The 56,104-nt window shown below is 60.8% G+C and carries 57 protein-coding genes (1 of these 57 cut by a window edge); 48 read left to right on the forward strand and 9 right to left on the reverse strand.

Annotated features, from left to right (window positions below):
- Positions 1-247 precede the first annotated feature (247 nt).
- From PSK12I2_RS0107040 to PSK12I2_RS24820, 4 genes are all read left to right on the forward strand, one after another.
- Positions 248-1,045: a PFL_4669 family integrating conjugative element protein gene (locus PSK12I2_RS0107040; RefSeq protein WP_027597831.1), complete on the forward strand. Its 798-nt coding sequence runs from the start codon at positions 248-250 to the stop codon at positions 1,043-1,045.
- 5 nt (positions 1,046-1,050) lie between these two features.
- Entirely contained in the window at positions 1,051-1,626 is a 576-nt protein-coding gene (locus PSK12I2_RS0107045) for a DUF3158 family protein (RefSeq protein ID WP_027597832.1), read from the forward strand.
- A 1-nt stretch (position 1,627) separates the two neighbouring features.
- The gene (locus PSK12I2_RS0107050; protein WP_027597833.1) at positions 1,628-2,098 is read left to right on the forward strand and encodes a single-stranded DNA-binding protein; all 471 of its coding nucleotides are present in this window, start codon (positions 1,628-1,630) and stop codon (positions 2,096-2,098) included.
- Positions 2,099-2,590: 492 nt separating this feature from the next.
- Positions 2,591-2,968: a hypothetical protein gene (locus PSK12I2_RS24820; RefSeq protein ID WP_037007565.1), complete on the forward strand. Its 378-nt coding sequence runs from the start codon at positions 2,591-2,593 to the stop codon at positions 2,966-2,968.
- Here PSK12I2_RS24820 and PSK12I2_RS24380 read toward each other — a convergent pair.
- Positions 2,903-3,796: a hypothetical protein gene (locus PSK12I2_RS24380; protein ID WP_027597834.1), complete on the reverse strand. Its 894-nt coding sequence runs from the start codon at positions 3,794-3,796 to the stop codon at positions 2,903-2,905. The two genes, PSK12I2_RS24820 and PSK12I2_RS24380, sit on opposite strands and share 66 nt — an antisense overlap.
- Before the next feature lie 129 nt (positions 3,797-3,925).
- Here PSK12I2_RS24380 and PSK12I2_RS0107065 point away from each other — a divergent pair, with 129 nt between their 5' ends.
- The 11 genes from PSK12I2_RS0107065 to pilM all read left to right on the forward strand — a co-directional run bounded on the left by PSK12I2_RS0107065 (position 3,926) and on the right by pilM (position 15,192).
- Positions 3,926-5,125, forward strand: coding sequence for a TcpQ domain-containing protein (locus tag PSK12I2_RS0107065; RefSeq protein WP_027597835.1), 1,200 nt, complete (start codon positions 3,926-3,928; stop codon positions 5,123-5,125).
- Positions 5,122-6,858, forward strand: coding sequence for a PilN family type IVB pilus formation outer membrane protein (locus tag PSK12I2_RS0107070; RefSeq protein WP_027597836.1), 1,737 nt, complete (start codon positions 5,122-5,124; stop codon positions 6,856-6,858). The genes PSK12I2_RS0107065 and PSK12I2_RS0107070 overlap by 4 nt, the downstream gene beginning before the upstream one ends.
- A gap of 4 nt (positions 6,859-6,862) precedes the next feature.
- Positions 6,863-8,197 carry a type 4b pilus protein PilO2 gene (gene pilO2 / locus PSK12I2_RS0107075; RefSeq protein WP_084222066.1) on the forward strand — a complete coding sequence of 445 codons (1,335 nt, stop codon included), beginning with the start codon at positions 6,863-6,865 and terminating at the stop codon, positions 8,195-8,197.
- The gene (gene pilP, locus PSK12I2_RS23780) at positions 8,187-8,741 is read left to right on the forward strand and encodes a type IV pilus biogenesis protein PilP (protein ID WP_051398690.1); all 555 of its coding nucleotides are present in this window, start codon (positions 8,187-8,189) and stop codon (positions 8,739-8,741) included. The genes pilO2 and pilP overlap by 11 nt, the downstream gene beginning before the upstream one ends.
- Positions 8,742-8,867: 126 nt before the next feature.
- Positions 8,868-10,460, forward strand: a complete 1,593-nt coding sequence (locus PSK12I2_RS0107085) for an ATPase, T2SS/T4P/T4SS family (RefSeq protein WP_027597838.1) — start codon at positions 8,868-8,870, stop codon at positions 10,458-10,460.
- Entirely contained in the window at positions 10,453-11,541 is a 1,089-nt protein-coding gene (locus PSK12I2_RS0107090; protein WP_027597839.1) for a type II secretion system F family protein, read from the forward strand. Before PSK12I2_RS0107085 ends, PSK12I2_RS0107090 begins: the two co-directional genes overlap by 8 nt.
- A 145-nt stretch (positions 11,542-11,686) precedes the next feature.
- Positions 11,687-12,151, forward strand: a complete 465-nt coding sequence (locus PSK12I2_RS0107095; protein ID WP_051398708.1) for a type 4 pilus major pilin — start codon at positions 11,687-11,689, stop codon at positions 12,149-12,151.
- A 6-nt stretch (positions 12,152-12,157) separates the two neighbouring features.
- Positions 12,158-13,093, forward strand: coding sequence for an ATPase, T2SS/T4P/T4SS family (locus tag PSK12I2_RS0107100; RefSeq protein WP_027597841.1), 936 nt, complete (start codon positions 12,158-12,160; stop codon positions 13,091-13,093).
- A complete protein-coding gene (pilV, locus tag PSK12I2_RS0107105; RefSeq protein WP_027597842.1) occupies positions 13,090-14,523 on the forward strand; it encodes a shufflon system plasmid conjugative transfer pilus tip adhesin PilV in 1,434 nt (477 codons plus the stop codon). The genes PSK12I2_RS0107100 and pilV overlap by 4 nt, the downstream gene beginning before the upstream one ends.
- A gap of 9 nt (positions 14,524-14,532) precedes the next feature.
- The gene (locus tag PSK12I2_RS0107110) at positions 14,533-14,751 is read left to right on the forward strand and encodes a hypothetical protein (protein ID WP_027597843.1); all 219 of its coding nucleotides are present in this window, start codon (positions 14,533-14,535) and stop codon (positions 14,749-14,751) included.
- A 3-nt stretch (positions 14,752-14,754) separates the two neighbouring features.
- Positions 14,755-15,192: a type IV pilus biogenesis protein PilM gene (pilM, locus tag PSK12I2_RS0107115; protein WP_027597844.1), complete on the forward strand. Its 438-nt coding sequence runs from the start codon at positions 14,755-14,757 to the stop codon at positions 15,190-15,192.
- On the opposite strand, the gene PSK12I2_RS25200 is transcribed toward pilM, so the two are convergent.
- Positions 15,189-15,317 carry a hypothetical protein gene (locus PSK12I2_RS25200; RefSeq protein ID WP_256203954.1) on the reverse strand — a complete coding sequence of 43 codons (129 nt, stop codon included), beginning with the start codon at positions 15,315-15,317 and terminating at the stop codon, positions 15,189-15,191. The two genes, pilM and PSK12I2_RS25200, sit on opposite strands and share 4 nt — an antisense overlap.
- Positions 15,318-15,558: 241 nt before the next feature.
- On the opposite strand from PSK12I2_RS25200, the gene PSK12I2_RS0107125 reads away from it, so the two are divergent.
- Both PSK12I2_RS0107125 and PSK12I2_RS23785 read left to right on the forward strand, forming a co-directional pair.
- Positions 15,559-16,476 (forward strand): glycosyltransferase, encoded by a 918-nt coding sequence (locus tag PSK12I2_RS0107125; protein ID WP_027597845.1) that lies wholly within the window; start codon positions 15,559-15,561, stop codon positions 16,474-16,476.
- Between the two features lie 4 nt (positions 16,477-16,480).
- A complete protein-coding gene (locus PSK12I2_RS23785) occupies positions 16,481-17,356 on the forward strand; it encodes a glycosyltransferase (RefSeq protein ID WP_051398691.1) in 876 nt (291 codons plus the stop codon).
- Positions 17,357-17,369: 13 nt separating this feature from the next.
- On the opposite strand, the gene PSK12I2_RS0107135 is transcribed toward PSK12I2_RS23785, so the two are convergent.
- The gene (locus tag PSK12I2_RS0107135; protein ID WP_027597846.1) at positions 17,370-18,143 is read right to left on the reverse strand and encodes a 6-hydroxymethylpterin diphosphokinase MptE-like protein; all 774 of its coding nucleotides are present in this window, start codon (positions 18,141-18,143) and stop codon (positions 17,370-17,372) included.
- Between the two features lie 331 nt (positions 18,144-18,474).
- On the opposite strand from PSK12I2_RS0107135, the gene PSK12I2_RS0107140 reads away from it, so the two are divergent.
- The 20 genes from PSK12I2_RS0107140 (at position 18,475) to PSK12I2_RS23795 (ending at position 34,803) form a co-directional block, all read left to right on the forward strand.
- Positions 18,475-20,499 carry a DNA topoisomerase III gene (locus tag PSK12I2_RS0107140; RefSeq protein ID WP_027597847.1) on the forward strand — a complete coding sequence of 675 codons (2,025 nt, stop codon included), beginning with the start codon at positions 18,475-18,477 and terminating at the stop codon, positions 20,497-20,499.
- A gap of 995 nt (positions 20,500-21,494) precedes the next feature.
- Positions 21,495-21,914 (forward strand): hypothetical protein, encoded by a 420-nt coding sequence (locus tag PSK12I2_RS25035; RefSeq protein WP_037007567.1) that lies wholly within the window; start codon positions 21,495-21,497, stop codon positions 21,912-21,914.
- A 257-nt stretch (positions 21,915-22,171) separates the two neighbouring features.
- Positions 22,172-22,297 carry a hypothetical protein gene (locus tag PSK12I2_RS25205; RefSeq protein WP_256203955.1) on the forward strand — a complete coding sequence of 42 codons (126 nt, stop codon included), beginning with the start codon at positions 22,172-22,174 and terminating at the stop codon, positions 22,295-22,297.
- 299 nt (positions 22,298-22,596) lie between these two features.
- Positions 22,597-22,815 (forward strand): hypothetical protein, encoded by a 219-nt coding sequence (locus tag PSK12I2_RS0107160; protein WP_027597849.1) that lies wholly within the window; start codon positions 22,597-22,599, stop codon positions 22,813-22,815.
- Between the two features lie 103 nt (positions 22,816-22,918).
- Positions 22,919-23,389 carry an STY4534 family ICE replication protein gene (locus tag PSK12I2_RS0107165; RefSeq protein ID WP_027597850.1) on the forward strand — a complete coding sequence of 157 codons (471 nt, stop codon included), beginning with the start codon at positions 22,919-22,921 and terminating at the stop codon, positions 23,387-23,389.
- 141 nt (positions 23,390-23,530) lie between these two features.
- A complete protein-coding gene (locus tag PSK12I2_RS25040) occupies positions 23,531-23,698 on the forward strand; it encodes a hypothetical protein (protein WP_177324639.1) in 168 nt (55 codons plus the stop codon).
- Positions 23,699-23,749: 51 nt separating this feature from the next.
- Positions 23,750-23,998, forward strand: a complete 249-nt coding sequence (locus PSK12I2_RS0107175) for a hypothetical protein (protein ID WP_027597851.1) — start codon at positions 23,750-23,752, stop codon at positions 23,996-23,998.
- Between the two features lie 72 nt (positions 23,999-24,070).
- Positions 24,071-24,628 (forward strand): hypothetical protein, encoded by a 558-nt coding sequence (locus PSK12I2_RS0107180; RefSeq protein WP_027597852.1) that lies wholly within the window; start codon positions 24,071-24,073, stop codon positions 24,626-24,628.
- 233 nt (positions 24,629-24,861) lie between these two features.
- On the forward strand, positions 24,862-25,173 hold the full coding sequence (locus tag PSK12I2_RS0107185) for a hypothetical protein (protein WP_156930124.1): 312 nt from the start codon (positions 24,862-24,864) through the stop codon (positions 25,171-25,173).
- Positions 25,174-25,237: 64 nt separating this feature from the next.
- On the forward strand, positions 25,238-25,789 hold the full coding sequence (locus PSK12I2_RS0107190; protein WP_027597854.1) for a hypothetical protein: 552 nt from the start codon (positions 25,238-25,240) through the stop codon (positions 25,787-25,789).
- Positions 25,790-25,873: 84 nt separating this feature from the next.
- A complete protein-coding gene (locus PSK12I2_RS0107195) occupies positions 25,874-26,578 on the forward strand; it encodes a hypothetical protein (RefSeq protein WP_027597855.1) in 705 nt (234 codons plus the stop codon).
- Between the two features lie 284 nt (positions 26,579-26,862).
- A complete protein-coding gene (locus tag PSK12I2_RS0107200; RefSeq protein WP_027597856.1) occupies positions 26,863-27,495 on the forward strand; it encodes a DUF3275 family protein in 633 nt (210 codons plus the stop codon).
- A gap of 75 nt (positions 27,496-27,570) precedes the next feature.
- Positions 27,571-27,936: a hypothetical protein gene (locus tag PSK12I2_RS0107205; protein WP_027597857.1), complete on the forward strand. Its 366-nt coding sequence runs from the start codon at positions 27,571-27,573 to the stop codon at positions 27,934-27,936.
- Positions 27,937-28,001: 65 nt separating this feature from the next.
- Positions 28,002-28,580 carry a hypothetical protein gene (locus tag PSK12I2_RS0107210; protein WP_027597858.1) on the forward strand — a complete coding sequence of 193 codons (579 nt, stop codon included), beginning with the start codon at positions 28,002-28,004 and terminating at the stop codon, positions 28,578-28,580.
- Between the two features lie 54 nt (positions 28,581-28,634).
- Complete coding sequence (locus PSK12I2_RS0107215; protein WP_027597859.1) at positions 28,635-30,086, forward strand: DUF6094 domain-containing protein; 1,452 nt, start codon at positions 28,635-28,637, stop codon at positions 30,084-30,086.
- A gap of 104 nt (positions 30,087-30,190) precedes the next feature.
- Complete coding sequence (locus PSK12I2_RS0107220) at positions 30,191-32,434, forward strand: SNF2-related protein (RefSeq protein WP_027597860.1); 2,244 nt, start codon at positions 30,191-30,193, stop codon at positions 32,432-32,434.
- A 296-nt stretch (positions 32,435-32,730) separates the two neighbouring features.
- The gene (locus PSK12I2_RS0107225) at positions 32,731-32,964 is read left to right on the forward strand and encodes a Phd-YefM (protein ID WP_027597861.1); all 234 of its coding nucleotides are present in this window, start codon (positions 32,731-32,733) and stop codon (positions 32,962-32,964) included.
- A 10-nt stretch (positions 32,965-32,974) separates the two neighbouring features.
- Complete coding sequence (locus PSK12I2_RS24525) at positions 32,975-33,259, forward strand: type II toxin-antitoxin system RelE/ParE family toxin (RefSeq protein WP_084222067.1); 285 nt, start codon at positions 32,975-32,977, stop codon at positions 33,257-33,259.
- Positions 33,260-33,945: 686 nt separating this feature from the next.
- Complete coding sequence (locus PSK12I2_RS0107240; RefSeq protein ID WP_027597862.1) at positions 33,946-34,329, forward strand: histone-like nucleoid-structuring protein, MvaT/MvaU family; 384 nt, start codon at positions 33,946-33,948, stop codon at positions 34,327-34,329.
- A 291-nt stretch (positions 34,330-34,620) separates the two neighbouring features.
- Positions 34,621-34,803, forward strand: coding sequence for a hypothetical protein (locus tag PSK12I2_RS23795; RefSeq protein ID WP_037007572.1), 183 nt, complete (start codon positions 34,621-34,623; stop codon positions 34,801-34,803).
- A gap of 134 nt (positions 34,804-34,937) precedes the next feature.
- Here PSK12I2_RS23795 and PSK12I2_RS25045 read toward each other — a convergent pair whose 3' ends face one another.
- Positions 34,938-35,189 (reverse strand): hypothetical protein, encoded by a 252-nt coding sequence (locus PSK12I2_RS25045; RefSeq protein WP_177324640.1) that lies wholly within the window; start codon positions 35,187-35,189, stop codon positions 34,938-34,940.
- A 378-nt stretch (positions 35,190-35,567) separates the two neighbouring features.
- A complete protein-coding gene (locus tag PSK12I2_RS0107255) occupies positions 35,568-36,527 on the reverse strand; it encodes an aromatic alcohol reductase (protein ID WP_027597864.1) in 960 nt (319 codons plus the stop codon).
- A gap of 74 nt (positions 36,528-36,601) precedes the next feature.
- Between PSK12I2_RS0107255 and PSK12I2_RS24540 the strand changes: the two genes are divergently transcribed.
- Positions 36,602-37,087, forward strand: a complete 486-nt coding sequence (locus PSK12I2_RS24540) for a helix-turn-helix domain-containing protein (protein ID WP_177324641.1) — start codon at positions 36,602-36,604, stop codon at positions 37,085-37,087.
- 144 nt (positions 37,088-37,231) lie between these two features.
- Here the strand turns inward: PSK12I2_RS24540 and PSK12I2_RS0107265 are convergent, their stop codons facing one another.
- From PSK12I2_RS0107265 to PSK12I2_RS0107275, 3 genes are all read right to left on the reverse strand, one after another.
- Entirely contained in the window at positions 37,232-38,149 is a 918-nt protein-coding gene (locus tag PSK12I2_RS0107265) for a GntR family transcriptional regulator (protein ID WP_027597865.1), read from the reverse strand.
- 128 nt (positions 38,150-38,277) lie between these two features.
- Positions 38,278-39,576, reverse strand: a complete 1,299-nt coding sequence (locus PSK12I2_RS0107270; protein WP_027597866.1) for an MFS transporter — start codon at positions 39,574-39,576, stop codon at positions 38,278-38,280.
- 91 nt (positions 39,577-39,667) lie between these two features.
- A complete protein-coding gene (locus PSK12I2_RS0107275) occupies positions 39,668-40,981 on the reverse strand; it encodes a CitMHS family transporter (RefSeq protein WP_027597867.1) in 1,314 nt (437 codons plus the stop codon).
- A gap of 318 nt (positions 40,982-41,299) precedes the next feature.
- On the opposite strand from PSK12I2_RS0107275, the gene acnA reads away from it, so the two are divergent.
- The 4 genes from acnA to PSK12I2_RS23805 all read left to right on the forward strand — a co-directional run bounded on the left by acnA (position 41,300) and on the right by PSK12I2_RS23805 (position 47,181).
- Positions 41,300-43,930 carry an aconitate hydratase AcnA gene (gene acnA / locus PSK12I2_RS0107280; RefSeq protein WP_027597868.1) on the forward strand — a complete coding sequence of 877 codons (2,631 nt, stop codon included), beginning with the start codon at positions 41,300-41,302 and terminating at the stop codon, positions 43,928-43,930.
- A complete protein-coding gene (gene prpF / locus PSK12I2_RS0107285) occupies positions 43,927-45,075 on the forward strand; it encodes a 2-methylaconitate cis-trans isomerase PrpF (RefSeq protein WP_027597869.1) in 1,149 nt (382 codons plus the stop codon). The genes acnA and prpF overlap by 4 nt, the downstream gene beginning before the upstream one ends.
- Before the next feature lie 74 nt (positions 45,076-45,149).
- Positions 45,150-46,358, forward strand: a complete 1,209-nt coding sequence (locus PSK12I2_RS0107290; protein WP_256203956.1) for a lactonase family protein — start codon at positions 45,150-45,152, stop codon at positions 46,356-46,358.
- A 61-nt stretch (positions 46,359-46,419) separates the two neighbouring features.
- The gene (locus tag PSK12I2_RS23805; RefSeq protein WP_037007574.1) at positions 46,420-47,181 is read left to right on the forward strand and encodes a transporter substrate-binding domain-containing protein; all 762 of its coding nucleotides are present in this window, start codon (positions 46,420-46,422) and stop codon (positions 47,179-47,181) included.
- Here PSK12I2_RS23805 and PSK12I2_RS24545 read toward each other — a convergent pair.
- Positions 47,165-48,088: an alpha/beta hydrolase gene (locus PSK12I2_RS24545; protein WP_084222069.1), complete on the reverse strand. Its 924-nt coding sequence runs from the start codon at positions 48,086-48,088 to the stop codon at positions 47,165-47,167. The two genes, PSK12I2_RS23805 and PSK12I2_RS24545, sit on opposite strands and share 17 nt — an antisense overlap.
- Before the next feature lie 423 nt (positions 48,089-48,511).
- On the opposite strand from PSK12I2_RS24545, the gene PSK12I2_RS0107300 reads away from it, so the two are divergent.
- The 6 genes from PSK12I2_RS0107300 to PSK12I2_RS0107325 all read left to right on the forward strand — a co-directional run.
- Positions 48,512-48,955: a hypothetical protein gene (locus PSK12I2_RS0107300; protein WP_027597871.1), complete on the forward strand. Its 444-nt coding sequence runs from the start codon at positions 48,512-48,514 to the stop codon at positions 48,953-48,955.
- Positions 48,948-49,580 (forward strand): translesion DNA synthesis-associated protein ImuA, encoded by a 633-nt coding sequence (gene imuA / locus PSK12I2_RS0107305; RefSeq protein ID WP_027597872.1) that lies wholly within the window; start codon positions 48,948-48,950, stop codon positions 49,578-49,580. Before PSK12I2_RS0107300 ends, imuA begins: the two co-directional genes overlap by 8 nt.
- Before the next feature lie 12 nt (positions 49,581-49,592).
- Complete coding sequence (locus tag PSK12I2_RS0107310) at positions 49,593-51,008, forward strand: DNA polymerase Y family protein (protein WP_027597873.1); 1,416 nt, start codon at positions 49,593-49,595, stop codon at positions 51,006-51,008.
- Positions 51,005-54,079, forward strand: a complete 3,075-nt coding sequence (locus PSK12I2_RS0107315; RefSeq protein WP_027597874.1) for an error-prone DNA polymerase — start codon at positions 51,005-51,007, stop codon at positions 54,077-54,079. Before PSK12I2_RS0107310 ends, PSK12I2_RS0107315 begins: the two co-directional genes overlap by 4 nt.
- 194 nt (positions 54,080-54,273) lie before the next feature.
- On the forward strand, positions 54,274-55,431 hold the full coding sequence (locus tag PSK12I2_RS0107320) for an ATP-binding protein (RefSeq protein WP_027597875.1): 1,158 nt from the start codon (positions 54,274-54,276) through the stop codon (positions 55,429-55,431).
- 1 nt (position 55,432) lies between these two features.
- Positions 55,433-56,104: the start of a hypothetical protein gene (locus tag PSK12I2_RS0107325; protein WP_027597876.1), read on the forward strand. 1,551 nt of this gene lie beyond the right edge of the window; the window shows 672 of its 2,223 coding nt (coding positions 1-672); the start codon lies at positions 55,433-55,435; its stop codon lies off the right edge, out of view.

Below are 56,104 nucleotides of genomic sequence, written 5' to 3' on the forward strand. Positions count from 1 at the left end.
TCACTGGTTCCCGGGGAAACACCTTACGGGTCCGAATCACTGGTTCCCGGGGAAACACCTTACGGGTCTGAATCACTGGTTCCCGGGGAAACACCCAGCAACTGTCAGCTAGTGGTTAACAGAAAACAGTCTGATCGAAGACGCCGATTACAACCTCCTCGCACCCAAATACGGTTTTCCGCTGCCCTCCAGCGCCAGTCTCGGCACCCTGCCCGAGCGTCATCTCACAACCCAAGGAATCCTTCTCATGGCTGATACCTTCCAGCTCAACCTGGGCTCGCTCAGATCGAGCGTCAATCTCACCCTGCATACCCATCACGCTTCCCGCCTCTGGTTCGGTCGGCAGCGGTCCGACAATAAGCCCGGCATGATCGGCTTATCCGGCTTCTCCAACATCATCAACCGCATCTCCGCCGGTGCCGCCAAAGACGATCCCTATTCCGATCTCTTCCTCATCATCATCGAGGACAAGATCGAGGAGTCCGAGCAGCAGCTGACCGCTATAGATGAGCGACTGGACCAGGTCATGGCCATGTTGCCCAAGCAGCTCGACGTGGGGACCAATCTGTCGATCCAGCCGCTCAAGCTGCCGCTGTACCTGAACTCGCCGCTGGCCTTCAAGGGCGTGTACCTGCTCACGCGCTATGACGAGCTGGTGCGCCGGATCCTCCTGGCCGCTCACATCGGCCTGATCGACAACGGTTCCAAGGAGGCCTGGCTGGACGAAGGCGCCGCCGTGCTTCGTCGCCTGTACGGCGTCGGCCAGCGCTACAAGGGCTACAGCGGGGCGTCGCGCGACGACATCGCCGCCAACAATGCCCGCGCCACCAACGCCCAGCAGATGTACAGCTTCCTGGAAATGCCCAAGGACGTCCTGGAAGGGACCCGCCGTAGCAAGTTTGCCCCGGCGATCCAGCGTCCCGGCGATGTTCCGGCAAGCTCCAGTAGTGGCGATGACGGCTTCGATGGCGACTCCGCCGATGAGGATGAGCATTTGGGCGCTCTGACCAGCTCTTACGCTGTCACCGAGATGAGTGAGGCCTGATCGCTATGGCACTGCAACAGTCCACTCAGGGTTCGAAAGCAGCAGACCTGCAACAGGCAGCCTTCCAGCCCCTGCAACAGGATGTCTTCGCGACCCTGCAACACGCCCCCTTCTACAAAGGGCTTTTAAAACCCTTTAAAGGTAAGGGAGCACTGGACCAATTAGCCGAGCAGTGCCGTTCCCTTGAAGCCGACCTGAACACCTTGGCCCAGGAGCGGATTCTCGCGCAGGCCCAGCGCTTTCCCTTCACGCTCTTGCCGATCCGAATGACCCACCAGCACACCTCAGCTGGCCCAGTCTTTCTACGCTGGCAGCAGAGTGGGACACGGAAGATGGGCGTGGGGCTCTGGGCGGACCTGTGCCGCCACGACCTGGTCACCGAAACACTGCTCCAGGACCTGCACGCCATGGAGCTGCAGCGCATTGCTTTGAATATGCAAATCAGCCTGGTCCATGCCATCGGCCGGCAGGCCGCCGAGTGCGCCGAGAAGATGGCCCAGGCCGATGCCGTTTACACCGAACAGCTGCAACAGATCATCCAATCCCGCGGCGAAGACGCCGCATCCCAACAGGAGGCCTGACATGGGCACAGCAGTAGTATGGGAAGGCAATATCGGCTCCGCACCCGAGTACAAGCGGTTCCAGAAGGACAATCAGGATCCGCGGCACCTGCTCCGGCTGAACGTCTATTTCGATAACAGCATCCGCCTGCAGGATGGCTCCTATGAGGATCGCGGCGGCTTCTGGGCCAACGTCGAGCTCTGGCACCGCGACGCGGAAAGCTATAGCCGGCTGTATCAGAAAGGAATGCGCGTGTTGATCGAAGGCCGTGCAGTCCTCGATAGCTGGAAGGATGGCAACGGCGTAGAGCAAGCGGCAATGAAAGTCCAGGCCAACCGGATTGCGTTCCTGCCGCAGCGGATCGAATCCATCACCCTGGGCCAGGGTACGGGCCAGGCGCAGGCACGGCCGACGACGAACGGTCAGTCGCGGGCACCTGCCCCGACACCAGCGCCGCTGTCCGAGGATTTCGATGACCAGATCCCCTACTAGCTTCCCCTGAAAAATTTCGCCGCACTCAGCGTGAAGCTGCCGGATGACAGGCCTCCCTCAGCGTGGGCCTGTCGCCCCGGGGCGGGCAGCGGCAGAAAAGTCGCGCCACTACGTGAAGCTGCCGGGAGATCTACCGCGCCCCTCGTGTCTCCCCAGCCAGCAGTTCAACTTCTTGGTGGTCCGGAGCCGCGGCACAACTTCACTGAACGGCGAATTCGCGATTGTGCTCCTCCAACGTTGAGGCAGTGACGTATGACTTGTCTCAGCAGCCGGTGCTGGAATCGCAGAGGCTCTGCTCGCATGAGGCTGATCAGCTGGCGCCGCTCGCTAACCTCCTCAGCTCTGGATACGGTTTCCTACTGCTCTGCGGGCAACGTCACGGCACCCTAAGCCCATCAGAAATCGGGGCTTCACTGCATCCAGCTTGAGATTGGTAGGACCTTCTGCTGATCGTAGAGCGAAATCGCATGGGCCCCATCACAGGAGAGGGTCATGCAGTTTCGGGATGAGCATCAAGAAGTGATCTGTACACACCGCCACAGCCTCATTCTGAAAGCACTGATGCAGCTTGAGGGCCTCCGGCAGCTGTTAACTGCTTCGCTCACCCTAAAGGACATCCTCAAGCCACAAATGCTTGAGGAGCGCCTGGTCGACTTGATCAATGATTTTGCTCATAGCGCGATTGAGGAAGGCATCGTAGTGCCCAAGCTCATCCAAGATGCCGTACTGGATGAGCTTGAAATGAATCCCATCACGCTGGACGAAATCGATGCTGTGCTCAGCGCTCCGCTCAGCGCAACGTCCTTAGCCTATGTGCGCCTTCGCCATGCTCAACAGGCGAGCACGCCGCAGACAGGTTCTGAGGAATAGGACTCCATCGAGCGATATGGACTGGCGGTAAATCTCCCGATAGACATCAGGCATTTTAGGATCAGGGGTTTCGTTGACTACCATAGTCACCGTTTGCTTTTCGGGCTGCTCCTTGGATATCTCATGGTCGTGAAACGACAGGTACAGTTTAGAGGAGCGACCGGTTGGTACTTCGCCAGTCTTTTTCCTCGAGATGTACTGGCGCACTCCCCTGGATGTCACCTCAAAGTCCTGACACTTCCCTGTGATCGCAGCAGCTAACCCCTGTTGATTCTTCATGATCTCGAAACCGGTCATGGCTTGGGCTTCAGTCAAGTAGGCGAAGGCTAGTGGCAGGTTGTATTTGGTCACACCCGCATACTCAAAGGCCCTATTGGCGCCAAAATCCTTCAGCATGTTTTCCCGCGCGTAATCCGGAAGGGCGAGCCCAATCCGCTTTTCAAGGAAATCGATCACCAGATCCGCATTCTCCAAAAAGAAGCGCTTCAGATCGGCTGCTACGGCCCCCGGGTGCTTTTTCCCACCTGCTCTATCAAGCCTTTGAGGATTGGCGAGCGGACAGATCTGGTAGCGCTCCTGACTGTACTCAGCCAAGCCAGCAACGTTGAAAGCCACATGTGCCGCATACAGCGTCTTGGCCTCAGTGTTTTTCACGATCCTATTGCGCAGATGGACGGGGTTCTTACAACTGGGGCACAGCGCATAGCACTTGGTTTCCCCATCGCGGATCTGCACATAGGGATGGGCTCGTTGGGTCGCCTTGTGGTAGCTCGACTCACTCAGACTGATGGGGTTATCTGGATCGCTCAGCACGCTGAAAACGTTCATTAAGGTATTCCTAGAGGCAGTACGGCTGACTTAAATCTAACCTCTTTCGGCCTAGATACGGTTATCCCCTGCTTCTCTCGAGCTGTGCTGGCACCGTGAGCCCCACTACGAAATGGGGCCACACCGCACATGATCTGGAAGCTCAATACCCTCTCGCCGCTCGCCTTCGCCGTCGCATTGGCAGGCTGTGCTCAGCAGGAGCCTGCGCCCAGCGCACCCGGCCCCGACAGCTCGCGTAATCCTGAGCTGCTACAACCCGATCTCTATCCGAAGGGTGCTGTGTCAGAGCCACAGGTCCGGTACGGCCGCTACACTTTGGTCAACACCGCCCCCGAGACCGAGCAGCGGGACCTGATGGCCCAGATCATCGACGTGAACATTCCGGCCAACATGAAGCCGACGGTTCGCGACGCCATGCAGTACGTGGTCAATCGCTCAGGTTACAGCCTGTGCGGCCCTGAACAGGGGCACGTCAACATCCTCTTCACCCGGCCCCTGCCGGCCGCCCAGTACAAGCTCGGGCCCATGAGCCTGCGCAACACCCTGCAGGTGCTGGCAGGCCCGGCCTGGCAGGTCAAGGTCGACGAGGTCGTGCGGTCGGTCTGCTTTGTGCTCCGCCCGGGCTACCAGCTCCCGGAAGGCCAGCGCTACGCCGCCGTGCCGGCAACGGCTCCGTCTACGACCGCCGTGAAGCCAGCACCAACCCCGTCCAGCTCGCCGGTCACCGTCGCCTCCGTACCAACGGCTAAGCCGTTGGAAACGCACACCGAACTGGCCAAGCCGGTAACGAACGCCGCTACGCCGCCAGCGGTCAAACCTATGCCCGCCGGCGCGGCGCTGACACCCGCACCGGTCAATGCGCCTGGGGAGGCCTTGTCTGTCAGGCAATCTTCGAATGCCTCCTCGGCGAAGGGCACTCCTGCCAAACCTGCTGCCCCTGCACCTGCGGCTAAACCCACGAACGTAGCGGTCACCACACCAGCAGCCAAGCCTTTACCCACTGCTGTCTCAACCCCTTCCGCCGCGTATCCCCTGCCCTCGGTCCGCCTGACCGAACCGGCTTCGGCCATAAACCAGACCTGGGATGCGCCCATTGGCAGCACCCTGCGGCAGTCCGTCGAGGCCTGGGCCAAGCGTGCGGGCTGGCAGGTGGTCTGGGAACCCGATGACCTGGACTACCCCATCGAGGCCGCCCTGCACTTCCGCGGCACCTTCGCCGAGGCCGTTGCCCAGGTCTTCCCGCTCTACGACGGCGCTCGCCGCTCCTTCATCGTCGATGGCAACTCCAGCCAGCGCATCGTTCATGTTTCCGAGAGGAAGAAGTCATGACCCGCCCCCTTCGCCTGAGCGCCCTGGCTGCGGCGCTCCTGCTCGCCAGCTGCTCCGTACAGCGGGTGGACGAATCGGCCCAGCGTGCCGAGAACGATGCCGCCATGGCCAGCCAATACGCGGCCCTGCTGCGCAACCAACAGCAACAGCCCAAGCGTGAGACCGTCGTGTTCAGCGACAAGCCCTGGGTCTCCACGCAACCGGTGGTGGCCAAACGTGGCATGCCCTCAGCGCTGGACTGCGAGCTGAGCTATCGGCCGTCCGGTAGCGTAGGCATCACCGAGATTGCCCAGTACATCACCAGCCAGTGCGGTATCGCCGTGTTGGTCTCGCCCGATGCACTCAATCCCAATGCCGCAGCGCCCAGCGCACAACCGCCCAGCACCGCACCGGCGCCGATCGGCAATCCCAGCCCAGATAGCCTGGCAGGCCTGCTGCCTGCAGGTGTGATCACCAACCCGGCGACCATGGGCGCCGCAGCGAGCTCCACTGGCTCCGGCTATCGCGCGTCCGACTTCACCAGCCTGGCCGGCGGAAGCCAGGTCAGCGGGCTCAAGTACAGCGGCAAGGCCTCCGGCTTGCTCGATGAGGTGACGGCGCGCCTGGGCCTGGGGTGGCGCTACTCGCCCGTCGAGCGCGCCGTGCGGATCAGCTATTTCGAGACGCGGGTCTTCGATGTCTGGTCGTTTGGTGACAAACAGGTCATCGCCAGCACGGTGAAGTCTGGGATGGCTACAGCCGCAGGTACCAGCGGCAGCAATTCCGGGGGATCCAGCACTAACTCTGGCGTGTCCGGCGACTCGGGGAGTAACCAGAGCACCACGGTGACGCTGGAGTCGTCGATCCTTCAGGACATCCAGAACAACGTGAAGGCAATGCTCAGCGTCGCCCCAGCCGGGCGGATGTATCTGGCTCCCTCCACCGGAACCCTGACCGTCACGGACCGCCCTGAGGTGATCTCGCGGATCGAGGCCTACCTCAACAACACCAACCGCGCCATCACGCAGCAGGTGCTGTTCAACGTCAAGGTCTTCGAGGTCACGCTGACCGACACGGACCAGCTCGGCCTCAACTGGGCGGCGGTCTATAAGTCCCTCAATACCAAATGGGGGCTCTCACTCTCCAACACCGTCTCTGGTATCAGCACCAGTGCGACTTCGGCCTCGATAGGTATCGTCAACACGGCGGATTCTGCCTGGGCTGGTTCCAATGCCATCGTCCAGGCGCTGGCCGAGCAAGGTCGCGTCTCCAACGTCCGCTCTCCGTCGGTTACCACCCTCAACCTGCAGCCTGCGCCCCTACAGATCGGCAACGTCAAGGGATACATGGCCTCCAGCCAGTCGACGTCCACGGCGTCGGTAGGCTCCACCACCTCGCTCACGCCCGGCACCATCACCAGCGGTTTCAACATGACCCTGCTGCCGCGCGTGCTCGAGCACGACGAGATGCTGCTCATGGTGTCGATCAACATGAGCAGCAAGCCGACCTTCCAAACCTTCACCAGCAACGGCTCCAGTGTCCAGTTGCCGGACTACGACGCCAAGTCGCTGTCGCCCAAGGTCAAGCTGCGCAGCGGCCAGACACTGATCCTGTCCGGCTTCGAAGAGCTCAACGAAAACGCGGCCAAGACCGGTGTGGGTGACCCCAGCTTCTTCGGCCTCGGCGGCAGCCGCACGCGGACCTCGGGTCATAGCGTCCTGGTAGTACTGATCACCCCGATCGTGACGGGCTGACCGTATGGCCATTGTCAGCACATCACCGGTCGCCCCGGCGCAGACTGCCCAGATCCTGAGCTACCACGGCAAGAGCTTTGTTTCCGGTCTGCAATGGCATCCGTTGGGCAGTCTGACCGGCTACATGAAGGAAGCCCGGGAGTACGGGCGCCTGCACAAGATGGACATCGTCGCCATCCGGCGCACGCCCAATGTCATCCAGGCCGGCTTCGTCGCGCGCAGCGCCGGGGCCATGAAGGGGATGTACTCGCTAGCTGCGGCGCTGGCCGGACAGTTGGGCCAATCCTGGCTGGCCGCCTGGCAGGTGCCTGGCGATGAGCCTCGCTATGCACTGGTGGCCGTGATCGACGGCGCCGTCATTCCCGGTTACGACCTGGTGGGCTCGGCCACCGAGATTCAGCGCAAGGTCGCCCAGCTCGAAAGCCGCGCACTGACCTTCGATGAGACCTATCTGCCGACAGAGTTCGGCTTGGGTGGCAAACCGCTCGACATTGACGAGCTGTTGCAGCCTGGCAATTTGAAGCGCGACTACGCCCTCAAGCCGCTTGCCTTCGGGATGAGCAAGGGCGAGTGGCTTCGCGTAGGGGTCCTCGGACTTATCGTGGTGGCCGCTGGTATCGGCTACAGCCAGTGGGAGGCGCATAAGCGCGAGCAGAAACGACTCGCCGCTGTCGCGGCCGAGGCTGCACGTCAGGCCGAATTGCAAGCGATCAACGAGCGCTCCAAGGAGCAACAGACCCTTCAGGCGCTAGAGCACCCATGGGCGAAGCGTCCAGGCGTGCCGGACTTTCTCCTGACCTGCAACGGAGCCATCGATAGGCTTCCGCTGTCCATCGCCGGCTGGCTGTTCACCTCGGCACAATGTGATGGCGTGCTGCTGTCCACCAATTACAAGCGCGACGGCAACAGCACGGCTTCAGCGCTTGTTGCCGCCACGCGTGGTCACTTCGCTGATGAGCCGGCCTTCTTTGACGAAGGCAATGGCGCCGCCCTCAAGCTGACCTTCGAGCCCCCATTGGCGGGCGACGATGAGCTGCTGCAGGCCACACCAGCCCTGGCTGATCTGACCTCCTGGCTGCATGGCCAAGGCCTGGCACCGATCATCAAGGAAGTCCCGGTAGTCATCCCGGCACCTCAGGCCATGCCTGGCCAGCCGGCACCCCCTGCGCCGCCGCCCCCGGACTTTAAGCATTTCGAGCTGACCTTCAATACCGCGCTACCGCCGGACATTGTCCTCAAGGACGTGCCCCACCAAGGCCTACGGCTGCGCGAGATCAAGACCCTTCTACAGAGCGATCAGCTGGCCTGGTCGGTGACCGGTGACCTCTATGTCAAATGACCTCTCCCTCGCCGTGCTCGGCGCCCTGATGCTTGCAGTGACCGCCCCAGTCATCGCTGACGAGGCAAAGTCCTCCGACCCAGACGGCATCACTGTCGGCGAACTCTCCCGGGTGCAGAGCGAAACCATCCTCTACAAAGCCCAGGGCGAGCGTGCCAAGGCACTGCGCGAGATCAATGGTACTTCCGCTCAAGCCACCACCGCGCCTCAGCCCAACTACCTGTCGCAACCTGTTGTAACGCCCGCTAGCCGGGTGACTGGTGCGGCGGAGCAGACCGGCGTCGTTGAGCAGCTACCGGTTGTGAAACTGGTATACGGCGCGGGTACAGCACTGCACGCCACCCTGCTCTACGCAGGTGGCTTCGAGATTGATGCCTCCCCAGCGTCGACCGATCTCCCCGGTGGCTACCGCGTGGCCAACCTGACCTTGGACAGCGTAGTGCTCACTCGCGGCGGCAAACGCTATCCGCTGGGGTTCTCCAACCGCGCGCCCATCTATTCAGTATCCACCGCGCGGCGGGTCAGGCCTCCGTGTTGCCAGTGACCGTCACACCGATGAATCCGGTAGCGCCGGTGCCGATGACCGCTCCAGCCCCCATTGCCCTTCCGGGCTCCGCGCCTACCGCCCTTCAACCTTGAGGTGACCTTGATGAGTTCGAGCAATCACGTTGTGTCCGCTGCGGACGAGCCGGAAGGCGACGCCAAGGCTATTGGCCAACAGTTGGCTGGGGAGCTGGTTAGCGAGCTACTCCCGCTCCAGCCCCGTCGCGTCCTCACCGCCGAAGGTGCTCAATGGGGCTCAGTGAAGCCGGAACTGCGTCAGCTCCTGGCTCTGGTGGAAGGCGTACGCCCTACCGATCATGCTCAGTTGCTCGTATCTGGTCAGCATCTGCGCGACCCTTTCGTCATGGCCTTTATGGGCGAGCTCGATCGTGCGGATCTGGACTATCGCGTCGTCCCCAGCACCCTGAGTGAGATTCACGCGCTGTACCAGGTCGCTACCACTCGCGGCAGCACTGCCACGGGACTCGACAGCACCTCTCGCCAGCAAGAGGTCATCCGCCTCCTGGGTGAAGCCCATAGCCGTGGGGCGTCGGATGTCCACTTCGTGGTCGGGCGTGAGATCACCCACATCCTCTTTCGAATCCATGGCCTGCTGACCGAGTACGGTCAAATCCAGAGTCACATGGGCCGCGAACTCTGCTCAGCCTTGTACAACTCTATGTGCGACGTGGCCGAGGAGCACTATCAGCCGGAGATCAGCCAGGACGCACGGGTCAAGCACGCCTTCGTGGCTCAGCTGGGCCTGTTTGGCGCCCGGGTTGCCTCGCGGCCGTTGGTAGAGGGACCGCTCATGGTCCTGCGACTGCTCTATGACGAGAAAGCCAAGCAGTCCCTGGATGAGCTGGGCTTTCTGGCCGAACAGATCGCCCTGCTCAATCGTCTGCGCGGACTTCCGTACGGCGTCATCCTCATTACCGGTCCGACCGGGTCCGGTAAATCGAAGACCCTGCAGGTCACCCTCAATCAGCTGCACAGCGAGACCGACGGCACCCGCCACATTCTCTCCGTCGAAGACCCGCCCGAGTACCCCATCAAGGCCAACCAGTCGCCGCTAGGCCATGCCGAAACCTGGGACGGCGCCATCACCAACACCATGCGGCTGGATCCGGACATCCTCATGTATGGGGAGGTGCGCGACCTCGCCACCGCCCAGGCGGCGTTTCGCGGCGGCATGACCGGTCACCTGGTCTTCTCGACCCTGCACACCAACAACGCGGTAGCGAGCCTGCAGCGGCTCATCGACATGGGCGCCGACCCGAGCCTGGTGACAGACCCTGCACTCATGTCAGGCCTCATTAACCAGTCGCTATTGCCGGTGCTGTGCGCGCATTGCGCCCAGCCACTGGCTTCTCACCGAGACCAGCTGAACCCGGCACTCATCGAGCGACTGGAACGGGTCATGAATACCGCGAAGGTCAGGCTGCAGGGCCCTGGATGTGCGCATTGCCGAAACATGGGTGTCTCCTCGCGGACGGTCGTTGCCGAGGTTCTGATCCCCAACCATCGCTTCATGCAGATCTTCCGCGACCAGGGTGCTAGCGCGGCGAAAACCTACTGGGTCAGGGAAATGGGCGGGATCACCAAGATTCAGCACACCATTGGCAAGGTCGCTGCTGGCCTGATTGACCCCCGGATGGCCGAGACCATCATCGGGCCTCTGGACCTCGAGCTTTTCGTCCTGGAGCAGCCCAATGCTTAGTCGGATTCTGGACAGTTGGACGACCTTTGCCGATGCCTGGTACGCCAAGCAGTTCGGTAGCAAGGAGCGCATCCAGTTCTACGAGAGCCTCTGCGCGCTCTTGGAGAACGGCGTCGGCATCGACGATGCCCTGGAAGAGCTACGCGGAATCTTCAGCGATGGCGGCAAAAAGCGCCGGGACCCTACCGCCTTGGCCACGGCCGGCATCAGCCAGGCCGTCCGAAACGGTAAGTCGCTGGGCGATGCCTGTCAGCGTTGGATGCCCTACCGAGAGACCGCAATCATCGCCGCTGGCGAGCGGTCGGGTGCCTTGGTGCAGGCCTTCCTGGACTGCGTGCAGATGATCGAGGCCCGGGGGCGGATCCTGTCCCTGATCCTGTCCGTGACCGTCTATCCCATCATGCTCTGGGCAATGATGGCCTATCTGCTCCACGTCATCGCCTCGCGCATGGTCCCGGCCATGACCCGGGTCTCCAACCCCGAGGGCTGGACCGGCATCCCCTACCTGCTCTACCAGGTCTCCAGCTACGTCAACAACTGGGGCCTGCTCACCCTGATCGTGGTGCTGAGCGTCATTGTCCTTGCCATGGGGTCACTGCCCTACCTGACCGGACCGCTGCGCGTCAGGCTCGATCGCGTGCCGCCTTGGTCAATCTACAAGGCCCTCCACGGCTCCACCTTCCTGCTCAACATCTCTGTGATGCTCAAGGCCAACATCAATCAGATCGAGGCCTTGCAGTCCCTGCAGCGCGGCGCCACGCCCTGGCTGCGTGAGCGGCTGATAGCGGCCATCTACGGCGTCAATCAGGGCAAGAACTTCGGCGAGGCCCTGCGTCTGGCTGGGCACGAGTTTCCCGATAAGACCGCCGTCCAGTTCCTCTGCGTGCTGGCGACCCGCAAGGGCTTTTCCGAAGCCATCCACCGCTTCAGCAATCGCTGGATCGAGCAGACGCTCAAGCAGGTGGAGCACTACACCAAGGCGTTTCTCACCTTCTCGACCATCGCCATGGGGCTCTTGATGCTCCTGGTCGTCAGCGGCGCCTTCAGCCTGCAGAGCAACGTTGCCAGCCTCCACCACTAGACCCACCACCCAAGGAACCACCATGAACCAACCCTGCACCAGCCTCCCCCCCACGGATGTCGAAACGTCGCACAACACGGTCGAGTCCAAGCCATTTCGCCTGCCGCCGCGTCACCGGCAGCGTGGCGTCTTTAGCTTGGAAATGATGTTCGTCCTGATCATCGCCGTGGTCGCCCTGGGCTACATCATCTACAACGGCGGCAGCCTCATGGGCTCCCAGGATGTGACCAACGAGCAGTCCAACATCGGCACCCTCATCGCCAACACCCGTAAGCTCAAGGCCAGTAGCGGCTACGGGACGTCCGGTACCAGCCTGGTTTCCCAACTGGTGGCTAGCAAGGGCCTGCCCAACATGAGCGTTAACGGCAGCAACCTGTACAACGCCTGGGGCGGTTCGGTCACCGTAGTGTCGAGCGGCATGACCTTCACTATCACCGAGAACGCGCTGCCTCAGGATGCCTGCGTCACCCTGGCCACCAAGATCAGCCGCGGCACTAAGGTCACCACCGCCATCAACGGCGGTACCGCAGTCACCGGCGAAGTAGATCCCGGCACCGCCACCAGCGGCTGCAGCAAGGACAGCAATGTCGTGGCCTGGACGGTTTACTGAGTTCGCATGAGCCTGATCACGCAAGCCAACTTCGTCGACCTCTTCCTTGGCCCGGACTTCTCGGACGTGAAGGGCCTCGACGGCTCCGGTAGCCGGCGGGAGTCTGCGCCGGCTGCCTGGAGCGTAGAGCTGCAGGCGCTGCGCGAGCAGTGCCAGGCAAAGTCGATTGAGTTCGGCGATCCGGAGTTCTCGCTGGTCCAGGACGGGATCGTCCTGCGGGTGACGCAGATCAAGGATGCCTTCTCGGAAGACGTCTTCATCATCCGCAAATCCAATGCCCAGATCCGCCCCTTCCACATGCTGGGGTTTCCCGAGTCGCTGGCCACGGCCATGCTCAGTGACCAGGTGCGCGGCCTGGTGATCTTTTGCGGCGAGATGGGCACCGGCAAGACCAGCAGCGCCGCCTCGCTGATCGCCGCACGCCTTCAGGCCTGCGGCGGCACAGCGCTAGCTATCGAGGATCCGGCCGAGACCAACCTCAATGGTCTGCACGGCGAGGGTCGCTGCATCCAGATGCAGGTATCCCGGCGCACGGGGGGTTACGAAGAAGCGCTGCTGCGCGCCCTGCGCACCGGTGCCGACATGATCCTCATCGGTGAGATCCGCGACATCCCTACCGCTGTTCAAGCGGTACGGGCCGCCATCAATGGCGTCTTCGTCGCCACCACCTTCCATGCCGGCAACCCCACTCAGGCGCTGGAGCGGGTGCTGGCTCTGGCCAGTAATGAGATCAAGAACGCTCGCGAGATCCTGGCTCAGGGTCTGGTAGCGGTGGTGGCTCAGACGCTTGAAACCCGCAATGACCGCCGCATCCTCAAGGTGCGCAGCCTTCTGGTCACCGGCGAAGACGGGCCCAGCATCCGCGAGAAGATTCGGGCGGGGCAAATCGCGCAGCTGGACCAGGACATCGACAACCAACTTAAACGAGACCTCTGGGGATGAATACCTCATTCAGCAAGGCATCACAGCGGGGCTTCATCGCCCTGGATATGCTCTTTGGCCTGATCGTCTTGGCGGCCGTGATGACCGGTGCCGCGGTCCTGGTAGCCAATCAGATGGACTCTCAGAATTATCGGATCGCCGCGGACCAGCAAAAGCAGGTTGCCGACGCCGCGGCCAAGTACCTGAAGGACAACTTCGCCACGGTCTATGCAGCGGCTGGCACCACGACGCCGGCGCAGATCACTCCAGCGATGCTGCGCAACACCAACTACCTCCCTGCTGGCTTCACCGATACCAACGCTTTCGGCCAGACCTTTGTGGTGCTGGCCAGGCGGGTGGCGACCAACCAGCTCGAATCCATCGTGCTCACCACCGGTGGCCAGACCATCGATGAGATGGGTACCCGCGAGATTGCGGAGAACCTCGGCGCCCCGGGCGGCTTTGTACCGGTGTCCAACACCAGCATCGTCCAGGGCGTGCGGGGTGGCTGGTCTTTGGCGCTGAGCAACTACGGAGTGAACCCGGGCGCGGGCCACACCGCCAGCGCCCTGTTCCTGCAAGACGGCACCCTGGCCAACGATTATCTCTACCGCAATGCGATCGCCGGCAAGCCCGAGCTGAACCGGATGAACACTGCGCTCAACATGGGCGGCAACGACCTGAACAATGCGGCCAACATCACCGCGTCCGGTACCGCCAGCATTAGCGGCGATGTGAACGCTGGCCGCAACGTCAACGCCACGGGCAACGTGAATCTCAACGGCACGGTTACGGCCGGCGGAGACCTCCGGGCAGGCTCTCTCTACCTGCAGGGCAATGCCACCATGAACGGCACCGCTACGGTCGGGGGCAACGTTGCGGTCTCTGGCGATACCACTACCGGCTCGATGTACGCCCGGGGCAATGTTCAGGGCGTTACCGCCAGCATGTCGGGGGAGACCTATACCTCGGGCTGGTTCAGGACCCGCGGGGATACCGGCTGGTACAGCGAGAAGTGGGGCGGCGGCTGGCATATGACCGACAGCGACTGGGTACGAGCCTATGCCGGCAAGAGCGTGTACACCTCCGGCCAGATGCGCGGGAACAGCCTCTTCTCCGACGGCAGGACCTATGTCGGTGAGTACATCCAGCTGATCGGCTCGGCAACGGAAAACGCGGGGTGCGCCACTAATGGACTGCTCAGCCGCGACGGTGGTGGTGCCTTGCTTTCTTGCCAGAGCGGGTTGTGGAAGCGCCAAGCCAGCAAGACGCCGACCTGCCACGCCTACACCATTCCGGGTTACGACCCGAATGACGTAACGACCTATGCCTGTCCTGTCGGCACCAAGGTGGGCTGGGACACAGGGGGTAGCGGTCAGCGCTGGGCGTCCACGCCCAATATCGCCATCGGCCAGAACGATTATGCGACCATCTTCTGCTGTGAATTCTGAGGCAGGCACATGTACGACATTCCGACTCTTCTAGCCCTTCGCCTGCTGGCCAGCGCTGCACGTGTTCAGCAGCAGACGCTGGAAACCATGGCTCTCGATGAGCCAGGGACCCATCAGGCCCGCGAGCTGCTCCACCAGGTCGATGCCCTGCTCGAGGAGATGATCGATCCGGAGCAGCTCGAGACCCTGGTGCAAGAGCAAAAGCGCCTGAGCCGGAAGGTGGGCTAGGCCATGCCCATGCTGTGGGTCATCCTGGTGGTGATGCTTGCTGGAGCGGGACTGCTGAGCGAGCAGCTGCAGCGCAGCGACAACCGGCGTCAGGCCGTCGACGTCTCCGTGCTTGCTCACAATCTGCTGATCTACCGCAACGCACTGGCCGAATACGCCTACAACAACCCGGGCCTCTCTGGCGCGCCGGCGGATTCCGCGCTGGCCTTGCCCACCTGGTGGGTGCACGCGGCAGGTGTGAGCGGCTACGTGCAGGCCGGATCCAGCTACGCCTACTACGCGGCTCCTCCCAATGGTCTGGTCACGACGTTGGCCGAGCTCACCGAGTCCACCGCGGTGGGCTACGCCACGAATGGGCAACTGGTCAGCCCCTCGTCTGGCGCCACCGGGATCGCCCTACCAGCAGCCGTCCCTGCCGGCGCAGCCGTGGCCTACCGCTAGACCAACAGCTCGGCAAGAAGGGCAACGCCGCCGGCCAGAACGGCGCCAGCGGTCAGGGTCAGAGCTATCATCAGGCCACTGGCGGTCGCAGCGATCATGTCGGTCGGATGGTCTTCGGTGTCCATGGTGAATCCTCTTCATCAAGGTAGCTCCAGACCCTCGTTATCACGGAGATTCTTGGCGGATTACCAGCAGGTGGATCAGCGGAACGATTCGGTGGGTGACTGACCAGTCCGGCCGGTCTTTGCGCAGCGGGGAGGATGAGGTTGGCGTTTAGGTCAGTGAGGACCCGAGGCTCAGTTTTCAGTCGCGATCAAAGGGCTGAGCACAGTACAATTTCATGGCGTCAAGAATGGACCTTTCGCCATGCAAGCTCTTCCCCTCCCGCGCACGTCACCGGATGATGATGCCCTGAGGCATCTGCCGCTGATTTCCGTGATCGTGCCCTGCTACAACGCAGGTGCTTATCTTGAGGAAGGCCTGGCCAGCATCTATGCCCAGGACTATCCGCGCTTTGAAGTCATCGTGGTCGACGATGGATCAACCGACGACAGCGTGGAGCGCCTGGTCGCGCTGCAGGAGCGTTTTGACTTCAAGCTGGTGACCCAGCCCAATTCCGGCGTCAGCGCTGCATTGAATACCGGCCTCGCTCAGGCCCGAGGCAAATACGTCGCTACTCCTGACCTCGATGATCTGATGCTGCCGCAGTCCTTGCGAATTCGCGCGGCCTATCTGGAAGAGCATCCTGAGACCCCCTGTGTGGGCGCCCTGGTCAGTTTCATGGATAGCGCCGGCAACTGGCTCAAGGACCAGCACGCCGTAGGTGTTCAGCTGCTGGACTTCGACGAGATCCTGCGCAAGACCCGAGTGGTGGGCGCGCCGGTTGCGCTCTATCGCAAGGCGGTACTCGACCAGGTCGGTGGCTACGACCCGGCGATTCGCGTCCAGGACTTCCAGATGACGCTCAAGGTCGCCGCGCTGGGTCAGCCCATTGCGATCTTGCCTGTTACGGTCACCCGTTATCGACGTCATGCGGGAAATCTATCTCGGCGATACCGGCTGCTGCTCGAGGCGGATCTGCTGGCGATTGCGCCCTATCAGGATCACCCTGGCTATCGGCAAGGGCATACCTCAGTCGTCAACAAAGCCCTGAAATACGCTGTACGGCACGACAAGCTGGAGGCACTGCGCATGCTACGGCTGATCCCGCTGCGCGCCATGGATCGCACCACCCTTCACCGCGTCCGTCGCCTGCTCACGCCCTACCGGCCCTCAAGGAAGTAGCGCCATGATCTCCATCGTCATCTGCTCGGTGAAGCCTGAGCTGCTGGATGCGGTTACTCAGAACATCGATGCCACCATCGGCGTGCCCTATCAGCTGATCGCCATCGACAACCGGCAGGCCAACCGTGGGCTCTGCGCCGTCTATAACGAAGGCACCAGGCGTGCTCGGCACGATATCGTTTGCTTCATGCACGAAGACTTGGAATTTCTGGAGGCGGACTGGGGACTGCGGGTGGTCGACCACTTCCAGGAGGACGTCCAGCTGGGTGCCATCGGCGTTGCCGGGGCCCGCTTCAAGAGCCGCGGCCCTTCGGGCTGGATGGCGGCCGGCAAGTCCGAGACGAACTGCATGCGGCTGTACCAGCGGCATCGTGACGGCACGGACAACTTGTTCCACCTTCGCCCTGCAGGCGATGCACGTTCGCGTCAGCCGGTTTGTACACTCGACGGCGTCTGGATCTGCGCGCGCCGCGAAGTCGTACTGGAATTCCCCTTCAACGAGGCCCTGCCCCCGTTCCATTTCTACGACATCGACTTCGCCCTGCGGGTCAGCCGGCACTATGAGGTAGCAGTGGTCTATGACGTGGGCCTACGACACTTCTCGGAAGGTCATTTCGATGCGCGCTGGATGCGGGCCGCGCTGGACTACCAGGCGATACGAGAGGACGTGGTGGCCCGTGTGGCAATAGGTGCTCAAGACCTATCTGTTGCCACGCTGGAGCAACGCGGCGCACGCTTCTGGATGAAGTTCTTACGCAAGGTGAAGGCGCCGTGGCGACTGCGGTGGGAGTGGGTACAGGCCAGCGGCGCACTCGGCTATCCCAAGCTGTGGTGGCTGGTGGCCAAATTTCTCTGCTACTACCCGCTGAAGTTTCGCTAGACCAGGCCTGCGATCATGAGGCCAGCGCTCGATGCGGGTTGGCCAGCTCGCGTTGTACCTGGTGCGGACACGCCCGGGGAAAGACGTCTTCGGGTATCAAGCTCTGCTGGGACAGGTTGATGACACGTCGGCCCTCCGCTGCCAGCACCCCGGCGGCCAGTTCCATCGCCGGCAGGATTCGCGTCTGCAGGTGCTGGTCCAGGCCGCACGGCGCTGATTGACCAGGTGCCGTCTCGTAGAACCGCGGCGCCTGGACGTTGAGATCCACCCCCGCAAGGTAGATCTCGTCAAAGCCCAGGTGATAGGCCAGCTGCAGGCAGATGTAAGCCACCGTTCGCACGTCGAAAACGCCGTAGTCCATGTCCTTGCTGAAGCCAATATCCCGTGCCCGCTTGCTGAATGGAGAGACCAGCCTCACGGCCTGGCCTTGATCGCGCCCGAAGTAGTCGCGAAAGCTGGCCCGGGGCGCCTTACGCAGTCCGTAGGCCTTGCCGGCGTACCGGCTGGACAGCCGCTGGATGTCCTCGGGCCACAAGGCCAGGCGCTGCGCCTGCTCGACCGCAGCCTCATAGAGGGCAGGCTGCTGCTCCTGGAAGCTGCGATCGCTGCAGACGTAGTACAGCGGCCGGACGGACGCCTCAAGGAGCTTGGTGACTGCGCCGTTCATGGTGATGATCGGCACGCCAGCCCAGCGGCGAATGTCGAGCTCGGCCGATGAAGGCCCGGACGCCAAGATCAGGACAGCGCCCCGATGGGCACTTTTTTGCGACGAAAAAGCGCTTCCCACGTGGACAGTCTCCATAGGCGGGCCAGACAACTTGACCTTGGCCAAGCGCGAATAGGGTTCGTTAGGAAGGGCTTGTTGTTATCGAAAGCGAGGGGTGCTGTTGCAGAGGACCAACTCGGAAAGCAGGAAAAACTGGCAGCTGGTGTCCGCTAAAATTGACCCAGGTCGCAATGGTCCCAAACTATGCCCTTCGCCCACAATGATCGTTAGCGGGACAACTATTCTAAAGGTGTAACCATATCTGGACCGTTTTCGGTTAAGTGCTGCCCTCGCACGCCATGCCTGGCACCGTTTGCCCTGCAGGCCATTCGGCCATCGACAGGGGAATCCCATGCGTGTGTTTTTGTGCGAGAAGCCCAGCCAGGGCAAGGATATTGCCCGGGTGCTCGGCGCCACCGGACGCGGAGAGGGCTGCATTCGCGGCCAGGGGGTGGTGGTGACCTGGGGGATCGGCCATCTCCTGGAGCAGGCGCCACCCGAAGCCTACGATCCGCAGTTGAAGTCCTGGTCGCTCGATGCCCTGCCGATCCTGCCGGCGAGCTGGAAGGTCGAGGTCAAGCCCAAGACCAGCAGCCAGTTTAAAGTGGTCAAGGCGGTGCTCAAGGAAGCGACCGAGCTGGTCATCGCCACCGACGCCGATCGCGAGGGCGAGATGATCGCCCGCGAGCTGCTGGAGCACTGCGGCTATCGCGGTCCCATTCAGCGGCTGTGGCTATCAGCGCTCAACGACGCCTCGATCCGCCAGGCCCTGGCCAGCCTCAAACCCGGGGCCGAGACCTTTTCCATGTATCACTCGGCGCTGGCTCGCTCCCGGGCAGACTGGCTGATCGGCATGAACTTCACGCGGCTGTTCACCCTCCTCGGCCGTCAGGCCGGCTACAGCGGGGTGCTGTCGGTAGGACGGGTGCAGACGCCTACCTTGCGCCTGGTGGTCGACCGCGATCGGGAGATCGCCCACTTCGTCCCGGTGCCGTTCTGGAGCCTGGACGTGCTGCTGGCCGCTAACGGCCAGACCTTCACGGCGCAATGGCGACCTAGCCGCGATATCACCGATGACGAAGGACGCTGCCTGGACCAGCGCCATGCCCAGGCAGCACAGGCACGCCTCACTGCGGGATCTACCGCCATTGCGGTGTCGGTCGAGACCGAGCGGGTCAAGGAGGTAGCGCCCCTACCCTTCGATCTGGGCACGCTGCAGGAGATTTGCTCGAAGAAGCTCGGCCTCGGGGCCCAGGAGACCCTGAACGTCGCCCAGGCGCTGTACGAAACGCACAAGGCGACGACCTACCCCAGGACCGACTGCGGCTACCTGCCCACCAGCATGCTGCCGGAGGTGCCGGCCGTGCTCGTGGCGATCCGGCGCACGGATCCCTCCATAGCACCGGTGCTGGCCAGCATCGATCCGGCGCAGCGCTCGCGGGTCTGGAACGACGCCAAGATCACCGCGCACCACGGCATCATCCCGACCCTGGAACCCGCCAACCTGGCGGCCATGAGCGACAAGGAACGTGCGGTCTATAGCCTGATCCGCGCGCACTACCTCGCCCAGTTCATGCCCCACCACGAGTTCGACCGGACAGTGGCCGATTTCGACTGCAACCAGGTGGCGTTGCGGGCGGTGGGCAAGCGCATCGTCGTGTCTGGCTGGAAGACGTTGTTCCAGGCCGCGCCTGCCGCTGAGGATGAAGAGGACAGCAAGGAGAAGGACCGCTCGCAGATCCTCCCGCCGCTGCAGAACGCCTCCCGCGCACAGGTGCAGCAGGCCCAGCTCAAGGCGCAGCAGACGCAACCACCCAAGCCCTACACCGAAGGCGATCTCATCAAGGCCATGAAGACCGTGGCCAAGCTGGTGACCGACCCGCGCCTGGCCGCCAAACTCAAAGAGACCACGGGCATCGGCACCGAGGCCACCCGGGCTAGCATCATTCAAGGGCTGATCGATCGTGAGTTCCTGCTCAAGAAAGGCAAAGCGGTGCGGGCATCCGACGCCGGAGTCTCGCTGATCGCCGCAGTGCCCCCGGCGGTGGCCGACCCGGGCACCACCGCCATCTGGGAGCAGGCCCTGGACATGATTGAGGCCGGCACCATGCAGCTGGATGACTTCATCGCCAAGCAAGGCGCCTGGATCGGCAAGCTGGTCGCCCAGTACCGCCAGACCACGCTCAACATCAAGGTCCCGGAAGGCCCGTCCTGCCCGCTCTGCCAGGGCAAGATGGCGCAGCGAAAGGGCAAGAGCGGCGACTTCTGGTCGTGCCTGCGCTACCCCGACTGCAAGGGCCTTGTGAGCATTGAAACGTCAAAAGGGAAAGGCAAGGGCGGCCCAGGAAAAGCCAAGCGCAGCAGCGCTTCGGCGTAGGCTTCCGGCCGGCGGGAGCTTTCTTGCCTTTGTCACGGTCACAGCCCCATAATGCAAGCGTTCCACCCCGCTCGCGCACTGGCGGTCATCAGTGGCAACCCCGGAGTTTCTCGACCTGGTCCTGAAGCTCCACCCCCAAGAGCACGCTAAGCATCGGGTAGGGCGTGTAGATCTTTGCGTGATGCTCTCCCTGTGTCTCCCTGCTCCGCAGCTGACACGCAGCCGTCTAACTTCGTGATAAGCGGGTTTACAGGCACATAGGGCTCATAGAAGGTTCGGTGCACACTGTACTTCGGGCCAACCTGGTGTGTTGGCCCACACTGTTCCTCCCCTTCAGCTGCATTCGAAGGGTAGCCTGGTCCTCTCGGCATCGCCTGGTGGACGAGGCTACCCCTCGGGTAGCCCTTCTCTCTGCCGGTGCCCGCCGGCGCAAAAATGGGATCCCTTTGTGCGCGGATGCGTGCCTTGCGATTACTGGCCCTAGCCACGATAACGGGTCGGGTGAATGCGACGATCATCAGGACGGTAGGTCAATGCCCAGGGACCACCAGTGCCGGTGCTCACGCTCACAGGTGGCATCTTTCTCTTGAGCTTCACTAGCCTCACCCTCGCCGAGGCGCCTTGCTGCTAGACCCAGCGCTGCGCCTGGCGCGCTTCTCCCGCTTTTTCCTCCTCGCTCCACCCCCGCTGCCGCTCCTGCCCTGCTCTGCCCTCCTTCCGCTTGACAGCTGTATCTGCCGCCTCCGATGATTGCCCCATGTTCCGCTGACGTCGTCAGCAACATGCCCAGGCAGTTCTGGATCTCAAGACTGCAACGTGGCCACCCACGTCGATCCGCACCCATAGTTCGCCAAGCTTCCGGAGGCGCGAACGGTTGACCGGTTCTACCGGTTGATGGAGGCACCTCACACATCTGCTTTACCTACCCAGCGGGGACACACTCCCCCGCCCGGGATCAGTGTTTCTCCGCATCACTCACCTGCAGGAGAAACATCATGACCACCACTACCCTGAGCTATCGCTTTGGCGAATCCGTCGGTACTGCCCTGCGTGAAATTATTCGCTCCGTGCGTAATGCTCAAGCCCAGGCACGTACTGCGCGTCCGTCCATAGCACCGGCTGAACGTCGTGTAGTCGAGTTTCCGCAACCGATCGTATCGGCTGCTGTGCTCGAGGAGATGGATCACGTCCCGGCGTTCGTTCGCCGTAACGCGATCGACCTCAACACCTGGTTCAAGCAAAACACCCAGGAAGCTCAGCCTGAAAAGCCCAAGCGTGAGCGCAAGCCGCGCAAACCCAAGGCTGCCGCCTCTGTCACTGAGCCCGTCCAGTCGCCAGCGCCCCGCGTGCTGCGTCCGGGCTCCTTGGACCAGTTGATCGCCCCGTTCGACCCTGAGGTCGCGATGGCCAGCTGATTCACGCCTTACCCAACCCTGTCGGGAAACCTCCCGTCAGGGCGGTTTTCCTGACTTCACGCATTGATCAAGGAAAACCATGACTTCAAAGAAACTCGCTGCGGTCGCTGAGGATCTCCGCAAGATCGGCACTACCTCGGTAGCCGCTGGTCTAGTGGGTGTCTTTCTGAGCGATCATCGGCTGCTAACGGCTTACGCCATAGCGGCCGGTGTTATAATCTGGCTCGTAGGCATCTACTTCACCTCGGAGGAATGACATGAGTCAGACCGCCTTTGGGATCACCATGTTGTCATTGCTGCTGATCGTCTGTGTTGGTACGCCTGTCTGGCTAGACTGGCCTAACGTGAAGGACAAGGCACTGAAGCTGATCCGCTCGCATTGATGCACCGCTCTACCAAAGCCCTCCTCGGAGGGCTTTTTCATTTCAGGGGTATTGACAAGCGATACGGCCCTGAACATTCTGAGGATGTATGCCGCTGACGTTGTCAGCAACATGCCCCAGGCAGTCTAGGGTCTCACGACTGCGATGCGCTCCTAGCGCATTGATCCAAACCCAAGTTCGCTAAGCATTCGGTAGCGCGAACGATTGACCGGCACCCCCGGTTGATGAATGCACCTTCCACCCACCCTCGACGGGACTACCCGTCAGGGCCGGTCTCCGTCTAAACCTGGAGACCTTCTATGAAAAGCGGTCTTGCGTTGTACCAGGCGTTGCGCTCCATCGATGTTCCTGATGACAAAGCAACTGCTGTTGTCGATGCTCTGGAGTCCGATATGCAAACTCACCTTGCTACCAAGGCTGATCTCGCACAGCTCGAACTCAAGCTCACCATCCGCATGGGCGTCATGATTTCAACTGCTGTCGGCATCCTGCTGGCCGCGATGAAATTCATGCACTGACCTGGCACCACCCTTTCTGGCTACACCCACCCACGCGGGGAATACTCTTCCCCTCCCGGGCAAGGTGTTCTCCGTTTTCACCTATTGAAACTGGAGAATCACCATGAGCAACCAAGCCAACGAAAGCCAATACTTCGACCTGCACACCACCGGTATCGGTTACCTCAACCGCATCCGCGAAGTGAAACCCAAAGGCAGAGGCGCCAAGCCGTTTTTGGCCGTCACCGTAGCAGCCCTGTGCGGCAGCAAAGAAGCGGTGGAATACCGCTACATCGACTGCAATGTCGTCGGCGCTGAGGCTGAAAAGCTGGTTCGCCGCTGCATTGAGGCCGTCAACGCTGAGAAGAAGGTCCTCGTATCCTTCCGCATCGGCGATTGTTGGGCTGATCCCTTCACCTACTCTTCCGGACCGAAGCAGGGACAACACGGCGCAAGCCTGAAAGGTCGTCTCCTGTACATCGGCTGGATCAAAGTGGAAGGTGAGTTCGTCTACGAAGCCAAACCGCGCGACGCAGCCCCGGCTGAGCAGCAAGGTACGGATCAAGGGAACGAAGGCGACCAATCGGCCGCTTGAGTCACCCTGCTCTTCCAGGCGCCCACCGGGCGCCCCTGCTCTACCCAGGCTTTGCCACCTTTCTCTTCGCACACCCATCCGGGGGCACCATCCCCGGACCGGGGCATGGTGATCTCCATTAGCTGAATTTTGGAGCCCATCATGCAAGTCATCGCCACCATCAAGTCCGAGCTGCCCGCCCTGCCCATCGTTGCCGAAGTCTCCTATGACGACGTCACCGAAGAGCTGCTGAGCAGCGACCTGTTCTGCGACAACGCCTGGTTCCTGTTCGAGATGAACGGCACCAGCGCTGACCGCGTCCAGGCCTGACTGACCACACCCTATAGGCGCCCTCGGGCGCCTTTGTCTTTTGGAGGCCCCATGGCTACCGATACCCCTGCAGGCTTCGGCCGGCTCGCCTTCGAATCCGAAGGTAAACACTTTCCCCTTCAGGTACTGCGTAGCAACGCGGGCTACTACATCGGCACTGTCGATGAGGATGGCTTTCCGCTGAGTCGCGAGTCGAAGGAGTACTTCCGCAAGCAGGCCGAGGCTGACCAAGCCCTGGCAGAAGGCACCTGGACCCAGCACGGTTTGTCGTCGCTCGTTCCTGCCTTGCTTGGCTTCTAACCCGCTTCGTCTACCCTTAAGGGATTCGTCATCCCTTAAGGGCATGATGGATCCCAGGACGTTGGAGGCATCATGGATTTGATTATTCAACACTTCGAAGGCCAGGCTTTCGTCAGCAACCCGTACGTACCTGGCACCTCTCTTCGCCAAGACCTCTTCGAGCGGCAATTCACCATCCTCCTTCATGGGTCGATGGAACTGCTTGAAGACTCCGGTCGCGGCACCTTCCACATAGATGGATACGTCCAGCTCGGCCATTGCGGCCTGCTCGATGACATTCTGCCCATCGCCCTAAACGCTGTCCGACAAGACCGCTATCCGATACCTGCAGCAGCGCTTGCCTTCTGCCCGAAACGGATCTCCGTTTCCGATCGCCACGGCCACCTGGTCATGGCGGGCAAGGTAGATCGGGAGAGCCGCCGCATCGACTGGATCGACCCCTGCCGCACGGCTGAGGAAGAGAAGGTGGTGCTGGCTCAGATCCAGCTGTTGCGTTCGCGCTCTGCGTTCCAACACGGCTGGGACAACTTCAGCACGTCTCGCCTGCTTGATACTGATGCCGACCTGCTCAAGGGCCGCTTGGTCCACAAACTATGGCGACCGCACGTGAGTGCATTGTTGAACGCCTGATCTCAACTCCTCCCATCCGGGGCTTTCCCCGATTGGGGTATGGCTCCGACGCACCTTCGTGTTTGCCAGCTAGCTATCGATTGCTATGCTTCGCGTTCAACAGGATGTGAACCATGCCATATAACGTTGTGATTTCAGGATGCGTCGAGTGCGCGGTCGTAAGCCTTGAGACTGCTGGTCAAGCCCTCACCTTTTACCGAGCGCTAGGCCATAAGCCGCGGTTGTTTTACTCGATGTCCTTCGATCACCTAGGTGATGAGATTGATGACGCGGGTAAGCCCGTGCGCGAGTACATCTCAATGAACGCAGCGGAGTTTGCCGAGTACCTCAAGAGGTTTCGTCAGGTCCGATACGCCCGCGATCACGATCTCGACTGCCCTACCATACCTGCGCAGGTTTTCAGCGTATTCGGGACCTACAAAGGCCGTGAACGCCTGATAGCTGAGCTTCATTACCAGGACGAATCAGAGCAACCCTCTGAGATTCGCGTCTATACCCATTTGCTACGTGTCACCCAGGGCCTCATGGCGCTCGAAGACCTGTAGCAATACCTGACCACTACCCAGAGGGGCTGACCCTCTGGGCGGCTCTTCGTCCGAGGAGCTGCACATGAACAACGATTCGACTTCCGCTACTCGTACCATCACCGAGCACACCGGCCTGGTGGCCGTGCTGGCCGACCTGCAGCGTCAAAGTTGGCGCGCGACTGAGCTTTGGGATGGGGAGGAATGGGGTTCCATCCATGCCACCTGGTCCGCTGATGAAATAGCCGAACACGCAGCGGAAACAGATCTGGCCAAGGTGCGCTTCCTATCGGAGAACCACGTTGGCCACGAAGGCGTGATGCTTTTGGTGTGGGGTAACAGTCCCATCGAGCTGATCGCCGACATGACTATGGCCAACGGCTTCGCCGAGGCAGTCGAACGCGCTCAGCGGACGGTTTGGCCACACTACCCCGAGGACGAAGTAGCCACCCGCTGGGCATGTCCGAAGTGCGGATCTGCAGACGTCTCGGCAGAGGGCGGTGAGGAACCGTCTGAGCCTCTCAACGGCACGCTTGATGGTGAATCTACCATTGACGATACCTGTGAGATCACCTGTAACACCTGCCAGCACCAAGACAGCGCGATGTTCTTCGCTATCGATCTAGACCAGCTGTAGCACGCGCTCAAGCAAGCTCAAACACCATCACACCACCCAGGGGGGCCGACCCTCTGGGCGGCTCCTCTTTCCGAGGAGACGCTTATGAAAAACCCCAACCCCTTCATCCGCGGCTACCAAAACCTGTACATCCGCCGCGAGCTGATGATCACTTACGACGAGCACTATGCGCCCTGCTACCGGCAGATCGGGGCTGAGCAACAGGATGCAGGCGACGACCAACTGGTAGGCCACCACAGCGTCTTCAACGAAACTCATGCCCTGGCTATCGAGCCGGAGGAAGTCACTGCTGACCAGCACACACTCTACCCGTCCACTGGACAGGTACGGGCGGTGGTCTATGCGCTTCGTGCCATTGAGAATGGCGAAGAGATTCACCTCGGTGACACCGAGACTCTGGCTAGGGCCCAAGGCCTGCTCAAGCGGATCCAGTTCGAAACCGGCTTCTACAGTCGAGCCTTCGAGATCACCTCTTCCCATTTGCCCGATGACGAGTGGGATGAGCTGCAGGACCTGGTGCAGCACGCCGATACCCAACAGCTGATGTTCGAGTGCTTCACCCTGCCGGACAGCGATGCCGTCGGCTTCAAGCTGCACTGTACGCCTTGGACGGATGAACATCTCGCTTATGCCTGCGCCTGTTCACTTTCGGAACTTCAGGCTGCTATGGAAAGCCAAGGCTTCATGCCGGAGACCATACGGGTGCTCGGTCTGGCCGGCCAGGCCGACGTCAGGATCCTGATCCTTGATCCCAATGGCTGCCTGCTTGAAGGCCTGCCTCAGTTCTAACTCCCCTGACAGGCGCCTTCGGGCGCCTTTCTTTTGCCTGAGCTATTGACCAGCTGCGGCGTCGCTTTCAGAATTCATCGCACATGCCGCTGACGTTGTCAGCCATGCCCAGGTGGTCAGGATCTTAAGACCACGGCGCCCTGCGCTGATCCAACCCCAAGCTTGCCGAGCATCCGGTAGCGCAAGCGGTCGGCTCCGCCGATGGATGCACCTCTCACCGTTTTCTCCCACAGGGTACCCATCCCCTGCTGGGCATGGCGTGCCCCCTATTCACGAGGACCGCCATGATCAAGATCCCCGGCCACCTGGCCATCCGCACCATCCAGGGACGCAACGGCGCTTTCAACGTCGGTCGGCTCTCTACCTCTATCGGCGAATTCGTCATCAAGGACGCTGTGCTCGAGCAACACATCGAGGGCAAGTACCGGGGCGAGTTTGTCATCACCGAGATCCGTGCATCGTCCTACAGCACTGGCGGCCGCCTGGTCATCGAGATTCGCGCGCGCCTGGACAGCATGGTGCTCGAGGACCTCGACGCCCTGACGGCCTACGACAACGCGCAGATCGATGCGCAGTCGCCGGATCCGCTCGATGAAGAGCAACCTGTCGCGGCACCGCCGCCAAAGGCTCGACCACAACCCGCTCGTCCCGCCAGGCCTGCCAGTGCTCCCGCAGCGCCTGCAGACGACAACGCACCCTTTGGGATGCCGGTATCACCAGCAGCTGCTCCGGTAACGCCTGCGCCTGACCTCGATGAGGCTGACCTGGAGCTCTTCGGCACCGTCTGGCCACTCGGCGAGACAGTGCGACTGGACTCCACCGTCGACCGGCAACGCCTCAGGCAGCAATGCCAACGGCTGAGCGAGCTGGGCTACGCCATGGACTTCAAATCGCAGGCCTGGAACCGCGCGGCCTGACCTCTCCCTCACAACCACACCGGCTGGGACCTCTCCCAGCGGGAAGGCCTGGCCATCACCTAAAGGACCTTCCCCATGGGCTGGCTGTTTTCTCACTCCACGCGCGATGCGCTGATCTCTGAACTGACCGCCAACGGCGAAACCGAAAACTGCACCCGTACGGTCATCGATCATCACTTGGTCGACAACGTGCTGTGGCAGATCGTGAGGCTGGTACCCAAACGCGATGGCGTCTTACCTGGCGTCGCCGCCGGCGAAACCTGCACCTTGATCGGTTGCGACCTGCTGGATGTTCACGGAGGCCGCTGGGGCCACAAGTCACTGGATGAAAGCTCGGGCCCCTTCTACTGGAGTTGCCCGCTGCACTTCCTGCCCAGGGCCACGCACGGCATCAACCCCGAATGGCGCGAAGGCGTCCGGCGATTCCACGCGGCGCGCTGAGCGTCCTCTCTCACCCACCTCGGGGCAACCGCCCCTGGGCGCGTTGCCTCCCTCAGGAGCTGACGATGCCCCTCTACCCTATCGATGAGTGCCCCGACCTGCTGGTGGACGCCTGTGTCTGCGATGAAGAGCGGCGGCTGATCTTTCTGTCGGCCTGGGGCCGCGACACCGCCGTACAGGAGTTTCTGGCCAGGCTCACCCTGGGACGCAGCGAAGGCGGCCTTGAGCAATTCCACCTGGTCCAGAGCGGCCGCAGCCTACCGGTTTTTCCGGACGCGGAGCGGCTGGAGAAGCGCACGACCCGCCAGCTGCGCGGCACCCTGTTTGGCAGCCTACTTCACGTCTGGCTGTTCGACGGGCGCTGCGCGGTACCGGATCGTGCCAATCACCTGGCCTACGCCCTGGTGCGGGAAGGCGTCGACCCCCTGACTAGCCTCTGGCCACTGGTGGTCGACACCTGCCCACTCCCGCTCCTGCCGCACTGGCAGGGACCGGTCATGGAGTTGCTCCTGCAGGAGCAGATGCTCGAGCGCCTACCCGGCGCCCTGGGCGACCTGGCCGGCTGGCGACTTCGACTCAAGCTCGACGAGCTGCAGTACCACCTTGGCCAGCGCATCCGCGCCGGTCAGCTCACCACCTCCTGATTGGGCCGCTTGCGGCCCCTCCTCCCTCACTTTCCCAACACTGGAGCTCCGACCATGGCCCTGATGTTTCCGCGCCTGGCGCGCAACTTCGCCAAGAACGGCTACTATCCCACCGACGAGGTCACGCTCGAACGAACCCTGCAGGCCCTGAGCCCTGCCTCCACCGGCACCATGCGGATCCTCGATCCGTGCGCCGGCGAAGGTGTGGCCCTGGCGGAGGCGGCTCATACCCTTGGGCGTGAACGCGTCCAGGCCTGCGCGGTGGAATACGACCGGGAGCGTGCCGAGCACGCCCGTGGCCTGCTCGATCGCGTCCTGCAGGGCGACCTGATGGACACCATCGTCACGCGGCAGGCCTTTGGGCTGCTCTGGCTCAACCCACCCTACGGCGACCTGGTCGCCGACCACAGCGGTGCCACCCAGTATCAGGGCAGCGGCCGCCGGCGACTGGAGAAGCTGTTCTATCAGCGCTCGCTACCGCTGCTGCAGTACGGCGGCACCCTGGTGCTGATCGTGCCGCACTACGTCCTGGACGATGAGCTGTGTGGTTGGCTCTGCAACCACTTCACCAGCCTGCAGATCCACGCGGCCGCGGATCCCACCTTCAAACAGGTGGTGATCTTCGGTATCCGGATTCGCCGGCAGGACCTGGCAAGACCTGCCGACGTCAAGGCAACCCGGGAGCGTTTCCGTGCGATCGGCAGTAGCGAGGCCTCGGCCGAACCGCTACCGGAGCTGTGGCTTGGGGCCCCCTATGGCGTACCGGCCGCCGTCACGGAGCTGGAGCACTTCTACCGCGTCACCCTGGAGCCCGAGCAGCTCGCCCTGGAGACAGATCGGCTGGGCGGACTCTGGAGCGACTTCACTCTGCACTTTGGCCAGGCTGGCCAAGTACCACGACCACCGGTCAAGGCGCTGTCGCAATGGCACCTGGCCCTGGCCCTCGCGGCCGGAGCGATCTCGGGCGTGGTCACCTCTCCCACTGGGCGCGTCCTGGTGCTCAAGGGCGACACCCACAAGGAAAAGGTCAGCCGCACCGAATTCACTGAGGATGAGGACGGCAACGTTCTGGAGTCGCGGATCCTGACCGACCGTTTCGTGCCCGTCATCCGGGCCTGGGACATGACACCGGGATCTCAGACGCTGGGACAGGTCCTGACCATCACCTCGGCGCCGACAGCGGCCGAGCCACCACCATCTGCAGCACCTGAACCACTCCGGCCACCGGCAGGACGTTTCGACCCTGGTCGGATCGTCATGACGGCAGCCGTAAGCGACCTGGTGGAGCGCGGTGAGCTCAACCCCGTGACCTACCTGCGGCGTCACCTGCAGGCGGATTGGGGCGAGCTTGACCAAGAGGACAAGCACAGCAATGACCAGGCCCTGCGCCTGGGCAATCGGCTGTTCTCCAGCTACGACACCCCGATGTCCGATGAGCCCCGGCTCTGGATCATCACCGAAGCTGACCGCAGCGTGACCACACTGCTGTTGCCCTCAGACTACTAACCAATACCGCCCGCTGGCGGAACCGTTCCATCACCTCAACCCCGTGGGTACGCCGATACCCGTCCGGGGTCGGTCGTGCCCGTTTCTCATCCCAGGAGATCCACATGACCGACCTCAACGCTAGCCAACCGGCCCTGCTCACCACCGTCAGCCTGACCGACTTCATCGCCGAATTCGGCGAGGGTCTGCTCGACTCCCTCAACCGCTCCAACCCACCGGTCTATGCCGGCGCCGCTCACCCCGGGCGCCAGGCCGTGATGGCGGGTCTCAACCGCACACCCTTCCCGGCGCAAGCCGATGTCGTCCAGGCGATCGCCGCGCTGCTGCTCGACCGCGGCGAACAGGCCGGCATCATCAACGCCGAGATGGGGACCGGGAAAACCATGATGGCCATTGCCGTGGCAGCGGTACTCCACGCCGAAGGCTACCGCCGCACCCTGGTCGTCTCGCCGCCCCACCTGGTCTACAAGTGGCGGCGCGAGATCCTCGAAACCGTCCCGGGCGCGCGCGTCTGGGTGCTCAACGGGCCGGACACCCTGGTGAAGTTGCTCAAGCTCCGCCAGGCCCTAGGCGAGCCGTACGATGGTCGTCAGGAGTTCTTCATCCTGGGCCGTGTGCGGATGCGGATGGGCTTTCACTGGCGGTTGGCGTGCGGTACGCGCCGCGCCGCCGGTGGACGGCGACTGGCCTGCTGCACGGACTGTGGTCGCGTGCTCGAGGACGAGGAAGGCAACTACCTCACCCTGGAGGACTTCCAGTGCGAGGAACGACGCCGGCAGTGCCCGACGTGCAAGGCGCCCCTCTGGACGCTGATGCGCCCGGGCAAGACCGCGAGTGGTGACAGACGCAGCGTGATCCTCAAGTCGATGTGCCGCATACCCACCATCGGCCCCATCCGGGCCGAGAAGTTGGTGGCGGACTTCGGAGAAGAGTTTCTCGCCACGATGCTGGCTGACAACGTCCACGAGTTCATCAATCTGATGGACGCCAACGGCAACTTCGTCTTCAGCGACCGCCAGGCCAAGCGCATGGAGCGGGCGATGGCCAACCTGGAATTCGGCTTCGGCGAGGGCGGGTACCAACCGACCGAGTTCATCAAGCGCTACCTCCCGGACGGCTACTTCGACCTGCTGGTGGTGGACGAGGGACACGAGTACAAGAACAGCGGTTCGGCCCAGGGCCAGGCCATGGGAGTGCTGGCAGCAAAAGCGCGCAAGACGCTGCTGCTGACGGGCACGCTCATGGGCGGCTACGCCGACGACCTGTTCTACCTCCTGTTTCGGATCCTCTCCCGGCGCATGATCGAGGACGGCTACCGACCGAACGCGCGCGGCAGCATGGCCCCTGCGGCCATGTCGTTCATGCGCGACCACGGCGTGCTCAAGGACATCTACACCGAGCGCGACAGCCAATCGCACAAGACGGCCCGGGGCAAGAAGCTCTCGGTACGGACGGTGAAGGCCCCAGGCTTCGGCCCCAAAGGCATCCATCGCTTCGTGCTGCCCTTCACCGTGTTTCTCAAACTCAAGGACATCGGCGGCAATGTGCTGCCGGCGTACCAGGAGGAGTTCGTCGACATCCCGATGGAGGCGCACCAGGACGCGGCCTATCGGCAGCTGGCCAGCAAACTGACCGCGGAGCTCCGCCAAGCTCTGGCACGGCGAGACACCACGCTACTTGGGGTGGTGCTCAATGTGCTGCTGGCCTGGCCGGACTGCTGTTTCCGGCCGGAGGTGGTGAAACACCCTCGGACCCGGGACACCTTGGCCAGGGTCGACGCGATCTTCGACGAAGACCAGGCCAGCCCCAAGGAGGAGGCGCTGATCGAGCTGTGCCGTCAGGACAAGGCGCTGGGCCGCAAGGTGCTAGCCTACACCGTCTACAGCGGCACCCGGGACACGACCAGTCGGCTCAAGCGACTGCTCGAGCAGGCTGGTCTGAAGGTGGCGGTACTGCGTGCTTCGGTGGATACGGCCCGGCGCGAGGACTGGATCCTCGACCAGGTCGACCGTGGCGTCGACGTGCTGATCACCAATCCGGAGCTGGTGAAGACCGGCCTGGATCTACTGGACTTCCCGACCATCGTCTTCCTGCAGACGGGCTACAACGTCTACACCCTGCAGCAGGCAGCGCGCCGGTCGTGGCGGATCGGTCAGAAGCAGGCGGTACGGGTGCTGTTCTTCGGCTATGCCGGCAGCTCGCAGATCACCTGCCTGCAGCTGATGGCCAAGAAGATCGCGGTGGCTCAGAGCACGTCGGGAGACGTTCCGGAGTCAGGACTCGATGCGCTGAACCAGGATGGCGATTCGGTCGAGATGGCGTTGGCTAGGCAACTGGTGAACCGATGAAACCTAGCTCCTCTTCGGAGGAGCCCCTCTTCCGCTGGCCCAACCGAGCAGTCACATGGTCTCCCTCATACACCTCAGACCGACGCTCATATCTACGTATTTTATTACGCATATTTTTGTGTATCATGAGCTTGCGCTTGCCATACCTAAGACCAAGCTAACTACCTTGATCGCATCGACACGACTACCGAATTGACTTAGACGATCACACTTACCTAACGCTAATTGATGAATTGAGGCCACAGCGCATGAGTGCACTCCTAGACCGGGCTGAACAGGCAGTGTCTGCTACAGCAATGGTTCGAGCCTTTAGCGCGAAATTGAAAGAGGTCACCAGTGGTGAGGTCACTCACTTGGTGATTTTTAAGGACAACGAGCCAGCTGCAGTGTTGGTAGGCGTAGAGGCCTACCAAGCTCTGCAGGATGAACTCGAAGACCTTCGTGCTGAGCGCATCGCCATTGAGCGCCTTTCCACCTTGGACAAACAGAACACAGTGAGCCTCGAGGACATGGAGGCTCGTTTCGAATAGGCGAAGGCTGATGAAATGGAGCGTTCGGTTTCACCCTGATGTCGAACACGATCTCGTCCAGCTAGGCAAAGCTGAGGCGAAAAGGGTACTGAAGGTGATCCGGGAGCGGATCGCTGAAGGTGAACCTGAAAAAATTGGCAAGCCACTCCGCGGTGCCCTCGCAGGGCATCGAAGGATCAGGACCGGCGATACACGCATCGTCTACAGAATCGAAGGCACGGAAATCATACTGGTCTTGTGCGTAGGGGCCAGACGTGATGACGAGGTTTACGAGGCTGCCAATAGAAGAGTCTGACGAGATCCCCCGCTTCGGCGGGGTTTCTTTTGCCTATGCATTGATCCGGCCGGCCACGGTCGGCGGCGACGGTCTCCAAGAGTGGATGACGCGGGCGCTATCTCAGATGTTCTTAGAATTCATGGCGGCGTTCGCTCGGAAGGACTACGAAACGCGACGTGCCCGCGCCACCCAGGGCATCGCCAAGGCGAAGGCGGCAGGAGTTTACAAAGGGCAGCCCAGGGATGAGCAGCTGCATGCGCGGATCCGCGCATGCCTGGCCAGGGGGATGTCGGTGCGGGGGACGGCGCGGGTACTAGAGTGCTCAACCAGCACCGTGAACCGGTGCCGATCGCAGACTATCGCCGCCCAAAAACAGGAATGAGCCAGCTGCTTAACCAGCGAAGGGGAAAGGGAATCCCCACGCGCAACTATCGCGGAGCCCATCTAGCAAACGCTAATCGCCTTCGCCCTCTGAGTGGCTGGCAATGTCCAGATAGTAGTTGTGCCACATACCAGCTTTTTGGTGAGGATGGGGGATAGCTGTGCTTGTACAGCACGAATTACCTCCCGAAGTGGGCGGACTTTTTTTCATTGCCGACTTAACCGTACTGAATCAGCACTCAGCGTATCATCACGTGGGATATAGCATCTTGCAAGTAGAAAGGCTATAAAGGCAACCACCGCTTAATCCAGAGGAAATCATGATGTCTCTAATTCAAGAATACCGTCAGACTGAAGCGACTATTGAAGAACTGAAGCAGCGCTTGGAACAGCTAAACAGCGACGGACGCCTGCAGAAAGAGCTTGAGTTCGAAAAGCATCTGCGTGCTTTGCTGAACGAACACAACAAGTCGCTCCGTGACGTCATCGCTATTCTGGACACGAACGCCACTGCCACAAAGAGCGTCACCCGTAAGAGCAATTTCGCGCCGGCGGCACAACAGCGCCGGCCCCGGTCGTTGAAACGCTATGAGCACCCCGAAACCGGTGAGGTCATTGAAACTAAAGGCGGTAACCACAAGATACTGAAAGCCTGGAAAGCTAAGCATGGTGCCGACGTGGTTGAGGGCTGGCTTCAGGGCAATTAATCGTCCGCATGCCGCATAAGGCAGCGATTCATAATAGTGTTGAGTCGCTGCGCTTCTAGTACAGGTGAGGCCCCACTGCATCAGTGATGCCTTGTTTCGCCTGCGCTGTTCGTCGCTGCCAAGTTGCCGGGACCCCTTTCGCTACTTCTTGTCTATCCATACAGCATCCTGAAAGTAAATCCACTCCCATTTCCATTTCGCACCCCATCCCTCGTCTCTGCCACGGTTGTCCCGGTCGTTCTGTCGAGTATCAGAAGGTCATGGCTTTAGGGATTGAGCAGGTGGGCTACTATGGACATGCTCGGTGATGAGCAGGACAGCTTCGAACAGCAGCAGTCTCTCTTCCGCCCTACGGAGCTGATGTACTGCCGTGACCTAGTCGATTTGCTGACCAAAGAGCTCGACCAAGTGCGTCAGTGCCTAGGGCAAGCCCAAGGCACCAATCGCCTACTTTTAGTTGAGTACGACAGCTAATTGCAGAAGGCGCTACCCTCAAGGCGAAGGTGCAGCGTCATCGGCTGCGCTACGTCCAGTTCGTACAGGAAGAGAATCAGGGTCACGTGCCCCGCAGGGTACGACTCCTCCCAGACGACCGCGACGCCCCTTTCTCACGGGCCCGGCGTCATATCCTCCCGCTGGAGTCGATGAGCTCCGTCCTGCATGCAGATCTCTTCAAGGTGCGCGCGCAACTGCAGGTCCTGCTCACCGAGCACGGAAGCACGCCGTCGGCCCCGACGCGCATGCAGCATGGATAAGGTGGCCACCAATGTCGTTGCGCTCGACTCCCGCTCGATAGCCGCCGCGTGTGGCGCGGGCAAGGTCCCCATGTCGACGACGCCAGCACCCAGCCAATCGGCCACGCCGCGCTCGATGCTAACTGCCCTCGACGGTTGGCCTGATGCGGCCCTGACCGAAATCTTCAGCGCCCGGTCAGGCCTTGGTGAGCTGGCCCTCGTCTGGCCGAAGCTTGCGCGTCCCATCGCAGTCGGCGAGCGGGTTGCACTCATCGCCCCTACCTGATCTACCCACATGGGTGGCTGCAGGCCGGCGTCGATCTTGGCCGGTTGATTTTCATCCAGGTCAAAGGCAAGTACGCGCTGTGGGCAGCAGAACAGTGCCTGCGCTTTGGTATCAGCGGCGCAGTGCTCTGCTGGCCCAGCCATAAGGGCGATCGCAAGATACGCTGGCTGCAGGTAGTCCCTGAAATCGGGCAGACCTAGACCAGCGCTAAATGACTATCAGCCTTTGTGGGCATCGCCAAGGTGCGCTAGCGCCCACTGCTCTGCAGTGGTCGTCGCTATTGCGTGCCTATCATTGAAGGTTGTGTCCTTGGGCCATGCAACACCCCGACCCTGAGCGAAGACTGCACGATACTTCTTGATGTGTTTGAGTCCTTCGTCACTCTCCTTTTCCATCTCGTCCATCAGGAAGGAAACCGGCCAGACGTTGGACTTGAAGGGGCGCTTCAGTACCCGCTCGAGCAGGGCAGGCACTTCACCATAGGCCAGGGTATCCCCCGCGAGATAGACGATTTCATTGCGGAAGCGCGGCTCGAAGAACACGATGTCCGCTGTCAGCTTGCCGATGTCGTCCGGGGTGGTAAGAGTGACCTTGGTATCCAGACTGCCCAGCGCATTGACCGTACCTGTGTCGAAATCAACCACCCCGAACACGGGCTCGAACAGGAAGCTGGTGAACATCCCGGTGGAGATGATCACCCACTCGGTTTGACTTTGCGCGCGTAGCAACTCACGCACATCGAGCTGTGCATCGAAAAGATCCTGGGGACTGCCACGACCAATGACCTCGAAATCCACTCCGAATTGCCAAGGAAAGTACCGCTTGACGCCGGACTGAAGAGCAGCACGAGCAAGCTTCATCGGCGTTTCACGCCCAGCCACCATGCCTGCGCACCCAATGACGGTGTCGTACTGCGAGAAGACCTCGGCCAGTTGGTCGATCGAGTCGTTGACCAAGTCGGCAGCCACCATCTCGACGCCTAAACCGCGCAGCTCATCTATCTCTTTTTTCTTACCAGGCGTCTGGCTGTTAATCGTGGACTCGCGCAGTAGAACACTTACCTTGGAGCCGGGTTTTTGCTTGGAGATTCGCGCGAGGTTACGCAACACTGGTAGGCCAAGTTCACCGGCGCCTAGTACGAGAATGGATTGAGTAGCGGTAGGAAAATTGGGAGTCATGATCAATCCTGCAGTCAGGTGTAGTATTGACCAATGCTGGCAGACCACAGCGGCGCTTAGTAGAAGGCACACGCATGATACCGGAGGAGAAATTGACCGAACTGGAGATTCTTAGACAGTCGGAAGCCATCTGCCAGACGCTCAGGCGGGACGTCGATGGAGTACGCCGTGAGGTGCTGGCTCATGCAGGCAGTCGATGGTCCTTGGGTATCCTCCATGCACTAGGCGTCTACGGCGTCATGCGTCACGCAGAACTCGCACGACAATTGTCAGGGATCACCCAGAGGATGCTGACAAAGACCCTCCGCTCGCTCGAACGTGACGGCCTTCTTGTCAGACACGACTACGATGAGTTACCGCCCAGGGTCGAATATGAACTGACAGCTCTTGGCATGAGCCTATTGGTTCGGATGACGCCCATCTGGACCTGGGTGGTCGAGAACGTTGAAGAGTTCCGGACAGCACGCCGCGCCTTCGACGAAAGAGGGAGTAAAAGACCTGCATGGCAAGATCCAAAGTCCATACCGGACGATTTAAATAGGAATGACCCTAGAGGCTGACTGGTTGGCACCAGTTGCTACTTATATTGCCAATGCGCCTCAATCGCCTATTACAGCGTCCATGGCTGGAAGCGCTAACTTCACGTTGAGCCATGTCAAGCCATGACCATGCCCTATCTTCCCTCGGCGCTTGGGAAGCTTCGGTCAAGTAAGCTCCGTGTCCGTTGCCATTCCGGTGGTGAAGAGCCCAGAAAGAACTTTATGCTGTCGGGCATGCTCGAGATGCCGGCGCATCCGATCAGCGGCAGCCAAGCGATCTCCTGCCTCGAGTAGCGCCAGAATTTCCAGATGCTCCTCCGCGTGCTCTTTTCGCGGCGTACGCTGACTGGCCTGCTGGTACTCAACCAAACGACGCAGACCATCGAGCCGACGCACCGTCTGCATATGAAACCTGTTGCCTGAAAACGTCGCCAGCGTCTCATGGAATTGGGCGTTGGCCTCGAACAACTCACGCGGGGTCATGGTTAAGTAGCCACCCCGGGCAATGTACTCCTGCTGCCGGCGGCATCTGCTCAATGCTTCGGCATCGACCATGAAGGTAGGTGCGAGCAAGGCTGCAGGCTCGATGATTGCCCTGAAGGTGTAGCTTTCTTCGTAGGCCTGTACCGAATCGATTATGGGCAGGAACTGCCAGCCTTGCCCCGCCCGCTGCTCGATCCAACCTTCCTGCTGGATACGCATCAGCACCACCCGCAACGTTGCCCGTGTCACATCGAACAGCCGCATCAGATCAGTTTCCGCGAACTGCTCGGGCAGCTTGCGCTGGAGCCGCATGGACGCGATCTGTAGATACAGCGGATCCTCAGCTTCCTCGAACAAGGATTGAGCAAAGCCGGCCATGTCCTTGGCACTCAGCGCTAGGAAGAAGCCTCGGTTACGGTCGTAGGTAAGCATGCCCTGCTCTGCCAGGAACTGCATGGCGATCTTGACCGGGCTTCGCGAGGTGTTGAGGACTTTGGCCAGCCCTAACTCCGTCAGGTGATGCCCTTCTTCAAATTGTTCCTGCCGAACATAGGCAACGATGTCACGTGCTACCCGAGTTTGTAGGGCCGAGAGATTCATAGAACGGTAAAGCACCTTAAGCCGATCGCCCATCTGACAGGACAGGCAGGATAGCCCGCAGTCTACCACCCACTCAGCCACTGGCATGTCTGAGCAGGCGGCAATCGAAGGGGCGCTAACACCGCCGCTTATTTGGTCAAGAGAATCGGCGCTGGAACCTTGGTTTCGTTCGCAACCGGCAGCATCGGCTTGCGCGTCATCGTCAGCGCGATCACCGCTCCCACAAGCAACAGGCTGCCGGCAATGATGAAGGCCGCGTTATAGCCGCCCGAAGCCTGGATCACATAGCCCGTCACAACGGGTGCGAGCATCCCAAAAAGGTTGCCGCCCATCACTACGAATGCTACAGCGCGACCCACGTCACCCGCACTGGGCAGCATGTCATTGAGAAGCGAGAAATTAAGCGAGGTCGTAGAGGCGATACCCGCGAGCGTAAGCGAGGAAATTGCCACCAGCCCGAATGTCGAGTCAGCGAAGGGAATCAGCAGGATGCAGCTGGCGATCAGCATAGACAGCGCAATGACGTTACGGCGTTTGCCCGAACTTACGCCACCACCCTTCTTAAGGTACAGGTCGCTGAGCTTGCCTAGACCGATGCATAGCACCACGGCCATGGCATAGGGAATGGCCGTCACGACGCCGCTCTTGGCCAAGGTTAGGTGGCGAGCCTCCTGCAGGTAGCTGGGAAGCCAGGTCAAGAACAGGTACTGGGTGTAGACGTTGCACCCCTGGGTCAGAGCGAGCCCCCACAGCGTGGGCGTTTTCAGTAATTTCTTCAGGCCGTAGCCTTTACCGGTCGCGGCACCTTTCTCGCCGTCGCGATGCTGAAGAATGTGGGCACGCTCCTGCTCACTCAGCCACCTGACGTCTTCGGGCTTGCCATAGAAGCAATACCAGGCAAGCAACCAAACAGCCCCAATGCCACCCGCGATCGCGAACGACCATCGCCAACCGAGACTGGCAACCAATGCCGCCAACACGATCGAGCATATGGCCGGGCCAGCATAGGAGCCGCTATTGAACACAGCGGTCGTGGTACCGCGCTCAGTAGCGGGAATCCACTCGCGGATCACTTTGCCGCCAACTGGATTGCTGACTGCCTCACCCGCCCCCATCACCAGGCGTGCAGCCATGAGTGTCACGAAGCTGGAGGCCGCGCCGGTCAGTGCGGTTGCCGTCGACCACACCAAGATGCCCAGGCCACCAATACGTTTAGCTCCGTAGCGATCAATGAGCAGACCCACAGGAATCAGGAAGAGCGCATAGCTCCAGATGAACGATGAGAAGAGATAGCCCATGCCCACCGACGACAGATGAAACTCTTCGGCGATAGGCTTGGCTGCGATGGATAAAGCGATCCTGTCCATGTAGTTGATCATGGCCAGGGTGAAGAGAAAGACGCCAATCCAGGCTCTACGGTAACGCATGGGGAGTGACCCTCTTGTTTGAATGAGTTCCTACGCCTGAGACTGGCGAGAGTGACCGGCCAGGCCGCTGGGCCCTGGCCGGTTCGGACGTTCAGGTGCCGTGGTAGAAAGGAAACGCACCGAACAACAGCCCACCTGCCAATAGGCCGAAGCTTGCGAAGATCGCCCACTTCAAGGCGAAGCGTTGGTGATCGCCAAGATCGACCTTGGCCAAGCCCACCAGCAGGTACAGCGACGGCACGAGCGGACTTAATAAATGAACCGGCTGACCGACGACTGAAGCGCGGGCGATTTCGACAGAACTAATGCCGTAATTGGCGGCGGTCTGCGCAATGACCGGCAGGATCCCGAAATAGAAGGCGTCGTTCGACATGAAGAACGTGAACGGCAGGCTGACTAGCGCGGTGAACACCGCCAGGAAGGGGCCGAAGCTGTGAGGAATGACAGCCAGCAGTCCTTTCGCCATGGCGTCCACCATCCCGGTGCCTGACAGAATTCCGGTGAAGATACCGGCGGCGAAGATCACCGAAGTCACCGCGAGCACATTACCTGCGTGGCTTGCGATGCGCTCCTTCTGCTCTTCAATTCGCGGGTAATTGATCATGAGAGCGATAGCAAAGCTGACCATGAACAGCACCTGGATCGGCATGACCCCTGCCATCAACAGCCCCACCAGAACAAGCGTGAGGATTAGGTTCGGCCAGAACATGCGGGGACGGCGGTGCTGATCGCACTCTTCGGCAGAGCCATTACCCAGTGCTATGCCAGCACTGGACGTATCCAGCGTGACGATTCCAAGCCTATTCCGCTCACGTTTACCTAGCACGACTGCGGTAAAAATCAGGCACGCGCAGCCGATCAGCATCCCAGGCACCATCGGCAGGAAAATATCCATGGCGTCCACGTGGAGTGCGGCAGCAGCACGCGCAGTCGGGCCGCCCCAGGGCGTGATGTTCATGATGCCGCTGGCAATGTTCACCACGCAGGTCAGGCCGAGCACATTCATGCCGAGCTTCTGATAGAGCGGCAGGAAGGCTGCAACCGCAATCATGTAGGTAGTGGAGCTATCGCCGTCCAAGGACACTAAAAGTGTCAATACAGCAGTGCCCACGAGCACCTTGAGCGGATCGCCCTTCACAAGTTTGAGGATCGTCCGCACCAGGCCGTCGAACAGGCCCGCATCGATCATGATGCCGAAGTAAAGGATGGAGAACGTCAGCATGACGCCGGTGGGCGCCAGCGTCTTGATGCCATCCAGCATCATCTTGCCAAGCCCGGCGTAGAACCCACCGATGAGCGCGAAAATGATGGGTACCACGATCAAGGCGACAAGCGCTGACAAGCGCTTCGTCATGATCAGGTACATGAAACAGATGACCATCGAAAAGCCGAGCACAGTAAGCATGACTAGCCCCTATCTTGCGAGTGGATGTCAGTTTCGGACGGTAGGAAAAGCAATGCACTTGCTTTCTCTAGCCACAAAACTCAATTCACACTCATAGCGAGCCATTGCATACAGATTGTATTTCATCATCATGCGCCTCAATTTTTATCATTGTTTTAGGTTGCAAAGGCATGAAATGGCAGGACTTTTTACCGATTACGACAGATTGCATCGTTCGTACGGCAAGCCAGCTCATTCGCCTCGACTGCATCCAGATTGACCTAGATAGCTATCGAGTGCAATATGGCCTCACAAAAACATGCCTGTGAGGTCGCTGTGATGAATGAGATTCGGAGTCAACACCTAGCTGCCAATGGCCGCGACTATCGTGTTGCGAACATTCGGGAGGCAGTGGCGTCAGTTGGCGGACACTTCGCCAAGATGCCTCTCTCCCTGCGCATCCTTGCGGAAAACATCCTGCGTACCGAGGCTGAGCCGATTGCTGCATTGAGCGTGGTAAGTCAGCGCGCGAAGGATCAGGACATTCCGTTCCGCCCTGCGCGCGTCGTACTGCAGGATCTGCTAGGTACCCCCGCACTCGTAGACCTGGCAGGTCTGCGCGATGCCGTAGCAGAACGTGGCGGTGACCCTAGGCAGGTCAATCCCGTTACCCCTACGCACCTGGTCGTCGATCATTCTCTGAACGTCGAGCGCTGGGGCAATGCCAAGGCTTTAGCGGAAAACGAGGCAATCGAGCGTGAGCGAAATGCCGAGCGATTTGCCTTCCTGGACTGGTGCAATAAGGCGTTCAACAACCTGTCCATCGTGCCGTCAGGCAATGGCATCCTTCATCAGATCAACCTGGAGCGCCTGACGACTGTCGTGGGCACCAAGGAGATCGACGGCGAGCTGTGGGCGTTTCCCGACACCCTAGTAGGTACTGATAGCCACACCACGATGATCAACGCCATCGGCGTTTTGGGCTGGGGCGTTGGCGGTATCGAGGCTGAAGCTGCGATGCTGGGGAAGGCCCTGATGATGCGTGTGCCAGAAATCGTCGGCGTACGATTGGAGGGGGCGCCGCCCAGTGGCTACGTCGCGACGGATATTTCTCTGGCCCTGACTGAGCTGCTGCGCAAGGCAGGGGTCATCGGTAGCGTGCTCGAATTCTTCGGCCCCGGGGTGAGCACCCTGTCGCTGTCTGATCGCGGCACCCTATCGAACATGGCTCCGGAATTCGGCGCCACCGCAGCGATGTTCGCAATCGACGAGCGCACCCTTCACTACCTGCGCTTGAGCGGCCGTGGTGGAGAGATTTCCGTCTTGACTGAGGCTTATGCCAAGCAACAGGGCCTGTGGCACGACACCTTGACCGAGGTGGAATACGACCGTGTCGTCACCCTGGATCTGTCTACGGTCGGTCGGGCAATCGCCGGCCCCAAGCAGCCCCACCAGCGCATTCTGCTCGGCAAGAAGGATCCTGTTACGTCACTGCCGTCGGGTCTGGATAATGGTTCGGTTGTCATTGCCGCCATTACCAGCTGCACCAACACCTCGAATCCGCGCGGCGTGATCGCCGCCGCATTGGTTGCCCGTAATGCCCTACGCCGCGGCCTGAAACGCGCACCTTGGGTCAAGACGTCCTTTGCCCCTGGCTCTAAAGTAGTCGCCGATTACCTTGAGCGCGCGGGTCTAAACAAGGATCTGGATCAGCTCGGTTTCAACGTCGTCGGTTACGGCTGTACGACGTGCAACGGCATGTCAGGCCCGCTGATCAACGAAGAGATCGAGAACGAGATCCGGACGCGCAAGCTAGAAACGGTGGCGGCCACTTCGGGCAATCGGAACTTCGAGGGGCGTGTACATCCGCTGGCGCGCGAAGTCTTCATCATGTCGCCGCCGCTCATCGTAGCCTACGCCCTATCGGGTACCTATCTGGTTGACCCAGAAAAGGATCCTCTCGGTACCGATAGCGAAGGCAAGCCAGTGTATCTGCACGAGCTCTGGCCGGCTGATGAGGAGCTCGCCCGGATTGAAGAAGCCTCGCTTTCAGCGGACCTCTTCGATAGGGCTTACGAAAATATCCCACGCGAGGCCGGCCTGATCGCCTCGGATCTTCGTGCTGGCGTCAGTGACCAATATGCCTGGCAAGCCGACAGCACCTACATTCGCAAGCCCCCTTACTGGAGCGAAGCGCTCACCGCGTCCGTCCCGGAGAAAGACCTGCAGAAGATGCGCGCGCTGGTGATGCTGTCTGACAACATCACGACTGATCACATCTCGCCTTCCGGTGCCATTCTCCCCGACAGCGATGCCGGCACCTACCTCAAGAGTCATGGCATCGACGTTCCAGAGTTCAACTCCTACGGCACGCGTCGGGGCAACCATGAAGCAGCGCAACGGGCGACCTTCGCCAGCCCACGACTGAAGAACGAGATGCTCGCCGATGGTCGCGAGGGCCCCTGGGCCGTAGTGCTACCGGAAAATCAGATCACTTCGGTCTTCGAGGCCGCTCAAACGTACGCGGCGCGTAAGCAGCCGCTGATCGTAATCGCTGGCAAGGAATACGGCAGTGGCTCCTCCCGTGACTGGGCAGCGAAAGGCCCGCGCCTTTTGGGCGTAAGGGTCGTCGTCGCGGAAAGCTTTGAGCGCATCCATCGCACCAACCTTGCAGGACTGGGCATCCTTCCGCTGCAATTCGAGGCGGGTGTGTCACGACAAACCTTGGGCCTTACCGGGCGAGAGCTCTTCAGCGTGGAAGGCATCGATGAGCATTTCGAACCCGGCGCGAAGCTCACCTTGGTCATCGAGCGAGCAGACGGCGAAGTGGAACGTGTCACCGTCATCAGCCGCCTAGACACCTTCGAGGACGTTCGTTACTTCCGACGGGGTGGCCTGCTGCCTCAACTGCTGGTGGAGCGCCTGGAAAAGGCTGGCAAAACCGCTTCTCTTGAAGGAACTGCACAATGACTCAACAACGTATCCCTGCCGTCTACATGCGTGGCGGTACCAGTAAAGGCGTTTTCTTTCTGGATAAGGATGTGCCGCCGGCTGGGCCGCAGCGCGACGCCTTTATGCTTCGGGTCATCGGCAGCCCCGACCCCTATGGCAAGCAGATCGATGGTATGGGCGCCGCTACATCGAGTACCAGCAAGGTAGTGATCATTGGCAAGTCTGCGCGTGATGACGCTGACGTCGACTATCTGTTCGGTGCGCCCTCGATCGAAAACCCGGTCGTAGACTGGTCAGGCAACTGCGGCAACCTCAGTTCCGCAGTAGGCCCCTTCGCCATTGCCCAGGGTTTAGTCGACGCGCCTCGTGACGGCGTCGCCACGGTACGGATCTGGCAGGTCAACATCCAGAAGCACATCATCGCCCACGTATCGATGCGCAATGGCGAGGTCGTCGAGGAAGGGGACTTCTTACTGGACGGCGTCGCCTTCCCTGCGGCCGAGGTTGTCGTCGAGTTCATGCATCCTGGTGGCTCTGGTGGCAACATCCTGCCTACCGGCAACACCATCGATGAACTCGACATTCCTGGGTTTCCCGCGTTGCCGGCCACCCTCCTCAATGCGGGCAATCCCACAATTTTTGTGGAGGCCGACCGGGTCGGGCTCGTAGGCACCGAGACTCAGGAGCAGGTCAACGGAAATGCTGAGCTGCTCGCTCAGCTGGAAACCATCCGTGCCCACTGTACGGTGGCTATGGGCTTGGCCGCTACGCCGGAGGAAGCCACATCCCTGCGGCCACACACACCCAAGCTATGCCTCGTAGCCAAGCCGGCCAGTTATGTGGCAGCCGGCGGAAAACGAGTAGAGGCATCGGAGATAGACGTCATTGCCCGCATCGTTTCGATGGGCAAACTTCACCACGCCATCACGGGCACCGGTGCCGTCGCGGTTGCAGTCGCCGCAGCCCTGGAAGGGACTCTAGTCAATCGCATCGCTGGCGACATTGGTGATCGCCAGGTGCAGATGGGACATACCGCAGGAACAGTCGCTGTCGGCGCCCAGACCCAGCAGATCAATGGTGCTTGGGTAGTGGAGAAAGCCGTGATGAGCCGCAGCGCTCGTCGCCTGATGGAAGGCTGGGTACTCCTTCCCGAACAGTACTGACCACATCAGCAGCCGGGCATGTGTTTGCCCGGCTCTGCTCATCACAAAAACAATATCCGATGAGTGCCTAAAGCATGTCCCAGACGCCTTTCAATCGTCGTCATTTCATTCGCCTGGCCAGCGCTGCAGCCGTCCTGTCCACAACTAGTCTGGCTTCCAGCCGCCTGCTCGCCGCCACCACACCGAGCGCTTCTTCTATGACAACCACTGCGCAAGCCGCCAACTTTGTCTACGTCGGATCGCGCACCACGCGTGAGCGAAACGCGCGCGGAGCTGGCATCACGGTCTACCAATACGATGCCGAGACGGGTCAGGCGAAGTTAATTCAAACGGTCGAGGACGTGGTTAACCCGTCTTTCCTGTGCTTTGACCGCGAACAGAAATTCCTCTTCTGTGTGCACGGCGATCAGCAGGAAGTCAGCGCCCTTGCGATCGATGGCAAGACAGGCCAATTGTCGAAGATCAACACCGTCAGCTGTGAAGGTCGCAATCCGGTACATCTGTCGGTGGATCCAATCAATCGCTTTCTCGCCATAGCCAACTACGCCACTGGCGCCATCGCACTGATTCCATTTGGCGCGGACGGTAAGCTCGCTGCAGTAGCGGACTTGCAGAAACTTCCTGGCGAGCCAGGGCCGCACCGGATCGAGCAGGCGAGCTCGCATCCCCACATGATTCCTTTCGACCCTTTGGGCCGTCATGTCGTAGTGCCGGACAAGGGCTTGGATGCGGTGTTCGTCTACCGGGTCGAAACCACCACGGACGAACCAAGCCTCGTCCAGACGAGCGTCGTGAAAACCCGGGAGTCAGCTGGGCCAAGGCACGTAGTGTTCGCACCTAAGGGACGCCCCTTCGCGTATCTAGTCAACGAGCTCGACAGCACCGTCACGGCCTATCGCTACGATGGCGAAGCTGGATCACTGGTGGCCATACAGGTACTCCCCACCCTCCCCGATGACTTCACCGGATCCAGTCGTGCAGCAGCCATTGTCATGGCGCCTAATGGTGAAACTCTCTACGTCTCCAACCGGGGACACGACTCGATCGCGATTTTCTCACTGGATTCGAAATCTGGTTGGCTCCAGGCCGTTGGATACCAGGCGAGCGGCGGGCGTAAACCACGCTTCATGACGATATCGCCGGATGGTCGTTTCGTATTCGCGGCTAACGAAGACAGCGACAACATCCAACGGCTTAGCGTGATACCTGAGGGGCGTCTGGACACCCCAAAAATCGCGATCAATACGGGCAGCCCGGTGTGCATGATTTTTAAAACCGCCTAGTCACCTGCCGACCCTCACGCGCGCCATACGGTGAGACGTCAGATAATCAAGGAGTACTGATGTGCATGATCTAGCACAGGTAAAGAGCGAATTGGCTCCTACTGGGGTCTTGAGGGTGGCCATCAACTTCGGCAATCCAGTCCTTGCGCAACCGGGGCCCCAAGGCGCGCCTAAGGGCATATCTGTTGCCCTTGCCGAATGCCTGGCACAAGAAGTCAATCTCGACGTCGAGTTCATTACGTTTGATGCCGCAGGCAAGGTGTTTGGTGCCTTAGGAAAAGACGTTTGGGACATTGCTTTCCTAGCTATCGAGCCGGTGCGCGAGGCCCAACTTCATTTCAGTACTCCCTACGTCATCATCGAGGGCACCTACCTTGTGGCGAGCGGCTCCCGCTATCAGACGGCTGCAGATCTCGATCATGCGGAGGCTGTTATCGCCGTTGGCCGAGGGGCGGCGTACGACCTCTTTCTGAGTAGAACTCTCACCGCGGCACGGCTTGAGCGGGCTGACACCTCTGTAGCTGCTGTCGAGCTTTTTTGCGAGCAACGCCTTGATGCGGCTGCTGGAGTACGTCAGCCTCTTGATGCATTCGCGAAGGCCAATGCAGGTCTGCGGGTACTGAAGGATTCATTCACTTCGATTCAGCAGGCCATCGCGGTGCCACGCGGTAGAACGCTGGCGGCTGCCTATATCCAGGATTTTGTTGAGCGGCAGTTGAAAAATAACTTTGTCACGAAAGCGCTGTTACAGAGCGGCCAGGCTGACCTAAGCGCTAAGCGGAAGCCCGGCGTTATGAAGACCACCTCTAAAAAGCGCCTCTAAACCATTCGGTAATCAGGTCAACTACTGAAGGTTGAAACCAGTATATATCGCCGTGACCGGCACCTTCGAGCAGGTAAAAATCGGCGCGATTTCCGCGTGCGACCAGTTCAGCGTGAAGCCGCTCCGACTGCATGGGTGATACGAGCTTGTCTGCTGTACCATGCATAATAAGGAATGGAGGCTTTTTTCCTTCCAAGTAACCCACTGGGCTGCATGAAATAGCCAACTCGGGATCATCCTGGATGCTTTTTCCAACATGATTACCAACCGTAAAGCCGTGTAAAAGTAGCGCCTCGGGCGAAGCTGGAGAAGCTTGTGTCACATGAGCGCGCTCGGTACCTGCAACATCTAGCAAAGAGGAAATCCCATATAAACTAGCTACCGCCTGCACAGCAGACGATTGATCAGGACAGGGTCCCTTATCAAATTTAGACTCATCGTTTGTCAGGCCAAGCATTTGGACAAGATATCCACCTGCAGAATTTCCCAAAGCGCCAATTCGAGCGGGATCGATGCCAAACTCTTGCGCGTGAGCGCGTAGATACCTAACGGCGGTCTTGGCGTCCTCTATCGGAGCCGGGTAGCGTTCTGGAAGGACGCGATACTGCGCAGCGGCAACCACAAATCCTCTTTGTGCTAAAGCGTATCGCAACTCGATGAACCTATCGTGATGACTGGAAATAAAGCCACCACCAGGAAAAAATATTATTGCAGGTTTGGGTCTGTCATTCCGCGGGATTAGGAGGGACATTTCGAGCTTGCGCACTGACCGAACATCCGTAACTTGAGAGTATACGACCCCTGAAAGATGATCGATTTGATCGCGAAGTGGTAGCTGGGCCAGCGGTATGATACGCGCACCAGATACCGATACCTTATGATTCATTTTCGCCTTATCATCAGACATATTTAATAACCATCTGCAGAATTAGTAACTATCATACAAGACTATCGTTGAAATTTATACATAAGAGACTACCAGACGCAACTCTCATAGGGCTTGTTTCTTGGGGACATCCTAAATACACACTCCGTTGCCCGAACGGTGGGTCGTTCAATCCTTATTTACTTAAATGGTGCAAGGTTTGCTGGGCGGAGAGTAGCCTACCTCCTTGCGCTATCAGCACTTGCCGCTTCGCCTCTACCGTTCGTCGGTGTCAAGCTTGCTGGGAACCCCTCCGCTGATTACTGTCTATCCATACAGTATCTTAAAAGGAGGTTTATCTCATGTCCATTTCGCGCCCCATCCCTCGCCCCTGCCACGGTTGTCCCAGTCGTTCTGTCGAGTATCAGAAGGTCATGGCTTTAGGGACTGAGCAGGTGGGCCGCCATGGACATGCTTGGTGATGAGCAGGACAGCTTCGAACAGCAGCAGTCCCTCTTCCGTCCTACGGAGCTGATGTACTGCCGCAACCTCGTTGATCTGCTGACTGAAGAACTAGACCAGGTGCGTCAGTGCTTGGGGCAAGCCCAGCGCGCCAATCGTATTTTGGTTGCTGAGCGGGATGTCCTGACGGCGGAGGTACAGCGCCACCGACTGCGCTACATCCAGTTCGTCCAGGAAGAGAACCAGCGCCACGTACCCCGCGGTGACCGACTCATTCCGGACGACCGCGACGATCCCCTCTCACGCGCTCAGCGCCATATCCTGCGGCTGGAGTCGATGAACTCCGTCCTGCACGCTGACCTCTTCAAGGTACGCGCGCAGCTGCAGGTGCTGCTCACCGAGCGCGGCAGCACGCCGTCGGCGGCGACGGGGGTGCAGCATGGATAACGCGGCCACCAATGTCGTAGCGCTCGACTCCCTGCTCGATAGTCGCCGCGTATGGCGCGGGCAGAGTCCTCATGTCGACGACGCCAGCACCCAGCCAACCGGGCACTCGGCGCTCGACGCCCAGCTACCCCTCGGCGGTTGGCCTTATGCAGCGCTCACCGAAATATTGAGCGCCCGACCGGGCCTGGGTGAGCTGATGCTCGTATGGCCAACGCTGGCGCGCCTCACCGCCGCCGGCGAACGAGTGGTGCTGATTGCCCCTCCCTACTTGCTCTATCCGCACGCCTGGCTACAGGCCGGCGTCGATCTTGGCCGGCTGAGCATCATCCAGGTGCAGGGCAAAGACGTGCTGTGGGCGGCAGAGCAGTGCCTGCGGTCCGGTAGCTGTGGTGCGGTGCTCTGCTGGCCAAGCCGTGCGGACGATCGCGCGCTGCGCCGGCTGCAGGTGGCTGCAGAGACCGGGCAAACCCTGGCCTTTGCGTTCCGCCACCAGCGCGAGGCGGTCAACGCGTCACCTGCAGCGCTACGCCTGGTCCTCGAGGGTTCACCTCAGCAATTGCGGGTGCTCAAGTGCCGCGGCGGCAACCCACCGGCAACGGCGCTTGCGCATCGGGTCTGGCATTGAGGGACGACTGCCATGAAATGGGCCTGCATCTTTTTCCCGCAATTCGCGCTGGACGGTGTACTGCGCAACTGTCCTGATCCTGATGAGCCGCTGGTACTGCTTCACGGGCCTATCCAGCGAAGGATCATCAAGGCGGCGAACCCGGCGGCGTTGGCGCTTGGGCTCCGACCGGAGATGACCTACACCGCCGCCCAAGCGATCTGCCCGCAGTTTGCGACGGTGGAGTACGACGAGGCGGCGCTAAGGCGCCAGCACGAGCTCCTCGCCGCCTGGGCCTATGGGTTCAGCTCCCAGGTGAGCCTGCACTTCGCCGACGCCCTGGTGCTCGAGGTGCAGTCGAGCCTGCCGCTATTCGGCCCGTGGCCCCGATTCGAGGCACGCCTGCGCCAAGAGCTTACGGCGCTCGGCTTCGGCCATCGGATCACCCTGGCGCCCAACCCGGTCGCCGCCCGGGTGTTGGCCAACGCCGGCGACAGCCTGGCGGTTCGGGACGATGCCGGCCTGGCCAGCGCGATGCGGACGCTGCCGGTGGCGCTCTTGGGTTTCGAGCCTGAGATCATCCATGCCCTGAGCCGGATGGGGCTAGGTCAGCTCAGCCAGGTGCTGGCGCTGCCCCGGGCGCAACTCGCCCGGCGCTTTCCGCTGAGTTTGCTTAACCACCTCGATCACATGCTGGGCAGCAAGGTGCTGCCCTTGGAGTTCTTCCTGCCACCGACCACCTTCAGGCTACGGATCGAGCTCAACTTCGAAGTCGAGTCGACGCAGGCCCTGCTGTTCCCGCTGCGCCGGCTGACATCAGACCTGGCCACCTATCTCGCCGGCCGGGACATTGGCGCCCAGCGCTTCACCCTGCGCCTGGAGCATCGTGAGGCGCCGACAACCGAGATCGTCGTGGGTCTGCTTGCACCCGAGCGGGACCCAGCGCTGCTGTTTGAATTTGCCCGGGGCCGGCTGGAGCCTACCCAAGTGGTAGAGCCAGTCCTCGCTATCGGCCTGGTTGCCGACGAGCTGCCCTCCTTCGTCCCTCAGCACCGCGGCCTCTTCGATGAGCGTCCGCAACAGACGGTGAGTTGGGAGCAGCTGCGCGAACGGCTGCGCTCACGCCTGGGCGACGACGCGGTCTATGCGGTGGGCGCCCAGGGCGATCACCGGCCGGAGCGGGCCTGGCGGCGCGATACGCCTTCGCTGGCACTCCAGGCCTTAGGACCGAATCGGCGGCCTGGCTGGCTGCTGCCGGTGCCGGAGCCCCTGGATGTCGATCAGTCACGGGTCCTAAGCGGGCCTGAGCGGATCGAGAGCGGGTGGTGGGACGGTGAGGATGCCCGTCGAGACTATTACGTCCTCGAACTCGCCGACGGTCGAACGGCCTGGGCCTTCCAGTCACCGGTCGAAAGGTCCGGCTGGTGGGTGCAGGGGTGGTTCGCGTGACACCCGGCTATGCGGAGCTGCACTGCCTGTCGAACTTCAGCTTCCAGCGCGGTGCCTCCAGCGTCGATCAGCTGTTCGAGCGGGCCAAGGCCATGGGCTATGAGGCGCTGGCCATCACTGACGAGTGCACTCTCGCCGGCATCGTGCGGGCCTGGCAGGCATCGGAGAAGCATGGCGTCCGACTGATCGTCGGCGCGGAGTTCCAGGTCGCCCAAGGCCCCAAGCTCGTGCTGCTGGTGGAAGACCTGCAGGGCTACCACCAGCTGTGCCGGCTGATCACCCTTGCCCGCCGGCGTGCGGACAAAGGCAGCTACCGGCTGCTCCGCGAGGATCTCGCCCAGGTCTCTGGCCTCGTCGCGCTCTGGGTACCGGAGCGGCACGCAGAGGCGGATTCGGTGCGCTGGTTGCTGCAGGTGTTCCCGGGCCGACTGTGGATCGCTGCCGAACTCCACTTCGACCAGGACGACCAGGTGCGGCTGCAGCAGCTGCAGGGGCTGGGTGCGGCCCTGTCGCTGCCGCTGGTGGCCGCTGGCGACGTACACATGCACTGCCGCGGGCGCCGGGCCCTGCAGGACACCATCACCGCGATCCGCCATCACGTCCCCGTGGCCGAGGCCGGTCAGCTGCTTTTCCCGAATGGGGAGCGTCACCTGCGGACCCGTGAAGCATTAGGGCGCTGCTACCCGCCAGAGCTGCTAGAGGAGACCCTGCGCATTGCCGAACGCTGCACCTTCAGCCTAGCGGAGCTGCGCTACCAATACCCGAGCGAGGTGGTGCCGGAGGGCCACACGGCCACCAGCTGGCTGCGAGTGCTGACCGAAGAGGGCTGCGCCTGGCGCTGGCCCAAAGGCCTGTCTGATCGGCTGCGCGTTCAGATCGAGAAGGAGCTGCAGCTGATCGCCGACAAAGCCTATGAGAGCTACTTCCTGACGGTGCACGACATTGTCCGCTTCGCAAGGCAGCAGGGGATCCTCTGCCAGGGGCGCGGCTCGGCCGCCAACTCGGCCGTCTGTTTCGCCCTGGGTATCACCGAGCTGGATCCGACCCGGATCAACCTGCTGTTCGAGCGCTTCATCAGCCATGAGCGGGACGAGCCGCCGGACATCGACGTCGACTTCGAGCATGACCGCCGTGAAGAGGTCATCCAGTACATCTTCCGCCGCTACGGCCGGCAGCGTGCTGCGCTCACCGCGGTGGTATCCACCTACCACGCCGCGGGCGCCGTCCGGGACGTGGCCAAGGCCCTGGGCCTACCCCCAGATCAGATCACCGCGCTGGCGGACTGCTGTGGTCGTTGGACCGACAACCTGCCGCCGCCGGAGCGTCTGCGTGAATCGGGCTTCGACCCTGATAGCCCTCTGCTCCACCGTATCCTGGTGCTCACCGGCGAGCTGATCGGTTTCCCGCGGCATCTCTCCCAGCACCCGGGCGGTTTCGTCATCGCCGACCAAACGCTGGATACCCTGGTACCGGTCGAGAACGCGGCCATGGAAGGACGCACCGTCATCCAGTGGGACAAGGATGACCTCGATGCCATGGGTCTGCTCAAGGTCGACATCCTCGCCCTGGGCATGCTCAGCGCCCTGCGCCGTTGTTTCGACCTGGTCAAAGGCTACCGAGGCAAAGAGCTAACCCTGGCGAACGTGCCCCAGGAGGACAAACCGACCTACGCCATGATCAGCCGCGCCGATACGCTCGGGGTGTTCCAGATCGAGTCACGCGCCCAGATGGCCATGCTGCCGCGGCTGAAGCCACAGACCTTTTACGACCTGGTGATCGAGGTGGCCATCGTACGCCCGGGCCCCATCCAGGGTGGCATGGTCCACCCGTACCTGCGCCGGCGGACCGGTCAGGAGGAGATCAGCTACCCACCGAAACTCGAGCGCGTCTTCGGCCGAACGCTGGGTGTCCCATTGTTCCAGGAGCAGGTGATGGAGCTCGCCATCCTTGCCGCCGACTACACCCCGGGCGAAGCCGATCAGCTGCGCCGCAGCATGGCGGCCTGGAAGCGACACGGAGGCCTTGAGCCGCACCGGGAGCGGCTCACCTCGCGCATGCTCGCCAACGGCTATACCGCGGAATACGCCGCGGATATCTTCCGGCAGATCGAGGGGTTCGGCAGCTACGGCTTTCCCGAGTCCCACGCGGCCAGCTTCGCCCTACTGACCTATGCAAGCTGCTGGCTCAAATGCCACGAGCCGGCCGCCTTCGCCGCGGCGCTGATCAATTCCTACCCCATGGGCTTCTACAGCCCCGACCAGATCCTGCAGGACGCCCGGCGCCACCGGTTGCAGACCCTGCCGGTGGACGTGACCTGCAGCGACTGGGATTGCAGCCTTGAGCCGGTCGCTGATAGCTCGCAGCCGGCAATCAGGATGGGGCTGCGGATGGTACGCGGCCTAGCCGAGAAAGCCGGGCGAGCGGTTGAGCAGGTGCGTCGGCAGCGACCATTCTGCGATGTCACCGACCTGTGCCTGCGCGCGGGCCTCGATGCCAAGGCCCGGGAGTGCCTGGCGGATGCGGGAGCCTTGAAGGGGCTGGCCGGGCACCGGTTCCAGGCGCGCTGGGCAATGGCCGCGATCGAGCCGCAGCTGCCCCTCTTTGCCGAGGGCGCGGTGGTTGACGAGGAGATCCAGGAGCTGGTCGCTCCGACCGTGGGTGAGGACCTCCACTCGGACTATGCCTCGTTGGGTACTACCCTGGGGCCGCACCCACTCACCCTGCTGCGTCCAGAGCTCTCGGCCCGCCGGCTGATGAGTTCCAAGGACCTGAAGGATCGGCGCCATGGCCAATCGGCCCGGGTCGCCGGCCTAGTCGTCGGTCGGCAGCGGCCCGGTACCGCCAGTGGCGTGACCTTCGTGACGCTCGAGGACGAGTATGGGATGGTGAACGTAGTTGTGTGGCGCACCCTGGCGGAGCGCCAACGGCGGGAGCTGATGGCATCGCAGCTGATGCGTGTAGATGGGACCGTAGAGACACGAGATGGTGTACTGCACGTGGTGGCCGGTCGTCTGGAGGACATCAGCGGGTTGCTTCAGGGGCTCGATACACGCAGTCGAGATTTTCATTAACTGCAACGCTACAGGTCGTTAAAGATTGAGCCCGAGCAGCATGAGCTGTCAGTAACCTCCGGCATCCGCCGTCAGGTCAACTCTGATCGAGCCCAAACCGCCTATCGTCTCCATGGCGGTAGGCGATATGATTTGACCGGGTGTGTCTAAAGAACTGGCTTAGCACTCGGGGCGATGGACTGTTGGAGGTGCTGATGAAAATTGCCAAAAATCTGAACACATACCAAATCGAAGATTTATACCCGCTTTGCCAAGGGGATGCATCTTTGCGCCTCCCCAAAACCATGAGTCACGGTGGCCTATTTGGAGTCGATGCGGCGCTTGCACAATTGGTTATCAGTTGGGCTCGCGCACATGAGCAAAGCGTCCTACACCTGTATGCGGGCACAGAAAATGCTCTAGATCGTATTCTACAACTCGGCCAGACCGCAGCGGGTTTAGCGGCTCTGATCATGTCTTCTCGCATTAATACCGAGGCGCATGAAACGATAGAAAAGCGTGCTGCGCTCACTGTGATCAGACCTTTGATCGAAGCAATGTATGAAGGCGATCTTCGTAATACCTCAAGCGAGCGAGGGGCGCGCCCTAACACGATTAACCTCTTCAGTATCAACTTCGCGAAGATGGAGTTCATCAAGCCCTTCTATTACGGAGGAATCAGTCCTCAGATCCACTCCCACTCGTCGTTTGCAAACCTGTTGGAAATGTCATCCGCACTGATGCATAGTAAGCAGGACAAGAAATCACTTCTTAGAGGCGGGTTGCCTGCCTTAGGCAGCGTGCTTGCCGAATTGATTGCCAATGCAGATCAGCACTCTCTCACAGATGTACACGGGGTGAAGTACAAAAAAGGTCTTAGAGGAACTTCAGTGAAGTCCGGGAAGATCAAGAAGGAGGACATCCACCTAATTTCGGACAGAGAGCCGCAGTTCGCCCTATTTGTGATGCGAAACATGCTAAAAGACGCGGAATATCTCGAATTTGTTGAGATCTCAGTCATCGACAGTGGTCCCGGCCTAGCACGACGCTGGCTCTCAACTAAACAAGAGGCTCCCGTTGAATCTCTTAACGATCTCCCATTAGCAACGGAGCTTGAGGCCACCCTGGAATGCTTCAAAAAACATGTCACTACGAAAGACTCAGCGACCTCTGGCATGGGCCTGTATAACGCAGTTCAGGCGCTCAACAAGTTGAAGGCCTACGTACGTCTGCGCACTGGAAGAGTTTGCTTGTATCAGGCATTCCAAGGCCAAGACCAAGTAGTAGAGTTTAATCCCAAAAATTGGAGCGGTGACCGCGAGCTGGTGGCAGCCGAAGGCACTGTATTCACCATCTGCATTCCGGTGAACTAAGATGCCTGAGTTGTTCGACTTTGAAGTAACACTGACTCCTAGCCCCAATGCAGAACCTGCGCAAGTGGTGGTTTTCTTCAACGGGCCAGAGCGAATCACGGATGCTCACATCGTCGAAGCCTTACAAAACCGGCTAAACGACTATATCCTGCCAGATCATGTCACCTTTTTAGTACCTGATTGTCATCGCGCATGGATCAAGGATCAATGTGCTGACAAGTCGTCACCTATTGCAATTGCTCTGGAAAGACGCGCCAACAGCGGAACCCCCTCTTATGGATTCACTTTTTTCAACGAGCACGGAGAAATCTCGAAATATGTAAAAGTCGCCGGCGCCGAAAAAGGTATCGGCAAGCTCATCACCCGAGCCACCGACAATTTTGTCAAGGCTGGAATGCGGAACCTTGTCAAATGCACATCAGTGCTAACCAAAGCGCCTCCTGGCTTTTTGTTCTCAAAACCCTCCTCTCGCGCATCCAACTATTTCATTCGCGCCGAGAACCTTCTTACCAAAACTTTGCACTCGCATTTCTTGGCATTCTGCTGCCTAAAATTAATTAAAAATGCCTCCAGCGACGGAATGAGTACGCCAGAGACAATTTATCTAGACACCATAGCGTTTCTGCCGGTGGCGCTCTCAATCCAACTGTTCCAAACGAAGTTTGGCAACCAA

It is taken from the genome of Pseudomonas sp. MOIL14HWK12:I2, assembly GCF_000510745.1.
Classification (GTDB): Bacteria; Pseudomonadota; Gammaproteobacteria; order Pseudomonadales; family Pseudomonadaceae; genus Chryseomonas; species Chryseomonas oryzihabitans.

Bases quoted from the DNA above. Each gene is read 5' to 3' on its own strand.
- PSK12I2_RS25035 (WP_037007567.1), top strand. From the start codon at position 21,495: ATGACCACCACTACCCTGAGCTATCGCTTTGGCGAATCCGTCGGTACT.
- pilM (WP_027597844.1), top strand. From the start codon at position 14,755: ATGCCCATGCTGTGGGTCATCCTGGTGGTGATGCTTGCTGGAGCGGGA.
- PSK12I2_RS0107310 (WP_027597873.1), top strand. From the start codon at position 49,593: ATGAAATGGGCCTGCATCTTTTTCCCGCAATTCGCGCTGGACGGTGTA.
- PSK12I2_RS24540 (WP_177324641.1), top strand. From the start codon at position 36,602: ATGATACCGGAGGAGAAATTGACCGAACTGGAGATTCTTAGACAGTCG.
- PSK12I2_RS24545 (WP_084222069.1), bottom strand. From the start codon at position 48,088: ATGTCTGATGATAAGGCGAAAATGAATCATAAGGTATCGGTATCTGGT.
- acnA (WP_027597868.1), top strand. From the start codon at position 41,300: ATGAATGAGATTCGGAGTCAACACCTAGCTGCCAATGGCCGCGACTAT.
- pilV (WP_027597842.1), top strand. From the start codon at position 13,090: ATGAATACCTCATTCAGCAAGGCATCACAGCGGGGCTTCATCGCCCTG.
- imuA (WP_027597872.1), top strand. From the start codon at position 48,948: ATGGATAACGCGGCCACCAATGTCGTAGCGCTCGACTCCCTGCTCGAT.
- PSK12I2_RS0107255 (WP_027597864.1), bottom strand. From the start codon at position 36,527: ATGACTCCCAATTTTCCTACCGCTACTCAATCCATTCTCGTACTAGGC.
- PSK12I2_RS0107065 (WP_027597835.1), top strand. From the start codon at position 3,926: ATGATCTGGAAGCTCAATACCCTCTCGCCGCTCGCCTTCGCCGTCGCA.
- PSK12I2_RS24820 (WP_037007565.1), top strand. From the start codon at position 2,591: ATGCAGTTTCGGGATGAGCATCAAGAAGTGATCTGTACACACCGCCAC.
- PSK12I2_RS0107160 (WP_027597849.1), top strand. From the start codon at position 22,597: ATGAAAAGCGGTCTTGCGTTGTACCAGGCGTTGCGCTCCATCGATGTT.
- pilO2 (WP_084222066.1), top strand. From the start codon at position 6,863: ATGGCCATTGTCAGCACATCACCGGTCGCCCCGGCGCAGACTGCCCAG.
- PSK12I2_RS0107320 (WP_027597875.1), top strand. From the start codon at position 54,274: ATGAAAATTGCCAAAAATCTGAACACATACCAAATCGAAGATTTATAC.
- PSK12I2_RS0107220 (WP_027597860.1), top strand. From the start codon at position 30,191: ATGACCGACCTCAACGCTAGCCAACCGGCCCTGCTCACCACCGTCAGC.
- PSK12I2_RS0107140 (WP_027597847.1), top strand. From the start codon at position 18,475: ATGCGTGTGTTTTTGTGCGAGAAGCCCAGCCAGGGCAAGGATATTGCC.
- PSK12I2_RS0107190 (WP_027597854.1), top strand. From the start codon at position 25,238: ATGAACAACGATTCGACTTCCGCTACTCGTACCATCACCGAGCACACC.
- PSK12I2_RS0107215 (WP_027597859.1), top strand. From the start codon at position 28,635: ATGGCCCTGATGTTTCCGCGCCTGGCGCGCAACTTCGCCAAGAACGGC.
- PSK12I2_RS0107275 (WP_027597867.1), bottom strand. From the start codon at position 40,981: ATGCTTACTGTGCTCGGCTTTTCGATGGTCATCTGTTTCATGTACCTG.
- PSK12I2_RS0107040 (WP_027597831.1), top strand. From the start codon at position 248: ATGGCTGATACCTTCCAGCTCAACCTGGGCTCGCTCAGATCGAGCGTC.
- PSK12I2_RS0107045 (WP_027597832.1), top strand. From the start codon at position 1,051: ATGGCACTGCAACAGTCCACTCAGGGTTCGAAAGCAGCAGACCTGCAA.
- PSK12I2_RS0107185 (WP_156930124.1), top strand. From the start codon at position 24,862: ATGTCCTTCGATCACCTAGGTGATGAGATTGATGACGCGGGTAAGCCC.
- PSK12I2_RS24525 (WP_084222067.1), top strand. From the start codon at position 32,975: ATGAAATGGAGCGTTCGGTTTCACCCTGATGTCGAACACGATCTCGTC.
- PSK12I2_RS0107240 (WP_027597862.1), top strand. From the start codon at position 33,946: ATGTCTCTAATTCAAGAATACCGTCAGACTGAAGCGACTATTGAAGAA.
- PSK12I2_RS0107175 (WP_027597851.1), top strand. From the start codon at position 23,750: ATGGCTACCGATACCCCTGCAGGCTTCGGCCGGCTCGCCTTCGAATCC.
- PSK12I2_RS0107200 (WP_027597856.1), top strand. From the start codon at position 26,863: ATGATCAAGATCCCCGGCCACCTGGCCATCCGCACCATCCAGGGACGC.
- PSK12I2_RS25040 (WP_177324639.1), top strand. From the start codon at position 23,531: ATGCAAGTCATCGCCACCATCAAGTCCGAGCTGCCCGCCCTGCCCATC.
- PSK12I2_RS25200 (WP_256203954.1), bottom strand. From the start codon at position 15,317: ATGGACACCGAAGACCATCCGACCGACATGATCGCTGCGACCGCCAGT.
- PSK12I2_RS0107110 (WP_027597843.1), top strand. From the start codon at position 14,533: ATGTACGACATTCCGACTCTTCTAGCCCTTCGCCTGCTGGCCAGCGCT.
- PSK12I2_RS0107225 (WP_027597861.1), top strand. From the start codon at position 32,731: ATGGTTCGAGCCTTTAGCGCGAAATTGAAAGAGGTCACCAGTGGTGAG.
- PSK12I2_RS0107095 (WP_051398708.1), top strand. From the start codon at position 11,687: ATGTTCGTCCTGATCATCGCCGTGGTCGCCCTGGGCTACATCATCTAC.
- PSK12I2_RS0107265 (WP_027597865.1), bottom strand. From the start codon at position 38,149: ATGAATCTCTCGGCCCTACAAACTCGGGTAGCACGTGACATCGTTGCC.
- PSK12I2_RS23795 (WP_037007572.1), top strand. From the start codon at position 34,621: ATGGACATGCTCGGTGATGAGCAGGACAGCTTCGAACAGCAGCAGTCT.
- PSK12I2_RS0107100 (WP_027597841.1), top strand. From the start codon at position 12,158: ATGAGCCTGATCACGCAAGCCAACTTCGTCGACCTCTTCCTTGGCCCG.
- PSK12I2_RS24380 (WP_027597834.1), bottom strand. From the start codon at position 3,796: ATGAACGTTTTCAGCGTGCTGAGCGATCCAGATAACCCCATCAGTCTG.
- PSK12I2_RS0107070 (WP_027597836.1), top strand. From the start codon at position 5,122: ATGACCCGCCCCCTTCGCCTGAGCGCCCTGGCTGCGGCGCTCCTGCTC.
- PSK12I2_RS0107165 (WP_027597850.1), top strand. From the start codon at position 22,919: ATGAGCAACCAAGCCAACGAAAGCCAATACTTCGACCTGCACACCACC.
- PSK12I2_RS0107300 (WP_027597871.1), top strand. From the start codon at position 48,512: ATGGACATGCTTGGTGATGAGCAGGACAGCTTCGAACAGCAGCAGTCC.
- PSK12I2_RS0107050 (WP_027597833.1), top strand. From the start codon at position 1,628: ATGGGCACAGCAGTAGTATGGGAAGGCAATATCGGCTCCGCACCCGAG.
- PSK12I2_RS0107180 (WP_027597852.1), top strand. From the start codon at position 24,071: ATGGATTTGATTATTCAACACTTCGAAGGCCAGGCTTTCGTCAGCAAC.
- PSK12I2_RS0107090 (WP_027597839.1), top strand. From the start codon at position 10,453: ATGCTTAGTCGGATTCTGGACAGTTGGACGACCTTTGCCGATGCCTGG.
- PSK12I2_RS0107125 (WP_027597845.1), top strand. From the start codon at position 15,559: ATGCAAGCTCTTCCCCTCCCGCGCACGTCACCGGATGATGATGCCCTG.
- prpF (WP_027597869.1), top strand. From the start codon at position 43,927: ATGACTCAACAACGTATCCCTGCCGTCTACATGCGTGGCGGTACCAGT.
- PSK12I2_RS25205 (WP_256203955.1), top strand. From the start codon at position 22,172: ATGAGTCAGACCGCCTTTGGGATCACCATGTTGTCATTGCTGCTGATC.
- PSK12I2_RS0107195 (WP_027597855.1), top strand. From the start codon at position 25,874: ATGAAAAACCCCAACCCCTTCATCCGCGGCTACCAAAACCTGTACATC.
- PSK12I2_RS0107210 (WP_027597858.1), top strand. From the start codon at position 28,002: ATGCCCCTCTACCCTATCGATGAGTGCCCCGACCTGCTGGTGGACGCC.
- PSK12I2_RS0107205 (WP_027597857.1), top strand. From the start codon at position 27,571: ATGGGCTGGCTGTTTTCTCACTCCACGCGCGATGCGCTGATCTCTGAA.
- pilP (WP_051398690.1), top strand. From the start codon at position 8,187: ATGTCAAATGACCTCTCCCTCGCCGTGCTCGGCGCCCTGATGCTTGCA.
- PSK12I2_RS0107290 (WP_256203956.1), top strand. From the start codon at position 45,150: ATGTCCCAGACGCCTTTCAATCGTCGTCATTTCATTCGCCTGGCCAGC.
- PSK12I2_RS23785 (WP_051398691.1), top strand. From the start codon at position 16,481: ATGATCTCCATCGTCATCTGCTCGGTGAAGCCTGAGCTGCTGGATGCG.
- PSK12I2_RS0107270 (WP_027597866.1), bottom strand. From the start codon at position 39,576: ATGCGTTACCGTAGAGCCTGGATTGGCGTCTTTCTCTTCACCCTGGCC.